This is a genomic window from Acinetobacter sp. ABJ_C5_2 (assembly GCF_044538485.1).
Taxonomy (GTDB): Bacteria; Pseudomonadota; Gammaproteobacteria; order Pseudomonadales; family Moraxellaceae; genus Acinetobacter; species Acinetobacter nosocomialis_A.
Map to the genome: position 1 here is coordinate 1 of NZ_JBIUCS010000019.1, position 53572 is coordinate 53572.

The window sequence follows — 53572 nt, forward strand, 5'->3', positions numbered from 1 at the left end:
GTATGTAATTCTATAAATTATAAAGTTTTACATAACCTATAAGAAAAAAAACATAAACAAATCTAGAAATATTCTTCAATTACAGCCTAACTTCAAGTTTTTACTACAAAACCACATGCTTATTTTTTGGAAAATCTTTTGTATTTTATTATTAAGTTTAGGGGCTTTCGGAATTGGTATAGGTATTAGTCATTTAGATTTTTTCATATTTTTTATTGGATTACTTTTTCTACTATGCTTTTTTCTAGCTTTAAAACAGGCACGAGAAGATGCAGGGATTTTTCCCGACGAATAAAAAATCTTTTAATTTAATAGATACATCAGGAAAAACAGAGTTAAACAAAATTTAAAATTAAACTCTAAATGGTTCAAAACAATTTAAAAGAAAATCCATCACTACTCTTACCACAGGACTACTCCTTAGATCTTCGTGTATGACCAACCAGATTTCAGCGCTCATCGGGTCATTATCTGGTAATTTTACCAAATTGCCTTGTTGACCTAAAAAGTCAGGTAGTACGGCTAAACCTACTCCCCCACATGTAGCTCTCCATTGCAACTCAGGATGATTAGTAACCATGAGCGGGTCTTTATTATTCAATTTCTCTTTTAATTTCTGTTGTTTCTGTCCATGTACACCACCGACCTCCACACTAATCCACTCATAATTTTCTTGGTTCGTTGAAGCCAAATAACTTGGGGTAGCATATATTCCAAAAGGGATTTCTCCGACTTTACGAGCTACTAAATATTCATCTTTAGGTCGTCCAAACCTTACAGCAATATCAGCCTCTCTATGCTGCAAAGATACATAATGAATATCCCCAAGTACACGCAGTTTTAATTGAGGATAATGATGATAAAACTTTCCGAGATGAGGCATGATTAAATGAGCAGCCGTTAACGGAGGCATACTAATAGAAACAGTCCCCGTAACTTCCTGCTGTCCAGCCAGAGCAAGCCGCTCAATAGAAAACGTCTCTTCCATCATACGTGCCACTACTTGGGCAAGCCGCTCGCCTTCCGATGTTAAAACGTAAGTCCGAGGTCTTCGATCAACTAATTTTAATTTTAAATTCTGTTCTAACTGAGCGATTCTTCTTGCAACAGTGGCATGGTCAACTCCTAACTTTCTTGCCGCAGCTGAAAGTGATTTTTCTTCAGAAAAAACTGAAAAGTAATGTAAATTTTCCCAATCTATCATTGTGCAAATTTTCACATCAGAGATGAATTAATATGGAATTGTACACCTTTAAGTGATTACTCAGAATAGAGACATTCTTTTTCGGAGCCCTATCATGAATAAAACGATGGTTTATGCCTACACAGGTGTTGTAATAACGATGCTTTTTTGGGGCTCAGCATTTAATGCGATGTCTTATATTATCCAATCGATGCCTCCTCTTTCAGCAGCAGCTGAACGTTTTACGCTTGCAAGTCTTGGCCTATTTATTGTTTTTGCGGCCATGGGAAAATTGCGTTGGACCGTTTTACGGCAGAATTTATTTATCTATCTTCTTATTGGAATTATAGGTATTGCTGGTTTTAATATAGGCTGTTTCTATGGCTTACAAACCACATCAGCAGTCAACGGTGCTTTAATCATGGCAACTACGCCATTGATTACTCTACTATTAGCAATTTTGCTCGATGGAGAAAAATTAACACTTCCTAAATCTATTGGTGTTGTATTTGGCTTAAGTGGTGTGCTTTTCGTTATTAGCCATGGGCATATTTCAACGCTACTTCATTTAAAAATAGCAATCGGTGACTTATTCATCTTACTCGGTGGTATCAGCTTTTGTTTAGCCAATGTGTTATCACGCCGTTATGTAAAAAATGCTACGCCGTTAGAAACTACCACTTTCTCTATGTTGTTCGGTGCTTTGACTTTAATCATATTAAGTCTAATTTTCGAACATCCATTTAAAGCAGTTGTTATGGCACCTATTAGTGCACACTTGGCAATGGGTTACGTCATTATCTGCTCTACCATGATTGCTTATTTATTTTGGTTTAATGGCATTCAAAAACTAGGCGCAGGTCGAGCATCAATCTTTTTTAATTTTGTTCCAGTTTTTAGTATGTTGGTGGCACTGTTGGCTGGTCAAGCTCTTAATATCTGGCAACTTATAGGGACTGTTTTAGTCATGCTAGGCGTGCTAAGTAGTGGAGGATTTATTCAAATCAAGCGTCCAACGCTTATGGCTAAGCCTTGTACGAAATAGTAATCACACAAATTCATCTTAATTATTGCGTTGTAACAAAGAATGTATGTTTCTTTAAAACTTAACAATTGGTTGCCATATATAGTTTTAAAAACACAACAAGGAGAAATTAAGATGAATTTGGATTTTACAACAATCGAAAAACAGGCCAGATTGCTAAAAGAAGAGCAAGAGAAACTAGAACAGCAAGATCATGATTTTCAGTTAGCTTTAGATAAGCACAGAGAATCATTAAAAGACTTATTTAAAGAATTATTTCATGATCGAGAAATTAAAACAGAAAAAGGAGGTCAGTTTTGTGTCGTATTTGGTGATTTTAAAATCTCTTTACTGATTGAAACTGCCAAATTTGAAAATGGTGTACCCGTTAAATTAAACTCTGTGAACCCAATTATCGTTAAATTTAAGAAAGATAAACCCGTTGCAAAAGCCCAATTTTCTGATGCAACGCAATATCTCGATAGCGCTTTTGAAACGCCCCACTATCAATACTATTATAAGCACGATGATAAAACTCAATTAGTTCAATTTTCGGAACTACCTGTATTTTTTCAGGCCATTCTTGATGCAGAAGTCTGATGATCTGCCCTCATTAGAGGGCTTTTTTATAAGCTTAATTTATAGGTTAAACCTTTTCATATTTATAAAATCAGTCACAACACCAGTTGAATTTTCACAGCACATCTAAATTTATGAGCCCACAAATTTTATAGCAATGATTTAAATAAACCCATTGCTTCTTTTTTAAATAACTTGTATATACATGTTTGTATTTGTTTGTACAAAATGGATTCTAATAAAAGAAAAGCTCTTAAAGGATAAGGAGAGTGTTATGGACTCATCAACTGGAACATCGAAAAGTGGGTTTGTTGAAAACCGAAGTATTGACTTTATTCCTGAAAATGAAAGGCATGGCAGTATATTCGCCCAATTTACGCTTTGGTTTGGTGCCAATTTACAGATTACAGCTATTGTCACGGGTGCATTAGCCGTCGTATTAGGTGGCGATGTATTTTGGTCAATCATTGGCCTATTTATCGGACAATGCTTTGGTGCTGCTGTCATGGCTTTGCATGCAGCTCAGGGACCAAAACTTGGCCTCCCCCAAATGATTTCCAGTCGGGTTCAATTTGGAGTGTATGGTGCATGTATTCCCATTATTCTGGTTTGCCTAATGTATATTGGCTTTACCGCAACTGGTGAAGTATTGGCTGGTAAAGCAATTGCGCACCTTGCACAAGTCAGTAATACGACAGGTATTTTAATTTATGCTTGTTTTATTATTGTATTTGCAACTATTGGCTATCGCTTAATTCACTGGGTAGGAAAAGTCGCAAGTGTTATCGGTTTAATTGCTTTTATTATTATCCTTACTCAAATTTTGGCTCTTTCGAATATTTCAGAATTGCTTGCTGTACGCCATTTTAGCTGGTCATCATTTTTATTAGCAGTTTCTCTTTCTGCTTCTTGGCAAATTTCGTTTGGGCCTTATGTTGCCGATTACTCTCGTTATTTACCTACAAAAACCTCTTCAAATCGGGTGTTTTGGGCGGTTGGACTCGGGTCTTTAGTCGGTTCACAAATTTCTATGACACTTGGTGTATTGATTGCTCAAATATCGAATGGTGGTTTTGTCGGTAATGAGGTTCAGTATGTTGTAGGCATGAACCCAATCGCTCTAGTAATTACTTTCTTATATTTTAGTATTGCATTTGGAAAGGTCACTTTATCGACACTCAATGCTTATGGCAGTTTTATGTGTATAGCGACCATTTGGAACAGCTTTAAACCAACTGGACAAATTTCAAAACTGACCCGACTTATCATTGTTCTTGCAATGGTTCTGATCTCGACATTTATTGCTGTTGTAGGTGAACATACCTTCTTAAGTGCATTCAAAGCTTTTATTTTATTTCTTCTGACATTTTTCATTCCTTGGAGTGCAATTAATTTAGTTGATTATTATTTTATTTCTAAAGAAGAATGTGATGTAGACGTACTATATGACCCAAATGGTAAATATGGCCGTTGGAACACCATTGGTATTGCTTGCTATTTTATTGGCATACTACTTCAACTGCCCTTTATCGATAGTAAATTTTACAAAGGACAAATTGCCGAGATGTTAGGTGGAGTTGATTTATCTTGGTTAGTTGGATTGTTATCGACTGCACTTTTGTATTATGTGCTAGCAAAAAGGGCTCAAATAAAGGTTTCAAAAAATCTTAAGCTTGAACAAATCAAATAATTTTAGATGAGATATCAAAGTTAAAAGAACAATACTTTGATATCTCTTTTAAAGTTTTCCTCTACTATTGAACAGTCTCTACCTGTGCAGAAGCAGGTAATCCAAATAATTTATCGAACGTCCAGTTAAATATAAATGTATAAATTGGAATGATGATAATAAAGGCAACATCTAACCAGAATGCGGCAACGAGAGAAATATTCATCCACCACGCAATCAGCGGAATTAAAAACATCACCAAAGTGATCTGAAAACCGATCGCATGCGCGATTCTACGTTTAACCGTACGTGTCTTATTTTCTTGGCGGGCTTCCCATTTTTCGTAAAGAATGTTGTAAATAAAGTTCCATGTTACCGCAATGGTCGTAATCATGACTGAGAGCGGACCAGTATGCTCTACACTATCACCCGCGAGAAGAGCTAAACCAACTGATGAAATCACCATTCCAATAATTTCATATGAGGACACATAAACAATACGACGCTTTAAACCTTGCATAACCAATCATCTTTTCTTACTTCTTTTTATTTTAGTTTCAGTTAAAATCACACATAAAGTTAACAGCTTTCAGTTCTACTGATATCAAAATGAATTTTAATAGCGAAAATATAGAGCTTTTCTTAACTGTATTAGATACCGGATCTTTCTCGGCAGCGGCACGTAAGTTAAATCGAGTACCATCAGCAGTGAGCATGGCTGTTGCCAATATCGAGGCAGAACTTGGTTACCCCCTGTTTGAACGTACTCACCGTAAAGTTATTCCTACTTCGGCAGCTTTAGCATTAGAACCTCAAGCAAGAATTATTGCTGAGCAACTTAGGCTATTAGGCACCCATGCATATGAACTTTCATTAGGGCTTGAAAGTAAACTAAAAATTGGTGTTGTTTCAGATGCGAATACCGATTTACTTTTTAACGCCATAAAAAAACTGGCTGACAAATTTCCCTTACTTAACATAGAGATTATTACAGCTCCACAAGACGATATTCTAAATTTGCTCTATACAGAAAATATTAGTCTTTGCCTTGCAGGTTCAGATCTCAATATAAAAATGCGTGAAAGTTTGCAATTGGTGATGAATGAAACTCTAGTCGCCACAATTTCTGCTCATCATCCACTTTTAAAACAAAAAAATAAGTTAATCTCTATCGAAGAATTAATTAATGTTCGGCAAATTGTGGTTGCAAGTAGTGAATTAAATATGCAGGACTCACGTTCCATCGTTGGGGCCATGTATTGGAAAACCAATAGTTTACAAACTGCCATTCATATGGTTGAGGCTGGTTTGGGATGGGGAAATTTTCCTTTATCTTTAATAAAAGAAAAAATTGAGCAAGGACATTTAGTTCAACTAGATTTTAAAAATACAAAAAATCATTTACCTCTATCTATCTATCTCATCTGGCTCCAAGATAAACCCTTATCAAAAGCAGCAAGAGAGCTTGTACAAATTATTCAAGCAAACTTATCTAATGCTGCTCATTAAAAAACCGCCATATAGGCGGTTTTTCAGTGCTTATTTAGATTTATCAGCTTCGGCTTTATCATTCTTATGCTTATAACAATAGCCAAACATTGCACCTGCGCTGAAGAAAAACATTGCTTTTAACATGATGACACTCCTATGCCTCGTTTAGTGAAAATTAAACTTAGCATTTAGGTATGTTTCACTTTGACTACTATTTAAATCAGTTTTGTTCATAATGAAAATTTACGTGTCAATTTTTTTCAATTTATTAAAAACCCCCCCCTAAAAAACTATTTATTTGATTTTATTAGATTAATTTTTTAAGAGATTTAGACTTTAGTTATCATTTAAAAACAAAGCAAAAAGCCTATTCATAGCGAATAGGCTTCTTACTGTATTTCAGGACTAAGCAATAATAATAATTATCAAAAATACTCCACTACTGTATAAATTCCAAGTGTTTTAGTCAAGTATAAAATTCATCAATTACAAATAGTTGTAGGAAGTGTGAAAGAATAATCATTCTGTGTTTTACTGACAAAACTTACTATAAACTTACACTAATTCTAAAGGAGAAAGTCTTCTCATTTTTTAGTTTAGAAAGTCCAAAATTTTTATAGATGGGTAGTGATAGGTTTAATAAATTCATCTCTATATGCGCCAAGAACAACTTGTTCTACCCTATTCATTCTATTGCGCATATCGTGAGCCACATTGATAGATTCTGGCATTTTCTCTTTCTCATCTGCCTTTCTAATAAATAGGGGTTTATCACTTAAGTGATCTACAACAAAATTAAATGTTCTACGTAAATCTTGAAAAGTAAAAGAGATATTACACTGCTCTTCTATTTTTTTTCGAAATTTTGAAATATTAACAATATGACCAGTTTTAGACTTCGCAGATGGGAACACCCATTCTTCCCTAATTTTCATTTTACGTTTTTTCATTAAATGCCAAAGGAAATCACCCATATAAAGTTTATAGCGCTCATTATTATAAGTATTTATAAAAGAGAGGCTTCCTTCGTCCAAGTCTAGATCTGCCCAACGTAAACATTCACACTCATTTCTAAAAAGCCCTGTTAAAACAAGTGTTAATAAAAAGTCCTTATTTGTTTCATTTTCTTGGCCCCGACCTTGATATTCAATAATTGCATGGACCCATTTTGTTAAATTTTCTCTATCAATATAATTATTTCGAGGTGGAACTGCTTGCCAAAGTTGTTTCGAATTTAAAAAAGTAACTGGGTTCATCATAGGTATGACTGTTTCTTTATTTTTATCTTGATAATATTTAACCGAAAAACAATAAACAGCTCTCAATACCCGCATAGATAGATTCGCTTTTGCATAACTACTTTTAGATAATTGGATATATTTATCTTCAATCATCTGTTCAGTAATATGAATTAGTTTAAGCTCCCCCCAGTCTATTAAGTATTTTTCTATGACTTCTTTATAGTCAACTAATGTCCTTTCTTTTAGGTTATGGTGATTTATATAAGTCTGGAAAGCTTCATTTAAGTCGGGCTGATAATTTTTCTTATCTAAATTATTTTTTAATATTTTATTATTTTTGATAGTTGAAAAATTAGTATCTGATAAATCTTTTAACATCTGCTCGGCAAGTATACGTGCTTCTTCGAGAGAAATCTTTTCGTAGTCTCCTAATTTACAACGTATTGATCTGCCTTTTACTTTCTTCTCTACAATATAGGTTTTATAGGAATTATTTACACGAATAGCAAAGCCAATAATCTCATTGTCGCGATAAATTGCTGGAATGAGTTTAAGTTGATCGATAAATGGCTTAGTTAGCTTTACTCGTGAAGTGCTCATAAGCTAGAATCCCTATCGCTTGTGATAATTAACAATATAGCAAAATATTTTTCAGGTCTACTGCGCCTACTTTTGAAAAATACTTGTGTTTAATAAAAAAATTGATTAGTATTGCAGGCACTGAAAAGCCTTGAGATTAAAAGCTTTTCTTACTTATAGGGCCTATAGCTCAGTTGGTTAGAGCAGCGGACTCATAATCCGTTGGTCCACAGTTCAAGTCTGTGTGGGCCCACCATATAAAACAACCACTTAGGTGTATTAATCCTAAGTGGTTTTTTAATACCTAATCTCATGTAAGCACTATGTAAACATCTTCACTGTTTTTATTTTTCATGTGAAAAGTAGAGAATTTTGACTTTTCCCCTTAAGTCTACTTTCCGACCAAATGCAACCCCTACCACGACACAACTTGACTCATCCCTGTTTATCCACAGTTTTTTAAATTTGAATTTAAATTAACTCAGCTCTACCATTTATTTTGAATTTGTAACGTTTTCAAGATAACCATGAGAGAGCGTATTTTTGCATTAGTCGATGTGAATAACTGCTATGTCAGTTGCGAAAGAGTTTTTCGTCCTGAACTAAACAACCGCCCCGTCATTGTGCTCAGCAATAACGACGGCTGTGCAGTCGCTCGCTCTCAAGAGGCTAAAGATCTTGGAATTAAAATGGGGGTTCCCCTCTTCCAGATCAGAGATATTGTCGAGAGACATAATGTCATAGTGCTTTCTAGCAACTATACAGTCTACGCCGAAATGAGCCGTAGATTTATGAATATCTTGCGAACATACGTGACTGAGAGTGAACAAGAGGTTTACTCTATTGATGAATGTTTTCTAGACCTTACAGCCTATTTAAATAATTATGATCTAACGGCTTACTGTCAACACATGAAGGCCAGAATATGGCAATGGATTGGTCTACCCGTTTGTATTGGAATTGGCAGATCAAAGACAGAGGCAAAGATTGCAAACCACATTGCCAAGAAGAATAAAGCATTTTATGGTGTGTGTAATTTAGTTGCCATGGATCCTTGTAATAAAGAGTCCTATCTATCCTCTATAGATGTCAGTGAGGTTTGGGGAGTTGGAAGGCAGCATACTAAAAAGTTAAATAGTATGGACATTCAAACTGTATTAGATCTGGCTTGCACCGAACCTAGGGAAATGCAAAAACACTTCTCTATTGTGATGGCCCGTACAGTTTATGAATTGCAAGGCATATCATGCATTGAGATTGAGCATTCACCACCAAGCAAAAAACAGATCATTTCATCTAAATCGTTTGGCCAACGAGTGACTAATCTATTTGATCTGCAAGAAGCTGTTTCTTTATATATGCAAAATGCTGTCACCAGGTTAAGAAATGATAGACTTCTGTGCGGTTGCATTATTGTTTTTGCTCAGTCGAATCCATTCGATAGAAATAAACCTTTCTTTAATCGGTCGCTTTCAATGCCAATGAGTGTGCCGACTGATAATATTTTGAAGATGGTTCAAGTTGCTACATTCTTGATAAGACATCTATATGCGCGGGGAATTGAATATAAAAAATGCGGGGTAATTTTGACAGGCCTAGAGCCTAAAGATACCTTCACCTACGATCTATTAACAGATTGGGATAAGGTCGAAAAGGAAGAGCGTTTAATGACTACCATCGAACAAGTAGTTGAAAAGTTTGGAAAACATAAAATTGCGGTTGGAAGTTGTAGATTGCCTAACCGGGGATGGTCTATGACCAGAGATAAACTAACGCAGAATTATTTTAGCTGGGAAGGCTTACCAAAAATTAATAAGTAAGCCTATAGAGCCTTAACACATATCCCAACATTAACAGAAGTATTAATAGTGTGAGCTGTGCAACCTGAGAAAGGAGGCACAGCATTAAACTAATTGTCTTGAGATGCATAGATGAGATTCTGAGCAACACGATTTGTCCACCCTTTTCCATAAGTAGCCCATGTGCTTAACGATGTATAAAACTTCAAGCGTTCCGCATTGAATTTAAGAAGCACATCGTTCACATCCATTGCTTTTACAGCTGCAATAGTTTTAGGCCCTATAATCCCATCATCAGGAACACCTGCTACTTGTTGAAGCTCTTTCACGGCTCTACTTTTTCCAGCATTAACTGCAAAATCCCAAAGCTGAAATACAATAGCTGGATGAAGTGAATCTGCTCCAAGCTTATCCCACCAGTCATTTTTGTAGATCTGCTTAGCTTGATCAATGGTTAGATTCTGGATATCTAGATTAGGATAAGTATTTGCAGCGATTCCATACTTTGTGCCTTTTAATACACCCTTCCCAACAATGCCACCTGTCCAGTTCCCTGGATCACGCTTATCATTCGAGTATCCTGCTTCATGACCTACTAGCCGATCAAATGCATTATCGAACGTCATCATTTGCAATACCCTCTTTATGCTGTTTGTCACTAGAACCAAAATAGAAAGCTACTACCGTCCCGGACCATCCAAGGATCGCACCAAGTGCCACATTAATTAAATCTCTGTTCTTTTCTGGCATCTCAATAAAGAAAAGTCCAATTACACAAAAGAAAGAGATGGCTATAGCTGCAAATGCTAAGTAAGTTCGTGTATTTTCTCCATTCATGGAACACCTCTAAAAGCAATTTTTGACTCAATTACAGCAACCTTCTGGTTGGTATCAGAAAGTCTTTGATGCATAGCTTGATTAGTCGATACTATCCATGTGCAGAAAGTAATCATGCTAGTTAGTGCTACACCTCCAAAAACCTTTAATAGCGCAATAGCACCATTAGATCTTTGTGCACCAGCTTCGAGACGTTCAATTTTCTTAGCATTGTCATCACTAAGGGATTTATGTTGTTCATTAATGACAGTTAATTTTAAAACTGTTTCAGAAAGCGTTTTTACTTCTTGCTGTACTGAATCAAGTTTTTTCTCAATTCGTACTCCATATGTCTCTTGTTCAGACATGCCATTCCCCTAATTTTTAGGCAATAAAAAAACCCTAACTTATTAAAAGCTAAGGCTTGTTATGGTTTTTTGAGTGATTATTAAGATTTATTTAGTCACATCGCAGATAGGATAAAGGTTATTAACTCATCATATCGAATAGCATAGTGGCAACTTACTTCACTCTCAGGCTCTGTTTTAATCTCATCTTTGCACAATAAGCCATACTCAAAAGCATCTAAACCAAACTTAGTAAATGTTGCTTCAACCTCTTGCGCGATTACACCAAAATGCCATCTAGCTAATTCATCTTTATCTTCAACAGCTTGTCTCATCTTATACTTTTTAATTAAAGTCTTTAATTCTCTTGCAACTTGTTTTTCAGTTTCAGACAAGTCTGTAATTAAAGTTTTTTGGTTAGCATCTGATGTGACAATAGGTGAGTTAACTAAATAAATGTTCTGAAAACTATAGCCAGGTCCACCAAGAGAATAGTTGACGGTTGGAATCATTGCTGAATCTTTAAAGCAAAACTTATCCGACCCTGAATGCGAAAAGTACAGATCAGTTCCACCCGTATTTAAATTCATTCTAAACTCTAACGCCCCACGCTCAGTGTAAGACATTGCGGAAATTTTGAATGCACCCCCTACTTGGTTGCTAATCTCCCCTTGTAACTCCATAGTAGAAGCAGAAGACCTTAAACGCATAACGTTGTTAACATAATCAAAAGTCCGCGCATCTGGCGCAAAATACTTGCGGACAATAGATGATGCAGATTCTGCAGTTGCATTGAAATCACCTGTTGCATAAAGAGTTGTACGTTCTAATGCTCTAGCTGCGGCAATATTAGTTACATCGGACACAATAAATGTCTCTACCCCACGACCACCAACCTCGGCACCATTTAAATTAACACCTTGGATTAACAGTAGCTTAGTTGATGATATAGAGAAATTATAAGGTGTTACTGTGATAGCATATGGATCATGAGCAACCCCAATACCATAGTCGTATGAGCCTCCATTAATCCCAATTATTGCGTGTAAGCTTTGATTAGCCGAACCATAAGTCAGGATAAGTAAACCGCCTTTTGCATTGCCTGTCATCGTGCAATTATTAAAGTGCATGTTGGTACTTATGACATCAACTACATATTCTTCGGCATCCCATCCATTTCCATAAACCGCACCTGCCATCTGATCCCCACGTAGACCACTATTGAGCGGTGCATTTGGGTCTATATCTAATCCATTACCATTACAAATTACGTTTTCGAGTATCATCCCATTGACAGAATTACTAGACCCACCATGTCGACGGTTCCCATTAAACTGACTGTTGCTGATTCTCACGTTTTTAATTGAGTTATTGATCGCTGATTGGTTGCCGTGTGGGAATAGAATTATTCCATCTGCTGCACAGTTCTTCCCAGAACAGTTAATCATCGTCAGACCATTAATAGGACGAATGAAACGAAAACCAGATCGTCCACCATCTTCTTGTGTTGTTGAGCTTTTGATTGCAGTGTGTAACTCACGTTTCCCATCGATGTGAATATTTTCTAAATAGACGTTTTCTATCCAACGTGGATCGTCATTGTAAGACGTACATTCGAGAACAGAAATTAAGTCTGTATCAAATTTATTACATACTAAATTTGCATTTTTAAATGTAAAATTACTATCAAGTTCTACAGAATGGCATCCATAAATACCATTTTCGCCATCTAGTAAAGCCTTACTAGCAATAGCATATTTAATAGAACTTGTTAATGCACTACTATCATCATGGCTAGCAGGGTCTGTAACAGCACTGTCTGATACTAATCCGTATGCTCCAAACATATATGGATTTACAGTGTTATTTTCTAGTTCCCGCACCCATCCATTAATACAACCGCCACCATCATTTTCAGATGAACGAGATGAATCATAAATGAATAATCCACCACCTTTACCAAGCCCATTGTAATAAGATTTCACATACGCGGACCTACCTTGCCATCTTTCTAATAAAAGCAAGGCAGATATTGATTCAACATTTGTGGTTAGGTTGCGTAACTTTTCATTAAAATTGCTTTGAGTAAAAGCCAGATCAGCATTTAGATCCGTATAAATCAAACTTCTTTTTTTGTTTCTAACAGTGATAGAGCACTGATCACCAGAAACATATAGTTTCCCTGCTCGGCCATAATAAGATAAGTATCCATTACGTGTTCGTATAGGCTGAGCAGCTGGAATACTTAAATCTTCATCCCAGAACACAGGAATCGGATAAACTTCAGGGTTTTTACCAGCTTCACCTATATAGATGTAGCCAGCGTCTAAAGGATGCCCATCGATATCAGAGAACAATGGGTATGGGGTTTGAATTTTGCTACTCATCAATCTACTCCGATTCTTGAGTTCTTTTTTTCAATCTGGAAAAGAAAAACCCCGCATTTAGCGGGGTTCAGTTATATGTTTGAATTAGGAATTTGGACTGGATGGATTAAGAGCTTTCATAACTCGTGCTCTGACCTTGTTGTCTTTAATGTGTTTAGTGGCTAGTCGCAATGCTGTAGCAACAGGTGCAGGGAATCCAGATAGGCCAGACATAGCAATATCCATGGCTGCAGCTAGTGTTGCAGCAGTATTGCTATGATTGATTGCTGCAGATGTTGGTGTAGTAAATAACGTTTTAGATATTTCGTTAATTGCCCGAAGCTTTTCTGCACCTTGTGGACCAAAGACATAATCAAGTTTCCCTGCGTCATCTAAACGTTTAATCGCTTTATTCAAGGCAGCTGCACTTACCATTTGATTGCCCTGCCCATCCGGTGCAACGCCAGCTGTAGCAGCATTCTTGATTTCTTGAAGCGTTTGACCTTGGATATCCCGCCATGCTTGCTTCCCTTCTTCACCTGAGGTTAAGAGAGTACGCTTCGCTACGCGCAAGTCGTCAAGTGAACCATCATGAATAATACGTTTCTGAATATCTTCTAACGCAACACGACGATCATCTGTCCCAGTTTTATTGGTAGTTAAATCTTTAATAATGGTGCGATTTTCCCAATGGTCGGCCATGCGCTTTCTTTCATTGCGCGCAGCTTTATAAAGGTTGCCTACTACTGGTTCAACATGTTGATCAATCATGTCTTTAAGAATTGCTGACTGACGAATGTTTGGAGCTTCCTGATTGGTATTGGCGTTAATTTCTTGCCGCCATTTCTCCATTTGCTTGATGGTTGGCTTATTTGGGATTAGTTCCCCATTTTCTCCACGGCTTGCGATTCCTAGAGATTCAGCAGTACGTTTAGCACTTGTTAAAATTGGTGTGGTTGGTAAATCAGGTTGTGAATTCAGATAATCAATCACTGACATTGGATCATTTTCACCAACCTTAACAGGCTGTGTTAGATCTACCGGGTAATTTGCTTCATCTGACTTATCAGCTTTTGCATAAGCTACCCGCACCTTATTCTTATCCGCCTGCAATTGCTTTTGAAGTGCCTTATCTACAGATAAACCAGCTTCGCGCATATTGGTTGCCTGAGCACCAGTCATATCAATAAACGCATCCAAGTTATGTTGCATCACTTGATGCTGTTCTTCTTGACGTTGGCGTAATGGAGCACCTAAATCTGCATCTTTAGCCGTTTCAACTTCAAACTTGAGTTGAGCAGGATCACGTGTCATTTGCCCTTCAGTGAGTTGAACTGGATAAGGTAAATCTTGAGATAATGCTTGTCGTATTGTCGCTTGATCTACTTGTGCTGCACCGATGTTTGCAGGTGCTGGGCCTTCTGCTTCTGGTGTTCTTAAGCCAACCATCTCTCCCATACGTTGTACGCCTGAACGAGTAGCATTGGCAACAGCCTGAACTGGTCTAGCTGCCATTTGCCCTGCACGCTCAGCTACAGGAGCAACTGCTTGCCCTGCTCTAATAGCTTGACCTTGTGCAATTGGAGCAACACCACGAGCAGCTTGTCCTGCTAATGCTAACTCACTTAAAGCTGGTGTTAACGCTACTAAAGGTTCAGATATTTCACCCAAAGCTTGAGTATATTCCTGACCTGTTTGCGTACGTGGTGCATATGTTAAGTCTGCCGCACCTTCTGCTGCATTTTGTGAAATACGCTGAGCTGCTTCAGGTGTGCCGAAGTTACCAGCTAGAATTTCACGGCCTGCTTGGCTAACAGTTCCACCAATCATTCCAAGCGTACCGCCTGTTGCACCTGTAGCAGCAGATAATGCAGTTTCACCTAAACCAAGTGCTTTATCGGCGAAAGATGGCTCAGGAGATTGTGGAGCTGCTTGCGGTTGATCATAAGTAATCACCCCATTTGCATCGAAGTCTGGTAGCCCCTGTGGTTGATTGGCAGCAGTCTTAATTTGTCCGTTTTGTTGAGCTTTTTGATAGGCTTCCACAATTTTTTGAGAGCGTGCTGCTTGATCTATAGGTTGAGCTTTAGCTTCCTGATCCTTCTGTTTTTGCTTGTATGCAGCTACAATTTTTGAAGCTTGTGATTGATAATCTTCACGTGCAGGATTGCTAATTCCAAGATCTTTCCATGAGCGTTTAGGCTGTGCATATGGTGAAGAAGGTAAGGAGGCCCAAGTTACACCAGACTTTTGAACTGCTGTCTTAAAGTCTCCTTTAAGCACTGATGGCAATGCTCCATTTTGTGCAAGCAATGCTACTGCTGCTATATCTTGGTTTTTTGGTGAGAAATCTTTTAAACCAAGCTGGTTTGCTACCCCATCCCACGTATCTTTTAAGAACTGATAGCGACCTGCGGCAGTTGTGTTCTTTACTTGTCCATCAGTCTGCTTAAATTGCTTTTTGATATTTGGATGGCTTGATAAATCATCTAAACGTTCATTGCCAAATAAGGTGTTATAGCCATATTTAACCCCTTCAGCATTGGCAATCAAATCAAGCATCTTTTGCACATTAGGTGCCTTTAATAACTTCTCGTAGTTATCTCTTGTTGCCATAGCTTTTCCTCGGGCAATAAAAAACCCGCTTCCGCGGGCTAGTTATATGATTAAATTTGTGGGGTTTTGTTGGGTAATGGACTAATACACCTTCACACAACAACTTTATATTTTTCATAATCCCAAGGCTTTAAATCTTGGAACTTTTTATTTTCATTGGATAAGTTGTTTACGTAGCCAAAGCAAGAACCTTGAACTGTAAATATCTCTCCCGTTTCTAAATTCTCTACTTGGTCACCAATACTGAAAGGACAGCTTAAAGTTCCATATGCATGATTCCAAGCGGCTTGAGGAGATGCTGCTTCATAAGAAACTTCTTTATCTCCATCAAATACTCGCCATTTATTAGCACCAATATTTTTACATACTAAGTTCTTATTTAATTTTAACGCTTCTTCTTTATATGAAAAGTTCATGTTTTTCACCTTACAGTATTGGAGTAATTTTTGCGTTAGGATGCCACCCTACATACAGCCATCTATTTTGCTGTGGCACCCATTCGAATACACGACCACCTTCATCCATCTTATTGAATAAAGGGCCGGCATAATGTGTTGCATCAAGAGGCGTGCCAGTCATTAATTCCAACAATGTAATTCCTGTCAGATTCTTATCTGCAACTTCATTCCAATATCTTTGTGTGTACCACTTCTCCGTTTCCCAACAGTACACATCGTCAAGTAGTTTAGTTTGAATAGCATCTTTTAATTTATTTATGCCACCAAATTTATGTATTTTTTCTGTCTGATACATCTTTGATACCTCTATCAAAAACCTGATTATGGGTGTGGCAACTGTTCAGGTTAAACAGCGTTCGGGGATCAGCCTAGCCACTCAATTATTATACAGTAATTCTTTATTTGTTCTTTAATTCCTCTATTTCACTGTATAAATCTTGAATCTGGTGCTGCTGTTGATTAATACGATCTTCTAGAATTTGAATTGATCTATTGAAATTTTTCTCAGTACGAAGAATCAACCATCCTATAAAAATAAATCCAAAAATAATTGCCCACATAATTTTTCGTTCCTAGATAATTTATGTTTCATAACCACTTAGATTAAGTTATTCCATTATTTCCCTAACAGTTGATCAATAAGTGGATTTATTTTTGATTCATTGCTTATGTACTTTTTGGGATTTAGCAAACCGCCTGCTGGTAAATGATACTCAGCATATCCAATTTTATTGTCATTTTTATACAAGCGCAATTCAGCATGTGTCATGACCATTGTCATATCCCACTTCTGATATGCCACATATCTTAATGTGTATTTGCAGTCATTAGGTTTCTGATCCTTATTGTAAATAAGGGAGGTAATGCCATGATCTTCAAAACGGTTTCTTAGAATATCATCAAAATTTTGAACAATTACCTTTGCATTATGTTCAATACAGACTTTTTTAATATCATTTGCGGTTTTGGTTGGTACTGATGATATTTGTGTTGTAGCACACCCAGTAAGTAAAATAGTAAATAAAAGTATTAGGTGGTTTTTCATTATTCTCTCCTCATGAATGAAAAGAGAATAACATATGAGCAATTTTACAATCCATTCTCATTAACGAACTTCTGAGCTTCTGCGGGAGAAATTCCAAGTGTTTTTGCAGCTTCTGTAACTGCCGGAGAATAGCCCTGTCCTTTAGTTGCATAGAGTTGAGCTTTCCGGTTAGCACTCTTAGCTGCTGATGACATTTGTTGAGCGATTTTGGAAAGGTTTTGCTGAACAGCTTTTGGCCCCTGATTAATATCAAGGGAAGCAATAGATGATCGAATAGCATCACCTTCTTTGTCTGTCAGGGCGCCCAATCCACGCATCTTTTCAACTTGAGCAAGGAAGACTTGAGACTTTAAAGTTTCAATATCTTTTGCAAATGTATTTTCAGTGGTACCAGGTACATTTCTTATTAAGCGATCCCAATATGCCCCACCATTTTCCTTAGCCTGAGTAACAAGTTTCGCTGCAAGATTAGAAGCCTCTGCAGCTTGTTTCGCAGCATTGGCATAGTTTTCAACTTTTTCGAGACGTTCTACTCGTTGGATTGAAGACTCTGCCTTAGACGCTCTTAACTTGGCTGCTTCAATTCGTTCTGTTTTATCAAGGCCATCATAGAACTGCTGTTGATCTTGACTTAACTTGTCGTAGTTGTATTGATTGTCGTATTCAATCTTTCTACCTTGGTTATCTACACCAGCACGACGATCTTCAGCAGCTAGAGGAATGTCATTCGTTTGCGCTTCTGTGTATGCTGTTTTTGCTTTAGACTCAGCAATATCATAAGGCTGCATTTCATTTGCACGCTGTTCACCACCAAGAGTACTATAAATATCTTTAAACTTATCTGGGTTTACAGAAGACATAAGCATGCCAATCGAAGTTCTGGCAGCGTCTGGACTGGTATCAATCATCTTTAGATAGCCACGCAAAACACCAGCATCTTGTTTGTTTCCTGAGTTTTCATATGCAATAGCAGCATCATCAAGAACCTGTTTGGCAATCTCAGGCCGTTGACTGCTTAAAGCTGCATAAGCCTGTGAGGCAAGACTAAAAGTTCTTTGCTGTTTGCCTGCATCCATAGTGTCATATGCACGCTTAAGATTCTCAGCAAGCTGTGGATATTTAGTCATGACCTGTGTATACCCTTCATAAGAGGGGTTTTGAGATAGATTGAATAAATCCTTATTCATTTGCTCTTTGGCTAATTGGTCGCGTTGTGCTTGCGCTACTGCACGTTTACGGTCTTCTACAGCCATTCCTAGCTGTAAGCCGCCTGTAAATCCTTGAAGTGAAGACTGAACAGGATTTACAACATCAAGGGTGTAATCAATTGGCTGTACCATAATAACCTCTAGAATTTTGTTCCTGCGTAATAACCACCAATTTGCCCCGCAAGGTTGCCAATTGTTGCCCACTGATTTGCAGACGCTCGACCCTGTGCCATAGCATTACCAGCTTGTGCTGCACCCATTTGCTGCATTAAATTGCCAATGTTATTTGCAGATTGCATGCCCGCATTACCTACACCAGCAGCGGCATTTTGCCCTAGCGATGTCATACCGCCTAGATTTTGGTATTGCTGATTAACTAATTGGTTAAGTAGTTGAGGTCTAAATTGAGACAATGCAGATTGAGTATTACCACCGCGCAAACCACCTGTTGCAGACGCATTTTGCAAAATTGCATTTTCACCTTGCTGTAAATAGGTTTGCATGGCCGGGCTATTATTAATCGCGTTTATTGCTGCTTGCTGTTTATCAGTACCATTTAGACCTAATAAATCCTGTTGGCCTGCTAAACCGGTTGTACCAGCATTCACATACGGTTTCATTAGTTCTTGAATAGCGTCAAACTGTCTGCGCTGTTCATCAATTGCGGCTTGACTAGATTCGGTTTGTGCTTGTGATGCTTGATTTGCTGCTTTCTTTTGTGCGCTTGCAGATCTATTGGCCGCAACTGCACCAACAGCTGCTGTGGCTACCATTGCTGCTGCTACCATATCAATCTCCTAGCCAAGTTGAATAATATGTCTCAACAGGTGTATATCCGAGTTTCTCGAATAACCAAGAGGCATCTTTATGCATTTTTGAACCAACAAAAAACCTCTGAACACCACGTTTCTTTAATTGCTCTTCAACAAATTTGAATAACTGGAAGCCTGCACCCGACCCACGATGTTCTTGAAGGACATAGAAAATATCCATCTGGCATGTGAGACAGGTTGAGTAGTGAAGACCTGGTGAAATGAAGCCAATGAAGTAACCAACTAACTCACCTACATTTCTCAAAGCTACAAATAGCAATTCGCCGCGATGTTCCGCGGCGATGTACTTGTCAAATTGGGGTGAGAGTGGCACCTTATCTTGATTTAGGGCCAGTTCTTTATAGTGAATTGGCAGAAGCGGCTTTAGATAGTCAAGGTTAGCTTCAAAACTTTCGACATGCGCTGTAATCATTTCTTCACCTTTATATCTACTACCATTGAAATCCGGTCAAAAGCTGAATTATTTACAACTTCATGCTCTAGTTTGTTGTTAAACCAAAATACATCACCAGTTTTCATTTCAAGTTGTTCATCACCTGCTCGCAAATAGCAACCTGGTGCTGACTGTAAGACAACATGGAAGCGAGTGTAATAATCAGTATGTTCAGGTGAGTCGGCATGCGGGAAGATTTGCCCACCTGGTGCGATCTTATTAATCATCACACGGCCTAATCGCTCACCTTGAACAAGTGCCATTAGTCCAAAAACAATTGATCTTGCTTCAGTGAGAACTGCAAAGGCAGGGTAATCTATACTTTCATGCTGATCAAACTGGCTTTCACCACGTTTGTATTTTTCTAATTCTTCTTCTTGCTCAAACACGCGTTTTTCAGGGAACCGAAGCATAATACTTTCAATTTCTCCAAAAGGACCTTGAGGATAATCCCGTAAAAATGTGTCTTCTTTCCAAAGCTCAGGATGACGCTTAATGTTAAGCATCAATTGGTTTACATCAGCTGTGGTAAGGATATGGAAATTATTCATTAAGTAATCTCCCGCCCTGAAACACAAATAACCAATGCATTAGCAGCACTTGCAAAAGCACTAAAGCTTGAGCCGGGGCCCAAACTATGTCCTACAATCTCATTGCAAAGATATACAGAACCTGCTGCAACAGATTGATCTTTAATAATCTGGTTTGATGCCGCTGCTGAGCCAGTGCTGACCAAATGAATACTGAATGTCACAGCACTTGAAGAGGTATTCGTAATGGTGCATTTGTCAATTTGAACTGTGGAGTTGTCAGCTGTGAATTGAGTTGTTTGTGCATTCTCAAGAAATTTTGCAGGCACAAAAGATTTCGGTTTTACTGAAGCTGCCATTTCACATGACCTCTAAATTATAATTTGGGCAACTTTCACCCTGATATACTGGATAGATTGGATCGGATTGAACTACCTCATAGCGAGGTGTAATACCTATTTGGTCGGGAACGATTGTTATAGGTGCTGGATTTGTTGCTATTAAATCAATTAGTCTCTCAACATCTGCAATTGAAGCATTAGCCATATTTGCTGTAGATTGGGCAAAATCTGCGGATATTTGTGCACCTGAGCTTGAATCATCTAAATTGTTTAATTCAGTTGGTATAAGTCTAAAAACAGCCTCAAAAGCCTTAACCAATCGCAAATTACCACCACAGATCATTTCAAGGTCTTTTCGTAATGGGGCAATAGGGTCAATTATTGTCATAATTAAACTCCAAGAGGTTCAATTTGTGCCTCAAGCCGAGAAATTGCTAACCTACTCTCAGAAGTGCCAGTAAAGCGTTGGATGCGCCAATTATTCATATAGCCTTGCTGGAACCACACAAGTCTCTTGTCTCGCTGTCCTGTTTTTCCAGTGGAGATATATTTTTGATTTGACCATTCAACTCCATCTACTGAATATTGAGTGCAGATAGTAGGGTTTTCGCCAAATAGTGTACGACCTGCTAAAGCAACTAATTCAAGTTGATGAAAAATAGCTCCACGAGATTCGTTGTAAATAATGGATGTCGTAAAGTCCCATTCAACAACATCACCCCAATGCTCACCTAATTTATTGGTAAGAGATCCAATCTTATTTTGTTCAGGATGACCTACAATCCATTTGTCATAGCACCAGACATGGTTCTGAGCTAAATATCTACTTTCACCAAATCCCGAGCATAAAAAAAACCAGACTTGCTGGTTTGTGGCTTGTGATGCCGCTGCATCATAGACTAGGGTTTTATCTGGCAAATGAATATAAAGCCATTGATGTCCATCAAGAATACGAGACTCTACGAGACATTTAGTTAATTGATCTTCAGTATAATTACGTAAGATCTGGTCTATCTCTCTTGTCGCAATCTTTTGAGAAGTACCATTTGCACTTAAATAAATGGATATAGGCTCATTTTTTCCACTACCTAGAAAAGCAATAGTATCTAAGAATAAACAGCAGGTATTTGCCGCTAAAGTTCCACGAGTAGACATGGCTCCATCAATGCGGCTGAATGGAAAGTTTTCCCCACCCACGTTACTAAAAACTTCTGTTGTATAGCGGTTTAATGCATAGACTTCATTACGAAGTTTAAAGAGCGCATTAATTGAATCAGGATCAACTTCTGATGAACCATATTTAAGTGGATTAACTTGGAATGGATCAGTTAATTCAGTAATTATTAAATATTGACCATCAGTCGTCATAAAATAGCCATCAATCCAGATAACATCATTTACATTCCCAAGATCAGTATCAGTTACACGTTTTAATCCTTTTGCTTGATTGTATAGATATAAATAGGGCTTTGAGTTTATCGCTAGATAATCAAATGAGTAGTCAAAATTGCAGTAACCTGTACCACTAATTTCCCCAATATCTGTTAGAGACCCATCATCCGAGATTTTAACCAGTCTATTCCCGCAAACACGAAAACAAACGCCATTCCAATTAATGCCACCACGATCAATACCAGATACATCACCAAGCAGTATAATTCCCTCTGCAGGGCGTAAATATCCATTAGCCACTCCATTTTCTTTAGGAACTGGGATTAAATTGCGCGGATAGGAAGTTCTAAAATCTGAGTTTTGATCGGTATAAATTCCACTTAATATAGGGATTTGCATAACTCACCCCACGCGATACCAAGTTTGCGAAAGTTGATCAAATTTCAATTTAAAAAAACCACTTGCTGCAATAGTGTTAGGATTACCAATCAAAGCTGCACCATTTCCAGCAATTGTTAAGTTCTCAATTTGCTGGGAGCTAGTAACAAGCAATTCCTGACCATCCGTTAATTCACCCATAGGCGGTAAAGTAATGGTTCCATTTGTAATGGACACTGATGGATTCATTACCAGATAAGTACCAACCGCATTATTTTCAATTGCGATAGTGAAATCTGCATTTGGATTGAACGGCTGAATAATAGCTGCAATCGGCTTGATTACAGGGATATTCTCAAGTATCCATTGCAACAAGACATCCTGAGGTAGTGATCGGAAGTCTGTGCAGTTACCTTTATATAAAACAAACTGGTCACCAACACCCAAGGCATCAGTTTCATTAAGACGTCTACTCATTGAAGAACTCCGCATCTTGCTTTGGTGTTAAAACGGCATTGTCTTGTTTATTAACAATGAATGGATAACATCGTTTATGACCTGCACCAGCAGGAAGAGAACATGCATATTTCATTTGAGGTGGGTTAGAAACGGCTATTCGAAGCAAATTCTCATAGCCCTCTTTTGCAAGTAATGCTTTTTCTGGGGCTAATCCTTTCCCAAATTTAGAAGCTAATCTTTTGGCTAGATTCAAGTAAAAAGCCTCAATGGCATAATCTGGAATATTGCTTTCTTGATCCAGATCACTACTATCTGCCTCACTTGGCAATGGATAGCCAATCTGGATTCGTTTAGAAGACCACAATGCTGCCATTGCATCCATATTTCTTCTTGCGCTTTCAACTTGTTCTGGTTGCAAATCAAAGTCATAAGCAGCCATCCCGATTTCTTCAAAAGCCTGTTCGATAATTTGCCGCTTAGTCCATGACATGATCATTCACCTTCTTTTGGGTAAAGGCTTTCAAGCACAAGGTTTACAAGTACGTCTTTGCCATCACGTGAGCCGTATTTAACCCCCTTCTCATCAAGAATGGCTTTTAACTCACCTGCATCCATTGCTGAATATTTATAGGTATCGTTTTCTTTTTTAAGGGCATTAATTTGCGAGATATACTCACCTTGTGCTGTGGCAAGCTGTTCTTCAAGAAATTTGTTTTTCTTTAATGCTTCAAGTAGTTCTTCTTGAACTTTTTTAAGTTCACCACTTGAACTAGCCACCTTCCCAACGACGACAATTTCAGGTTCTTTTAGTTCTGAATAATTAACGTAGCCTTCTTCACGCAAATGTTGTTCGTGATTTTCACCATCAGCAATTACATGCTCATATGATTTAGTGTCACCACGATATAAAGCTTTAGGGTATTCATCTGACATTTCAGCCTCCAAAAATGACGACGCCCGCATATAGCGGGCATTTGTCGTCACTGTGTTAGATTAGGTTTGGTTGAATAATTCAATACCAGCCATTTCTGGGTTTACCATCACAACGCCAAACATGGTATCTAGACGATACTTGGTCTTCATTGTGTTGATGTCATATTGCTTCTGGAATACAAGCTCAATACCTTGATCGGTAGTTGCACGTAATACCGCTGCACCTGCATTTGTAGGCACCGCATAGCGAGCAGGAATCAATTCAATTGCATCACGATGCCAGAATGGGTTCGCATAAGCCGTAGCAGTGTTTAGCATTGTAATAACTGCACCGTTTGCAGGTGTAGCACTCACATTCTGATATTGTTTTTCAGCCTCAGAGCCACCTTGAGCAGAAATGACTGGAGGCGAAATTACAATCGATGTTGCACTGTTCACTTTAACAACACGGAAGGTCTTTAACTGACCAGTGGCTTGTTTAGTAATTTGGTGAACTGATTCAACACCAGTGATAGTGAATGCATCACCTTCCTTCAATGCGCCACTAGTCACTGCAACAGTGATTGTTTGATAGCGGTTATCAACGTTACCAACTTCGCCTGTAGCAGCCGTAGAGGTCGCTTTAGGCACATAGAATTGGTTAGCAGCACCAATTGTCACACCTGTTGCTGTAGCAGCACCTAGTCGCTCAGAGTAATCAAGTTTAAATGCATCAAAGCCAGCCACATCACCAATATATGCACGGTCATATGCAGTCTGAACTTTACCAACCACATTTTGACGTTTAGCTAAGTCACCAGCCATTGAGTTGTAGTCGCGAGTTGCCAAAGCAATACGACGATCATTCATTGGGATGCCTTGCTCATTCATGATTGCATCAGCAAGAGCAACATCATCAAAGCCAGTTGCAGCGCCTGTACGTTTAACAACTAAAGTACCTTGTAATGATGCAACTTTAGAAACTGCTAAGTTGATATCAGAAGCAAGTTTCTGCTTAGCTGCATCACCTAAACGGTTTTCTTGCAATTGGTCACGAAGCTCTTGAGCATCAAGAATCCATGGACTAGATTTTTTATAGCCAATGGTTGCTGGCACAGATAACTGTGTTTTGTCTTTGAAATTGCCTGTTTGATCCATGCCATCATAAGAGGTGGCAATGTATGGCATTGGGCGCCAAATAGTGTTGTTAGAGCGCTCAGCTTCAACATCACTCATTCGGTATTTATTTACTAACTTTGATAGAACAAGTTGGTCTTGGAAACCTTCCAACATGTCCTCAAAGGCAACGCGTTCTTCTTTAGAGAAACTATTAGACATTATTGCCTACTCCATTATTGATTTTGTTTTAGCTTTCGCTTGTAGTCATTAACTTTGGTGTAATCGCCAGTGCGTTCAGCTTCTGCTCGAAGACTTTCAAGCTTTGCATTCACGGCTCCACTAAGTGGTGCTGAACCACTAGGTTTGCGTTCTGGACTTGTAGAAGGTTTTCGTGCTGTCATCTTGATCTGAGCGTCAATTTTGGCTGCTGCAAAAGCGAATTGAATAGGGTCAGTAATTCCTGCTAATTCTTTTGCTTTTTGAGGGTTTTTACCTAGGTGATAGATAAGGAGCTCGGGATTTTCTGCTGCATGAATCAAAATGCCTTGTTGGGTTTGAGTTAGCACATCTCGTGCAATTTCTTCAGCCTCATCAAAGTCTCTTACTTTTGGTTTAATTGCAGTCTTTTTGGCTTCATAGCTATTTAGCTTGTCTTGCCAAACCTTCTGAGCTTTTTCCTGTTCTTCTTGCTTCTTGCGTTCTTGCTCTTTTAGCTGAAACTTACGATCAACCCACTTTTCTAAAGCTTCAATATATTCAGGATTATCTTCGTCATATCCAAAATCTTCTAATTTTGGCTTCTCGCCTAACTCAATAGTTTCTGGTTTGTTTTGCTCATTAAGCTTGGCTTCAAGCTCTTTGATTCGACGGTCAGACTCTTTCTTTTCTCTGCGAAGTTCCTTCACCCACTTAGGTGCAGGTTTCCCATGAAAGTCGTCTTCATCCTGCTCTTTTGGCTTTTCATCACCTACAACAATGTCGAATTCTTCGCCTTCTTCTTGAGGATCTTCACCGTCATTTGATTCTGGATCATCTCGATCTTGATCATCTTCTGGTGTTTCAATATCAAGGTTTTCGTCATCTTGAATTTCGTTTTGTTGCTCTAGATCTTGTTCAGACATTTTGTTGCACTCCCTCACTCATAGGCTGAGCGGACGCCATGTTTTGTTGTGTTGCTTGGTTTATTTGCTGAACCATATCTAACGTTGCCTGTTGATCATCTCGATCCATTTTGGCTAACGTAGCTGCGGTATCAGCACGGGTTTTCTCTGCGTCAGCAACCACTTTGACTGTGTCTGCTTTAGCTTTCTGAGCTTTAGCAGAAGCTTCTTCTGCGGCTGCTTCTAGGTACTCTGCATTTGGATCAGGTGGTTGATTCTGCGCTGCAGCAATCATTTCCTGTTGCTCTTCATCTGTAGGTTCAACAACACCAATCTTGACTAGGTACTTCCGGTAGTAATTACGGAAATCTTTGATTCCTTCACCTTCCATATTCATGTAGATCATTGCGAGAAGGACTTTTATGTCTTCAGGATCATTAGTGAATGGAAGTAAGGCTTGTAATTGACGTACGATAGCGGATTTCTTGCTTGATGAAGTTGGTCCAACATCCACACCGACATCGAATGATGCTTTGGTTAAGTCGTTTTCATATTCAATACCACTTTCACCAATAACAGGTCTTGAAAGCTCTGCACTATCTACTTCATCCTGCTTGCCAATCGTCTTCATTCGACGACCTTCTTCAACATAAAGTTCTTTGGCCATAGATAGCCAAACTGCACCACAGCGCTTGATAGCCTTCGCAAAGTTATCGATGTAGATGTATGACTGCATTCCAAGTTGGTTTTGGACTAGATCAATCGCCTCTGCACTTACATTAGCGTTGATCTTTTCACCTTGTTCTTGATTGCCTAGAAGTTCTTTAGTATCTACATCAGTAATATTTAGAAGGGCGACTAAGGCTGCTGGGATGTCTGGTGGCTTCGTATATGCCATTGGCCCTTGGGCAACAATGTTGCCTGCAGCATCAGTTAATGGATCTAAAAGAAGGTATGGGTTGTTTTTGATATTATCTTCAGCCCACATCACCTCATAACCAGCTATTTGAGCTGGTGCAACAATTGGCTTTTGAATCGGCGACAAAGCAGCAATTTCACCTAATCTGCTAACTTGCATATTTTTGAGGCGTTGAATGTCCTTACAAAGACGTACATGACCCATGCAACGCTCTATGTTGTCAATGAACCAACGTTTTCCATAAACTGGAACAATCGGGATATTGCGACCTGCAATGTACCCGCAATCTTCAAGCACTTCTGAGCCACTCATCATGTACTTATGTACTTTGCGACGCTCTAGAGTCTTAACTCTTAGCTCTTGTGCGCCTGTAGCATCTAAACGCTCTTGGATAGAAGGATCATTTTCAAGCTCATCAGCCATGTAACGCTGTTCTGTGCCATCGATTAGCACAAATATGTGCTGTTTCTCTTTGACTTTCTCAACAACGTAGTATTCAGCTACATAAACAATGTCAGGCGTGCACCAATCAAACTCAGAATTGGTTATGTTTTTATCCCATGTAGAAGGATCATCACCATATTCTTCTTTGTAGGCATCATGAGTCATTGAAGTTAGGACAAAGCAGAAGTTTGCATCTGCCTTGTCTTGGCGCTTAGCATCCAAGTCAAAGAACACACATGAGTCAGCATCAAAGATTGGCTCAATCTTGATACGCTGACGTTCATTTTCCTCATCTTCCTCATCTTCTTCACAAGCACGTAAACGGAAAGCTCCAAAGCCACCACCTACAGCTTCTTCAAAAGCATTGTCATATGCTTCTTCTGCACCAGAATCTTGTTCATCTGCCCGGTACAATCCATCGCATGTGTCTGCTAAATCATCATTCTTCGTACCGTCTTTAGAAACGAAATCTACTGTGATTCGGTTATTTCGATATTCATTAATAATTCGAATGACAGCCAAGTGGATTTTATTGACTTCAAACTTCGGCTTATTTGCGAATTGCTCGCCTAGCTTGCCTTCCCATTGCGCCCCAGCGATTGAATAAAAACGACGATCCTCCAAGCACTGCAACCGCTCTTCACGAACAGCACTTTGGATTTTGTCGAATTGAAGTTTTGCACGGGCGTGAATGGTCGCAAGTTGTTCTTTTTTAGTCACAACTTGACCTCACTTAAATTAATTTAGTTCCAGCGATGTGCTGTTGGAATTACTGTTACTTTTGGCGGTTTTTTTATTAGACCAATTTGCTCACGAATTTGGGCAAACTGACGGAATGCATCGGCTGCCTCAGAATGACCATCTGACTTAACTGGTTCACTTGTATATTTTTGAGCATGGTTATTAAATCGTCTCGTATAGTTTTCAAGATGGTGTAGGCCATCTTTACAACGATCAATGTCAAACCACACATCATTCATTAAAGCATCACGAGTTTTGTTTATCCCATGGAGTAATTCACTTACTCGCGGCACAATTTCAACATTAGTTAAGCCAAGATTCTTGAGCATCTCTTGGGGAGATAGGTTCTTACTCTCACCCTGTCTTACATGAGCGCCATCATGGGGTAGATAGTGTTTACCCCACAAATAACCTTTACTTTGCATAAGCTTCACAAAGTATTCATATGGCTCACCCCAACCTTCTTCAAAATCAATGATGAGGTCTTGCATACCAACACGTTGATGGAACCAAATAGCTGTACCATCTGAGTTACCAATATCCCAAAAGGTATTTACAGGAACATCAGTACGAATTGGTAATGAGCAGATGCGTTGTTCACGACGGACCCTAATGAATTGCTCTGTATACCAACAACCTTCTTTAGACTTCTTAAAGGCCTCTTCGGGTGTAGATGGATACTCTTGCCACATCAGCTCAGATGAACCACTAAAATCATTATCTCGCGTTGCTATGTACCATGCGCGCTGTTCTGCATCGATAATTACGTTGCATTCTTGTTCTATGCGATCAAAGTATTCATGCTCTTTGTCCGAGATATGAATATTTGGCAGCTTGACACGATATTCTTTTGCACCATACCAAGGATAAAAGTGGAACTTATAGTCCTTCTTAGTAAGCTCCTTGTCGCTATTCGCCTTATTTTTGGCTTGAATGCTCATATCATGGAAATCGCCTTCATCACCTTCTGCAGTAGATTCAATAATTACAATCCCTTCAGGGGAAACTGCGGGAATTGAACCTGTTTTTACTTCTTTGGCTTTTTTAGGGTATTGAGCACAGATCTTTCCATATTCAGATACATGTAGATATTGAAGTGTTAAACCACGTAAAGAGGTTGCTACTTTAATCGCACTGTTGTTATGTGAGAAAAGAAGCTCACTTGCACTATCTCTAGACAATGGGAATCTTGCTTTAATTTCAGGCGGCAGATTGTCGTATGCAAACTTTACTTTATCCCGGAACAAAGCGCTGGCTGTGTCCTTATCTTGAGCAATAATGCCTGCACGAATGTTTCCTTCACCAAATAAGCAACAATCTAAGAAATAAATAGCAATAGCTGTTGTGAAGCCCAATTGGCGGGCTTTTAAGATAATATTTCTATACCAAAGCTCACTTAAGAAATCGACCTGATGTTCATTTGGAATAAATGGGGCCTTAAGCCCATCTGTATCTTCATCACCTTTGATAAGGATTTGATATAAAAATCCACTTGTCAGACGCCACCAAGGATCAGACAAGTTTTTTTCAAGCTCGCCTGCATCCATAAAATTACCCTTTTGGTTTTAAAGTATTCCCGCTTGCACGTTGCAGTAATTCTTTTAAAGGATCAGAGAGATCATGCTCTACTTGTTCTTTAAATGCGCCAACAGCAATGTGTTTGCCCAATAATTCAAGGTTCTTCACCTTGTCAGGCCATTTGATTTTCTTAAGCCAGCCGACTTGTGTCTTATCCTCACCACGACCATCAAACTCTTCGATATTCTCAATGTTTGATACATATTGACGCCAGATAGGAGGCCATTCACTAATAGGTTTGAATGCGTAGTTATCGTCCATGATGTCTAAAACATCCATCTGGTCAATTTCTACAAGGCGCTTGAGCACATAGTCTGCATTCACATCAACGCGTTTGAGTCTCAGTCCATTTAGGTAGGCTATACGTTCTTGCACATCATCACGTTGCAGCACATCCCAAGCATGTTGTCGTGTTTTAAAGCCTACTGCTTCACCTGCTGCTTGAGAACTTAACGTTTTTAAATATTCGTGGCAGAACAGTTCATGACGCTCGTTCTCTAAAGGTTCTGCGCCTTTGATTTGTTCTTCCATCTATTTACCTCATTAAAAAACCGCCTCTTGGGCGGTTCGTATTATTCATCTAATGTTTTTTGAGCTTCTCGTATGAATTTTACCAATTCATTTCGTGCATTTTCATTAACACCGGTTAAACCTGCTGTTCCAGAACAAGCATGATTTAGAATCGCTACAGCAATTGCAGCCTTCCCTTTAATCTTTTCGCATTCAATTACAGTTTCAACTTCTATAGTATTCATTGTCATTTCTTAGTTTCTCATTTTATAAAGTGAGAAATATTAATAATATGAAATCAGCAACTATTCAAGCACATACTTAAGATCATCAGGGCACTTCAAATAAATACCAAGCTCTACATTGGCAAAAGCATGCAACTTATAGCAGAACTCAGAAAACTGTTTCTTGGTTGCATCTCTTGAACGTACATGATCTTTGACAAACATTCTGACGATACGTTGATACTGCGCTGTGTGTATTTTCTTTTCTTCATCCTGAAGTGTTTTTATTACATCTCGATAAGCTATTACAGCCTCGTATGCTTCTTGCGTTTCTGCATTATCTCTAAGATAGATCTTCGCTAAAAACTTCTTTTTCATTTCATATTTGATTGACTCAGCACTATCTCCAGTACGCTTAGCCATTTCGCCAAACCACATATGCAGAAGCCTATTCTGAGCCTTTGAGCGATCTTTCTCTTGAGGTGCGATTAGAACTACTAGCGGCTTCCCTTCATTCGCTGCCTTTGCATGATTATTATTGAGATAACCAATTACATAGTTGATGTCAGAATGGTTTTTGATGACGAATCGTGGTTCCATTTTGACCTCAAAATAAAAAAGACGCTGTTAAGCGTCTTTAGTAATAGTTATTTCATCAACCTTGCGGAGAGTGGGTCAGCAAGTCCTGAAAAAGCTTCTGTTCCTCTTGTCCACTTAGTTTTTTATTACAGTACACATAGAACATTGCATCTGGATATTCAAATATATGGCGATAATATGTGCCTTTAACTGTATCAATTTCCAATGCTGCATTACATGGTAATATTTCATCAAATTTATATTCATTAAATTGCGTATTAAAGTTCGCTTCAAAATAATGGCACGGTTTCATTTTCTAGTTCTCAAGTATTTAAAGAGACTAGATAGTATCAAAACACCTCACCATCTTTAAGATTAAGCATCCGCTCTGTTTTTTCTAACCAACCATCAAACATCACTTCTGATTCTTGCCTTGTGCCTAATTGGTATGTGTCGAATAGGAAATGACACTTGTGGCAGAGAGGCACTGTAAAGGCATCTGAGGCTTTTATTCCTTTGCCCTTGCCATGCTTACCAGAATTAGAATGAGCCGCTTGTGAGTTAGGATAGCCACATCTAACGCAGGGTAATTTTCTTATTGCAGCAAGTCTCTTTAGACGATTTTTCATTGTTTTGGTTGTAGCAGGTTTAGCTTCATTTCTTTGTGAAAATGGCTCGAAATTCCTATCAGCGCTTTCTAAATGTTGAGCTTCAATCATTTGGTCCATAGTTTTTAGCATTTCTTGTCGCAGAGCTTCTTTTAATTGGATATGTTTCGTTATATCCATCTCAGGCATATACATTTGCATTCTCCAAAAAAGAAAACCCCGTCAAACGACAGGGCTATAAAGATTTAACTTGAACTATTGTGGTGACTTAAAGATGTCATCCTTAGAGTAGAAAACTATTGCCCCGTCAGCATCTATACTTGCAGCAGCAATACCCTCATGCATCATTTCATCTACAATTGAATCAACAATCCCTTTTATCTTCGGATCTGAATCCATTTGCTGATGTAGTTCTTGCAACTTTTCTGATGCTTCTTCAACAGCGAATAACTTCTTGATCTCTTCGGCTCTTTCTAGATATGGAGCCTTATATTGATTAAGAATATGTTGTAAGTTTGGGCTTTGGTTTTCATTATTCTTTTGCATAGTTATCACCTGCTAATATCTGAATCCATTATACCAAACTACAAACACTTAATCTTCCCACACTTTCTGCATTCTCTGATTGGATCTTCGTTGTAATCCAACTCATATTCCCAAACATGAAAACAGAATACTTGCCTGATGATTCGGAGCATGTGAACCTCCAAAAAGCTTTTTAGAAGCTTGTAGGCTGCGCAACACCACGAGTTAAAGCCATCAAACCTGTTTGCATATCAGTAGCACCAATACTAATCCAGCGTTGATCCAGTCCATTTGTTGCACGAAGCTTTGCAACCAACTCGCCCAATTCAGCACCTTTTGTTTTAATTTCATTCATCAAGTCGATTTCAGCTTGAGATAGGTCACGATAGCCTTTGATATGTTTATGTTGGTTTTCCATTCTTCTTCTCACTTTTCGATAGGCAATAAAAAAGCCCACGATTAAGTGAGCTTTTGAAATAACGCTAGTGAACCTGACTACTCAAGCGCACTATACCAGAAATATATCATTACGCGGTATACCAGTCAATAGTCTTAGATTTTTAAACGGTTGTCTCTTGAGTGGATAAAGAAACGACCACAGTTAATCATCATGTGTGCAATTGGCTTGCTTTGATTCGTTAATGAAGCGACTGCACTTAATGATCTATTCTCAACCTTATGCTTTATCAAGCACATCACTGCATATTTAGCCTGATAATCCACTGATTCCGATTTGAAGATACTTCGCAATAAAGCTTGCACTTGGTCTGCTTCAAAATCATTGATCTCACAACGAATGTAAGCCTTCCCTCTTGGCACTTCCTTACCCGCTTCACGCATCAACCAATAGATCTGATTGATATGCAATCCATCTGGCAAACCCCCTCCTTTCATGCGCACAGTTTCACACCAAGCGCCGAACTGCTCTAGCCATCCATCAATTGTGTATTTGTTCCAATCCATTACTGGTGTTACTACTGCCGCATTCATACCGTCACCCTAAATCATTAAGTACTTTTTAATTTCATCAATGGCTTCATCTGCACCGAAGCAGACTTTGCACATGTAACCTTGTTCTTCTAAGCGTTGGATCATGAGTCTTTGGCTTGGCTGTAACTTCCCCTTTTTAGCTTTCAACTCAATCCACAAGCCATGAATCTGACCATTGGGAACGATAAGCTGAAGGTCTGGAACACCAGCCTTCACTCCCAATTTCTTGAACTTTGCAGCTTCAATAATGTTTCTTGAGCCACCATTAGGAATATGGAACAGGTAATCACTCAAACAGCCTGAACCAAACTTCACACGATGCGCCCAACTCATGAGCGTCATCTGTTCTTGATCTTCTGTAGGCACTCTATTGAATCGCTTAGAACGAGCCGCCTTTTGTGATTGGACCCTTTGAGCCTCTTTGAATGTGGTCATTTCAGCTCCTTTTCCCAAGAAACATCATCCTCATGGACGAAATTAAAATCATCATCACTAAGGATTTTCCCGTGTCCTCTACTATTTTCAGATATTTCAGCAACTACAAAGCTGTCACCTATTTCGTATTTGGACTTACGCCCACAAAACTGTCGTGTGTTTTCATATGAGATAACTTCAACAAATTGGCCTTTTTTAATCATCAGTAGGGCACTCCAAAGAAATGGCCGTATAGCCCAAAAGAAAGAATCATCAACATAGCTACGCACATCCAAAACAAGAAAAACTGTATAGGGTTCATCCTTCCCCCTTGAGCACTTGCTCTACTGCATACATCATTAAACGAACATCGTCTTCATCATCGAATTGGTCATGAATTTTTAGAGCGGCATCCACCCGCTTTTGCAGATCATCTGCCTCATGTCTCACCAAGCCATAAGCAACCAACCTATCTCTTAGATTTTTATTTGCAACTTCAATATCACCTAATGCAACACTTAACTTATGTTCTAACTCCACAATTTTTGCTTGCTGCTCTTGCCAAGCCTCCCATTGCAGGCCAATTGCTAAAGGAACTGATCTACCTTGTCGACTTGGTATATACAACCTCCCCTTATGGAAAAATGCTGTTGTTCTGTGCTTTTGAATGCGCTGAATAAATCGTAATTCATGATCTTGAGTTGCACCAAAATCTTTCAGCTTTTCATAGTAAATACGTTCACCATCCACAACATATGAGGCACAAGTTAGGCATTGCTCAGACTGTTCTTTGCAAACTGGGCATGCTCGGAAATCTTTAAACTCACTCATGGCTGGCTCCTTCACTGCATTCAATACACGTTCAACTGTGCGCTTAGCTGCTGCCTCTGCTTCGGCCTTTATCTTTTTACTTCGTTGCCATTGTTCAAAATTCATCCCCGCCTCCGTATATTGATTCGTGGTCGCGGATGGCTTGCTTCAAACGATCTGATTTATAACCATCTGGAACATATGCTTTTGCACCTTCTAAGCCACCAAGCTTTTTAACTAAATCCAAAGACTCTACAAGGCGCTTGAGGTCATCCAATCGCATAAAGCTAGGCAATTTCTTGCGAATGTTTTCATCAAGGTCTGTGTTGTGTTCGCTGATAAACATGCGAGCGTCATCAGTCATGTGCGTGTAGTAATTAGGCAAGCCGCTTAACACATGTCTCGCCTTCTCCACCCCGTACTCACGAATAAACTGTTCTGGTTTCATTGGCTGCGCTCCTTAAACTCTTTAAGCTGTCCTTTGCGTCGTAGGTTGATGTACTGTAGTGCTGCCGCTCTTGTCTCATCAGTACGGAAGCCATGGTTATATGCTGAACGTAACGACATCATGTCCTTGTAGTTCATTAATTCTTTTACGGGTTTCATACCGCCTCCTTGTAACGTTTAGTCATGGCTTTAGCTACGTTTCCTTTGTGCAAACAATTAGCTACCGCCCAAGCATCAAGACATGTATCGCCCTTGAACTCTTCATCCATCATTGACAGCCACTCTTCCTTAGCACCTTTCCATCCTTTGGTTTTAAGTCCTTGCCCTTTGTTCACATAGCAATCTGAATAACCGTTAATGAACTCTGATAGCTTCATTGGTGTATCGATACGGAATCCACGCTCTACAATTCCTTCCTCACCTGAATCCTTCTTGATCTTTGCGAAGAAAGTCACGCCATAAGTTTGATGATTCGGAATAGTCCCGAACTGTAGTGCTGTAAGTAATGAACCTTGGTAAATCTTCATAAGCACTGGTAATGGCAACTGACCACTTGTATCACCTGTTTGCTTTTCGTATTGCTCTACGATTTCAACTGCATTGAATACATTCCAAGAGAGTTGATAGTGCTGAGCTTTATTTGGTTTACGCTTTCTCATGCTTTTAGCTCCCCTTTAACGTTTAGCAAGTCCTTTGCAAATTGAGTTGCCTTGTAAGTTGCGTATGAATCCTTTTCCAAATACCCGCTTTGAATTAATTCCTGTACATAGCATTGAATGGTGTTGTTCGGAGCATCCAACACATACTCATGCAAATCCTTCATTGTGAAAGGTTGCGTTGCATGAGTAGCGAACAACAAAATGTCAAAAATGTTTTGGAATGCCTTAACTCGTTTTATTGCTTTCATGCTGCGATTCCTTCTTCTCGAATAGTTGCGAATCGGCAGATATCTAAGCGGTCCATAACTCGAACAACACCTTTCTTGCCATGACGATTTTTTGCAACGATTAATTCAGTAACACCTGATGGCAGGTCATCTTCACCAATGATTGGATTCGCTAGGATGATTTGATCTGCATCTTGCTCTATCTGGCCAGATTCCTTTAGATCAGACGCTTTAGGGCGCTTCCCTTTCTCAGACTCGCGGTTAAGCTGTGCTAATGCGATAACCGGGCAATCGAACTCTTTAGCCAATGCTTTTAAATCACGGCTAATAGAACTCACTTCCTGGTAACGATCTTTCTTGCTTGGATCACGTACTAATTGAAGGTAATCAATTACGATGCAACCGAGTTTCTTGTACTTGCGCTTAGCTTTACGTGCATATGAGTGAATCTCAGCAATGGTCGGCTTTTGCTTATCTTCGGTATGAATTGGTAACGCGCTGAAACGTTTTTGAGCATCTGCAAATTTGGCTAACATCCCATCGAATAGTTCTGCGTTGTGAATATTGTCATATGGGATTTGCGTTAAAGCGGAGATACAGCGGTTTGTGAACGTCTCTACATCCATTTCCGCAGATACAACCAGTACAGGCTCGTTGTATTGCACTGCTGTTTGAATTACCAACATTTGTGCCAGTGTTGATTTACCTGAACCAGGACGACCACCGACAATGCAGAAGTGACCTTTTTGAATTAATCCTACTAAGTTGTCCAGGTGAGTTAAGTTGAACTTTACGCCTGCGTATTGCTTGTTAGCTTTAGCCTCAGCCTTTTGAATCAAACGGTCTGTAGCGCGGCTCATTGCTTCTTCAAAAGTGAAGCTGGTTTTCTCAACTTCGTTTGAAGTTTTCTTTCCATCTAGGATGCTTTCAGCCGCAATGTGAACGTCAGGGATTGTTAGGTCTTTAGCAATCTCTGCAATGCTTTGCCCGATATGCTCAACTTCACGATGTGCCTTGAACTTATTCAACTCAGCAACATAAGACTCCAGGTTGTAAAAGCTTGAGGGCGCTTCACTGCTCATTTGAAGTAGGTATTCAGAACCGCCCATCAAATGAATTACGTTTTTCTGCTTAAGCTGCTGCTCAACCATTACAAAGTCATACGGCTTGTTTTCATTGGCAAGGTCAGCAATTGCCTGGAAGATTTGCTTATGGCGTTCTGGAAAGAAACACTCAACATCAAGATCATTGCTTACAACATCAAACGAGTTGCCCACAGTCATTAAAGCTGCAAGAACTGCTTGTTCCATAGGGATGTTATGAATATTCGACATTACCAATCCCCCATATCAGCTTGAAGGTTTTCAGGATTGATAGCTTGAGTGTTATTTTGTTCTGCTTGCTTGAAAAGTTTTTCAACAAGCTTGTAATCACGCTTAACCCACTTCACAAAGTTTGAATACATTTGAGTGCTTGTTACTACACCAGTGTGAATTTTGCTTTCGTAGTGAGGATTGATTTCAAGTAGCAATTCTTCAACTTGAGCTTGATTGATTTTTGGTAATCCAGATCTTTGCATCCATGAATTGAGTTGATGTAGATCCGGTTTCCAAATATTGAGAACTTCATCAACTGGATTTTCTTGTTGCTCACTTTCTTTTAAGTTTATTTTCTTTTCTTTTACAGAGTGACATTTGATGTTACTAGTACCAGTAACATCTGATGCTACTAGTCTAGGTGCATTTGATGTAACTACTTTAGATGTACCAGTAACATCTGATGCTACTAGTTCAAGAGATAATCTCTCTTCAAAAGTCACTTCATAACTTGTAGCTTTACCCAAAGTTTTAGTGATTTTTACTAGGTTGTATTTAGCTAAATCAGACATAGCTTTTCTGACAGTTCTTTTGTCTTTAAAGCCTGCTAATTTTAAAATTAAGGACTCGCCAATAGCTTTGTTTTCCTCATGGAAGCCTTTGATGTGTCTATTGAGTAAAACTAGACACTTAATTGCTTCACCACTTAAAACAGCCAAATACCCCTCATCACAAACAAAGTTAGGCAATGGTGTGTACCCATCTTCTTTTTTGGACATGGCTTTTTGCTCAATTCTTTTTGCTGTGCTTGGATGAATGTCTACATTCTCCAAAGGCAAAACTTTTAATGCACCCATCAAACACCCCACAAAACATAATTACCGAGTTCAGCTTTAGCCTTAGCTACAGCAGACGCAGTTATGAGTGAAGGTTGACGTACATAAGCCTCAACCGCTTTTTGAAACAAACTTATCTTTTGATTTAGTTCTGTTTCTGCTAATATTGAATAGTTCATTTGGTTCGCTCCGATTGAACACTGAGCCTGATCCACGAAATCAGGCTTTTTTATTTGAATAAAATCCGCATGTACTCTGGTGAAGTGAATGCTTGTGCCAACATCACACGAGTTGCCTCAGCAATTTGAGGTGAGCAATACACGTCATTTTCTGGAACTACTTTCAAACCAAGCGCTGTCAACAAAAAGCTAATAAATTCAATCTCTGTAAATCCATGAGACTTCTTTTCTGTTTTCATTCTTGAAAGCGTGCTTGCATCCACATTTACCTTCTCAGCCACATGTCTTTGATTGCTGGAATTAAGTGCTTGCAATATGAGCGATTCGTTATTGCTAGCGCTTGCAGGTAATTCATTTGATACTTTGCTCATGAAATTATTCCTAAGCGGTTAAATGAGCTTTCTTTCTGCTCGTTGGGAGATTTGCTTCAACATTTAAAAAACGTTGGTAGCTGTTAGGAACGCCATTTGATCTCCAAAGTGAGATAGTGCTCTTGTCAAATCTCAAGAGGATTGCTAGTTCGGCATCGTTTTTACAGCCGTATCTCACAAGAAGATCATCAACGGTAAATTGGAAAAGGTTCATATCGTTAAACTCTTAGAATGTCTAAGTTTAACTAATTAAACAACAATGTTTAAGACCTTGTCAACTAGAAAGTTTAAACTTCTAAACATTATTTAAATTGGTTTTCTCCCATGATTGAGACTGTTGCAGACCGCATAAAAATGCGTATGGAAGAGCTTGCAGTTAAGCAAGTCGATTTGATTAATAAAAAAGTAGCAAGCAAAGGAAGTATTTCACTCTGGCTATCTGGCGGAGCTGTGCCGAGTGGTGAAAGACTTATTAAATTAGCAAGAGAATTAAGTACTTCTGAAGAATGGATAATCACAGGTAAGGGCGACAAGATTAGTCGCACTACCGATGATATAGACCTTACTCCAATTGCTACAGTAAGCTCTGCCCCAGTATTATCATGGAATCAAGTAAGTTCGTGGACTGGTATGGATGCTTTAGAATTACTTGGCACAGAGCAAAAATTGCCATTAGTGCCAGATGCAAGTGAAAAGAGTTTTTATTTAATTGTTAAGGGGATAAGTAATAAGCCGTTTTATAATGAGGGTGAATATATTTGTATTGATCCTACATATAATTTGGATGAAATCGAAACTGGGGAAATGGTTGTAGTTAGTAATGGTAAAGATGCATTCTTTATGGTCTTTATTCGAAGTGAAAATAACATTTACTTCAAGGCTCTAAATGAAAAATGGGAGCCAAATTTGCTTCAATTCAAAAATGATTACACTTTAGTTGGCAAGTATGTTGGATCATACAAACCAGCAGTTAAACATAGTTTTATTTAATAGTTTAATTCATTGCCGCCTTCGGGCGGTTTTTTTATGCCTAAAATTTAGGAAATCAAACAATGAATAATTTTCATGTTTAATTTATTAAACTTTCCTCTTGACTAAAATGTTTAATTGATTAAACTAAAACTCACCAGATAACAAAAAAGTCCCAGACATTCGACCGACGGGACTTTTACTCAATGAGTGAGAAGATTATGACACAGAAAAAAGAAACAATCACTAGCTACAAGGGCTTTAACAAGAACCTTCAATGCCGTGGCTTCCAATATGAAATTGGCAAGACTTTTGAACATAAAGGGAAAGTAGAAGCTTGTGGTTCTGGCTTCCATGCTTGTGAATATCCTTTAGATGTATTTGGTTACTATGGTCCGGGTGAATTAAGCCGCTTTGCTGTAGTTGAACAATCAGGCGATCTAAGTCGAGGTGATGATGATACAAAGGTTGCTAGTAAATCAATCACAATCAAAGCTGAAGTAGATATTCCATTTCTAGTTAAAGCTGCAATTGAATACACAACTTCTCGCTGCGAACCAATTAAAGAAGACTCTCCCGCTTTCACGGATAAAAATCGTGGTCAAGCTGTTGCTACTGGCAACAGGTCAGCAAGCTCTGCTACTGGCAACAGGTCAGCAAGCTCTGCTACTGGCGACAACTCAGCAAGCTCTGCTACTGGCTACAAATCAGCAAGCTCTGCTACTGGCTACAACTCAGCAAGCTCTGCTACTGGCAACTGGTCAGCAAGCTCTGCTACTGGCAACAGGTCAGCAAGCTCTGCTACTGGCAACTGGTCAGCAAGCTTAACAACCGGGCACTATTCTGAAAGCCAAATCAAAGATCAAAAAGATGATCAATATGGGGTAGCAATTTCTACAGGTTATGAAGGCAAAGCTAAGGCATCTGAAGGAAGCGCAATTGTTTTAACTCATAGAAATTCAGATGGTGAAATCCTCCATATTCGAGCATCAAAAGTTGGCGAAAACGGTGTAAAGGCAGACACATGGTATCAGCTTGATGCTAATGGTCAGTTCGTGGAGGCATAACCATGACTGAGAAGCAATTAATAGCAAAGCTGATCAAGAATCAGAACCGCAAGCAGACGATTAGACATTCTAACTCTGGCTTAGTTGCAGCAAGTGTATTTGTCCTCTTGGCTTTCCTTTCCTTTGCCCTATTCAAAGCTGATGCAAATGAAGTTGAAAAGCATCACGAGTATGTCAGCGTTCAGGTTGAGGGGGTGAAGTGATGGAAATCCGTATCGGTAAAGAGTGGGTTATTCAATCTTCTGGCAATGCAATGAACATCATTCTTGCGAAAGTTCCTCAAGACTTGCAGGAAAGCACAGATCCAATTGACCCAATTCGTTTAAGTCAGAAGTTTTATTACTCAACCATTTTTGGTGCCATTACAGGTGTTTTTAAACTTGGCATAGCTGACTCAGAAGCTCGCACTTTCCAAGATTTGGAAAAGGAAATACATCGTATAGCAAAGGAATGTCAGAAGGCATTTGACGCAGCTAAGGAGCCCTCTCATGGATAACTACAAAATCAAAGTTAAAGATGAAGCTGAGAGCAAAGAGGCTCAGGAGTTGTTGTTCAAGTTAGGTTACGTTTGGGCAGATACCAAGTGTCAGACTCCAATGAAATTTACCACCTCTTGCATCTACTCAGGATTTGAAGATGGTGAACTATGTTGTGATTACTATGATGAAAATCCTAATCACCAAGAACTCACCCTCCCTCAACTCCGCGACCTTGTTGTGTTGAAGCGTAATGATATTAATGACGCCAACTGGGAAACTGAGGGTGGTGATCAGATATTTAAAGACTCAAACAACAAATCTTATATCTATCGCACAGATGGTTGGGATGAATTGCAACGTCATGAAATGCGCCAAGCAATGTGGGAAAAGCCAAAAGCAATTGCAAAACCCCAAGACCCAGCCTTGATTAGTGGTCGTGAAGCTTGGTTAGCGTTTTTTGATGGACTTCATGTTCAATGGTCAGGAAGTGATAGAGAAGCATGGTTCAATTTCAAAGAGGAAGACTGGAATACACAATCATTGAAAAATGATGGATTTATTTTCCGTCTCAAACCACAAACCATCAAGGTTGAACTTGAGCTGCCGAAGCCTTTTGTGCCTAAAGACGGTGATGATTGCTTTATTGTTGATAGTGAACAAGAAGATGGGTTCTATCGTTTTACATATAGCGAAAATTCAGGCTTCCACCAAAACTTTATTCAGTTTGGTGCCTACAAAACAGAAGACGACGTTAAAAAGGCAGTAGAGCAACTCAGAAAGATACGAGGTGCCTCATGATTATTGCCCTTTTAGATATCGTGCTACTTAACCTCATCTTGGCGGTTCACTGGGGGATTATCTAATGAATATGTTAGCCCTTAAACCAGAGTTGCTGTGCCCTTCTTTTCCAATGCTTCAAGTGTCTGGTGAGTTTGAAGTTAAAGACAACACAGTTTCATTTGTGTTGGAAAGTGGCTGTGCAACTTTGAAATGCAAAATTGTTGCTGATGTTACAAAACAAGTTCGTGTGGTTGGTTCTCTTATGAATCCAGAGGACAGCAAGGATCAGTTTTACGACCAACTCGTAGTAGATGATCGCACACATGTTGAAGTCGTTGGCACTGAATATGTAGAGACACCAATCGGCCTTCTATTTCAACTTACATCAACACAAGTTGCTGAATTAAACGAGCAGCTTAAATACTACGCCGAAGAATTGGCAGATGAAGAAGCGGGAGTGGTGTGATGCAAGTACATGAGAAAAGAAAACTACTTGAAGCCATGGATGTGCTTATCCGTCGTCCTACTGCTGGCACCGATTTTACGCTTGCTGAGGCAATGGCTTACTTCAAGATGCTTGTAGAAGAAATGACGCAAGGCGGAGTACGTGTTGATTATGTGCCTGTTGAAGAAAAAATCAATGAGTTGAGAGGTTGGTGATGTCTAAACGCGCCCTACTCCATAAGTCAAAACTAGAAGCATTCAAGTCCTGGCTTATTGAAAACCAAATTCAGTATCGAGAAGGCAAAGGTGATTTTCAGGTTCTGCAAGTTGAAGTGAAAGATAGGTTTTACCCAATCTATGACAGGTTCCAGGGTGACCACTTAACAACTCAAAGAGAACTAATACCTTTAGTTAAAAGATACATAGCAAGTGAAAAGAATTAGGAGAAGATTATGAATGCGCCAGTAAACGGAACACTTATTACTACACAGATTGCAAACGTTGCTGAAACTCTTGGCTTGGTAAATGTTAATCCACAAGAGTTAAAAGAAACTCTGATTCAAACAGCTTTCCGTACTGAAACACCTGCGACTGATGCACAAATGGCTTCTCTTTTGATTGTTGCTGGTCAATACAAGTTGAACCCATGGACTAAAGAAATCTACGCTTTTCCAGATAAAAACAAAGGGATTATTCCAGTTGTTGGCGTAGATGGTTGGTCTCGAATTATTAACGGAAACTCTAATTTTAATGGTATGGAATTTAAGTTTTCAGAAAATATGGTTCAAATGGAAGGCGCGAAAGTTGCTGCACCTGAATGGGTTGAATGCATTATCTATCGTAAAGACCGTGACCACCCTACTGTTGTTCGTGAGTATTTAGCCGAGTGTTATCGCGCACCTTTCAAGTCAAAAACTGGATATGTTGTTGAAGGACCATGGCAGAGCCATCCTTCTCGCTTCTTGCGTCACAAAGCAACTATTCAATGTGCACGTTTGGCTTTTGGATTTGTTGGTATTCACGATCAAGATGAAGCGGAACGTATTGCTGAAAGTGGTCAACCTATTAAGGATGTTACGCCAGATACTGCTGATAATCGCCCGACTCTCACAGAAGAACAAATTGAGAAAGCCATTCAAAAAATTCGTAATGGTAAAAGTGATATTGAAGCACTTAAACACCACTACAACTTGAGTGAAGAACAACTCAATTATGTACAAACACAAACGGAGGTCTTAGAACATGATCCCGTTTAGAGCATCGGGTGTTGGTAAGCTTATGGCTTACCCTGAAAAAGACACCATACCAGAAGGCGCGCTATCACATATTTATGAGATAGCAAGCCAGATCCTTTTAGATTGGCAACCTGAATTAACTACACCAGAAATTGAGAAAGGGAAAGTTGTAGAAGACCAGAGCATTGCCCTACTTAATCAAGTGACTGGCAACTTTTATGTGAAGAATAAGACACGTATCACAACTGACTTATTCACAGGTGAATGGGATATAGACGAGCAAGAGGAAGACATCATTATTGATATCAAATCGGCTTATTCAAAAAAAACATTCCCAATTGAGATTAAGGCTGGTGATAAGAAGTTGTATGAGTGGCAATTAGATACATACATGTTAAATCGGGATATGAATAGATCTGCAATTGCTTACACCCTTGTTGATACGCCTGATTATCTGATTAAGAAGTACGAGAACATTGACTGGCACGTGGTTGGTCATATTCCACCAGAAAGACGAGTAACCATGTTTTACAAAGAGCGTGATGCAACTCGTGAAAAACAACTAATTAGACGCGCTGAGATTTGCCAAGACTTACTTTGCGAAATCTTAGACAAGAAAGGCTTTAAGTTTGAGGTGGCAGCATGATGAAGTTCATACCCGACACAATGTCTTTCCCCTTCACTGTTTGGATGAGTGAAAACGGATTCTATCCATCACATAAGAAAGGTTTCATTGTGCTTAAGAAAGGCAATGAAGTGGCAAAGATTTCAACTAAAGAAACTGAACATGGCTTTGCAATGAATGAAGTATGTCAAAAGAAATTCGCATCATTTTGCAGAGCTTGGATGAATAGAGACAAACAATTTGTTGATCAACTGCGTATGCGCGGCATGGCGAAAATGAATCAACTTAGTTATCAGCAGGTGGCAGCATGACAGATTTAAATAAGTTAAGAAGTGAGTTTGAGAGTGATTTAGCAGAGCACTTAATCGAGCGTGATTCCAACGGTTTTTATCTTAATGATGAGATTCAAAATTATTGGGAAAAACATCTACTAAAAGCAAAGATTGAGAGGCTCAAAGCAGAGCTTGAAAAAGCCAAAGCTCAGGCGGTGCCAGATCAAACTATCAATGAAATTCAATCATGGGTAGCTGTTCAGTCTATACAGGCAATGGAATTAGATGGAGAGGAATTTGTTGTTGGAGCTAATGAATTAGCAGAATTTATTGAGAAGTTAGTTAAAAGCGAATCGGGAGCTGAGGGATGAGTGAAAAAGCATTTAAAGATTTAAAAATTCAATTCCATATGGCAATTGGTATTGCAAATGCCACTAAGAAAGATTTCTACCCTCTTAGTGAATTCATTGATGAAGATGACTGGAATGCAATGGATGAACTGCAAAAGGAAATGTTTATTTCTGATTGCGCTAATGATTGGAGTGAAAACTATTTAGATTTAGGAGGTTGGGTGGAATGAGTGAACTCAACTTTGAGCAACTTTATTATATGGCACTTCAAAATGCGCCCAAGAAACGTAAGCATGATGCCAATTGGGTGCATGTTTGCAGATTAGGCCCAGGGTCAGCGAAAGCGCGCCAGATTTGCAAACACTTTGGAATAGACCCAGAAGGCACTCAATTAGAAGTTAAAGCGGAAAGTAAGGAGGGGTAAATGGGAGTATTAAAATTACGTCCAGAAGAGAGGTTACAACAACTTATAGATTCTGGTGCAAGTTTAGTTAGTACGAACGATGCTGCTAAAGTTCTCGGATATAAACCAAACACTTTAAGAGTTTGGGCTAGCCGCGGGTGTGGAGATTTAACTCCAGTCATGACAAAAAACGGAGCGCGCTGGCGATTAACCGATCTCCGAAATCTTGTAGGGGCTTAGGCCCCTTTTTCTTCATCTAATATTTCCGCTTCAGTTAAGATCCAATCTTCAATTCGTTGATGATGAATTCTAAGTAAATCAACTGGTCGATCCTTATAGTGCTTTTCTTGGGTCGCACTTGGTTTATGGCCCATGATTTGAGCTACTACCCCTGCTGGAACATCTAGCCACTCTGTTAAGTTACTAAACGAACGCCTTAAATCATGGATGGTAAAACGCGGTAAACCCTTCTCTTTTAGATGTTGATAGTATTTTTTACGTACATCGGTTACATATCCACAATCAGACTGAGTAGACCAAAAAACATAATTAGATTCTGGATGCTTAGGAAGGCTCAACAGTAGTTTTTCTACATATCTTGTCATTGGAATAATTCGATAATCTTGATCGACTTTATCCCATACTTTTATAGTTTTCCATTTAAAGTCTAACAGGTGATATTCAAGCCCTCGCATCGACTCAGAGCGTGGGCCAGTTAGTATGGTTATTTGTAAAAATGCTCTATGCATTATGTTAGGCAAATCATTAACTGCTTTAAACCAAGTAGCTAACTGATTTCTTTGTATTGCCTGTTTTTTAGCTTTTACTGTAGGAACAACTTTACGTACGCGCTTAGATTTATGAGCTTCCTCATTAACAATCTGTGAATAAACTTCATGTTCCATACACCAGTTAATAAATGCTCTTAATGTTCTAAATCCTAATGCAGCGCGAGTAGGTCTGGTTTTGGCTTCTTCAATTTGCCAATAAATAATAAATTCAGCATTAATTTCATATAATGGTTTATCTAATAATGAGGCCAATACACCAGGAATAGTTAAACCTGAACCTCTTTTTTTCTTTTCGCCACCACGATGTATTAATGTGTAATGATCATCAATATAACGATCACTCCACGCTGTTTTATTTTCCTCTACATATTCTAAATAGGCTGTCTCAAATCTAATTTTCTTTTGCTCTTGGAAATCTGAATATTCACTATTCTTTTCGTTCTCTTCAGCTTTGCTCCGTCTTGGATCAATGCCCTGGTCACAGAGTTGTTGCAATCTTCTCGCTTCTTTCCTGGCATCATCTAAGGACCAAACAGTAACGCCACCGATAGTTATACGAATAGATTTTCCAGATACCCGACTTTGAAAGATATAAGATCTATTCTCATTCTGTGTTACCCTAACGGATAAGCTCGGTGTATCACTATCCCAATAGAAAACTTGGTTCTTTCCTTCAGCTGGTGGATCAAATTTTAAAACTTTAACGGAAGTGAACTTAGTTTTCATAAAGGGGGTTACATGGGCGACGTGTAAGCAGTATGTAAGCAAATTAATTCAATAATAGTCAACACTAATCAATACCAAATATTAGTAAGCAACTGTTTTAACTAAAATTAAATAAATTTAATAAGTAATGATCAACAGTAATAAATACTTTTATTGTAGGACTCATAATCCGTTGGTCCACAGTTCAAGTCTGTGTGGGCCCACCAAATACAAACCCCAAAAACCTACAGTTTTTGGGGTTCTTTAATTTTAGGCATCTAAAAATATACTGCCGAATATCACTACATTATTCAAAAATTGGTCGCTTAAACTTTAAAAGATCTTTACCTATTTCCATATTTTTAAACATTCCCTTTAGTATTTATGATTGTTATAAATTATTGAGTTAATTATTTGATATATTCTTAAGCCAAATTCTGTTTAGGAATTGATTTCGAGTTTTCCATTTGAATATCCCAAAACTTTTCCCATAAATCACAATATTCAAGACATAAGTTTTCTAAATGAACATAGTCTTCTTCTGTACAAGCTTGCATCAAAATAAACCATAAATCTTCTTCATGATCATCATCTGCTGCCTCAGCAGTTTCATCTTCGGATACCCCATGAACATGGTAATACCCACCGCCCTCGACCTCTATACCGACAGCACTGGTTGCTCTTCGCAAAGGCGGACTATATAAAATAACTTCTTCTTCTGCTACTGCCAGTAAAGCGGAAACAGCTTTATAGTCGTTGTAAGAGTTTTCTAAAAACTCTCTTACTTGATATGCAATGCTTGTTGGCTTATAACTTTGGCGCTCTTCCTCCGTTACTCCAAAATCATTAAGCACATCTTCGAATAATGGATAATGAGCATATTCAGGGTTTCCCTGATAGTAACCATCTCGGTCAGCTCCGGGTCTAAATCCAAACTCATCAAATATATTCAGACTTAAAAGAAAACGTGGGAACATTTTTGCCCCTGCATGCAATCTAGGCTCTAATTGCTTTGTTTGATACTGAGCCATTAATAAAGCATCTGTGAATGTTTGTACGATTGCATGGCGATATTCCAAATGAATACGCTTTAAATTTTCTTTATTAATCTCTCCATTATTTAAAGTTTCAATTGCAGGATGATGAGATACCGGATGCTGCGCAATCTTCGCTCTTAATTGAGTTAAAAAATTAAGATTTTTATCCCAAAGTTCAGCTGAAATGCTTTGTTTCATCCCTGCGAGTGCCTTTTTCCTAGGATTATTAAAGTTCTCAAATTTTTTAGGCATAATCCACGCTCGTTAAACTTATTAAAGTTCTTTGGTTTTCCATATTTTATTTTAAAAACAAAGAGTTATACCAAAAATAAAACTCCTTTTATCAAAAATCCATATTAGAATTAAAATCATACGAAATCAAATAGAATATTTAAAAAAAGTTAAAAATAATGCTTATTATTTTTATAATATTAACTTGAATCAAATTATGTTTTTGATTATGATCAATTTGATTAAAAATTTAAAATCTATGTAAAGTAATAATTAGTTTTAACTATATGGAACAGTAATGTCAAAAAAAGAAGATATTATAAATACTGCTTTAGATCTTTTTAACCAAATCGGTTATAACGCTACAGGCGTAGATAAAATTATTGCTGAATCAAACGTCGCGAAGATGACTTTCTATAAATACTTTCCTTCCAAAGAAAGTTTAATCATGGAGTGTCTACATCATCGAAATATTAATATACAAAATTCAATTTATGAAAAATTAAATCTACATCCAGATGCTGAGCCACTTGAAAAAATACATCTTATTTTTAACTGGTATATTGACTGGATTAATAGCGAAAACTTTAATGGTTGCTTGTTTAAGAAGGCATTTATTGAAGTATCTAAACAATACACCTCAATTCGTGAACCATTTCAAGAATATACAAATTGGCTTATCAATTTACTCAATAGTTTATTAGTAGAGTTAGATATTAAAGACCCTACTCCGCTTACTCATATCATCATCTCGATTATTGATGGGATTATTATTGATGGAACCATTGATAAAGAATTGATTGATCCTGTAAAAAAATGGAGATATATCGAGTATTTAATTAAAACAGAGAATTCATAGTATTTTTAATATATAAAAGATTACCTTAAATTGATTTATTATATATTTTTCTATTGGAGAGTTAAAATATAATATTAATAAATATAAATTTTATTAAATATTTCAATTTAAAAATTAAAATAAATAAAGTTTAACATGTTGATAATTTTCTACCTTTTTAGACCAACTCATATTAGAATTCCGCAACCTTATTGTCTCCCACGTCTCTATGAAAAAGTTTTTAGGCAATTCTATCTTCAAAGCAGTTGGTTGGACCTATGATGTAGATCCTACAATTCTTGAGAAAAAACAAGTTATTATTGGGTTTGAGCATACTTCTAACCTAGATGCGATCTTATCAATCGCTATGTTTCAAATATTAGATTTAAAGATTCATACGCTAATTAAAAAAGAGCTTTTTAAAGGGCCAATGAAGCCCATACTTGAGAAACTAGGTGGCATTCCTGTAGACCGCAAAGCAAGCAAAGATATTGTGTCTCAAATGGTCGAAAAATTTCAAAGTAATGAGACCTTCAATCTAGTCATTGCCCCTGAAGCAACTCGTGCAAAAGATGGATCTGAGCGTAAGCCTATTCGTACAGGTTTCTGGCATATTGCAAAAGCTGCGAATGTTCCAATTGTACTCATGTATGCAAATGCAAGAACAAAGAAAGGCGGTATTTTAGGTAAGATTTACCCTTCCGATTTGCAAAAAGATCTTGAAACAATTAAAGAACTTTACGCGCAATATGATATTGATGTGAAGATTAACTAATTTTTTCTGTAACAACTTTAGGGACTATTTTTTACTTAAATTTAGGGCCTCTAAGCTTACTTAATTGGTTAACAAAACATAGGACAACAGTTTTCAAGAAAACCATGCCTATGATAATATTCTGGCACTTTTGCATTTTTTAATTTTTGGAGTTCACTTCCATGGCGGGTCATTCTAAATGGGCCAATATTAAGCATCGTAAAGCTAAACAAGATGCAAGTCGCGGTAAAGTTTTTACTAAATATATTCGTGAAATTGTGACTGCTGCCAGACTTGGTGGTGGAGATGCTGCTAGCAACCCTCGCCTTCGTGCTGTTGTCGAAAAAGCACTTTCTGTCAACATGACACGTGACACCATTAACCGTGCAATCCAACGCGGTGTTGGTGGTGAAGACAATGACGATTTAAAAGAAGTAACTTACGAAGGTTATGGTGTTGGTGGTGTTGCTGTCCTTATTGAAACAATGACAGATAATCTTAACCGTACAGTTCCAGATGTACGTCACTGCTTTAGTAAAACCAATGGTAACTTAGGAACTGCGGGTTCTGTATCTTACCTATTTACTAAACGTGGCGAAATTACTTTTGAAGATGTGTCTTTAGAAGACAAAATCATGGAAGTTGCTTTGGAAGCAGGTGCAGAAGATATTGAAGTTTCAGAAGATGAAATTTTAGTTATCACCTCACCAGAAACTTTTGGTGAAGTTCAAGATGCTCTTGCTGCTGCAGGCTTAAAATCTGATAACGCAGAAGTTGTGATGAGCCCATCAACAAAAGCTGAAATTACAGATATTGACCAAGCAAAACAAATTCTTAAAATGATCGATATGTTTGAAGATCTTGATGATGTTCAAAACGTTTATACAAACGTTGAATTCTCAGATGAAGTTTTAGCTCAATTAGATGCTTAAACAAAACATTGAAATTAAAAAAACGCACCGATTGGTGCGTTTTTTTATAGTTTATTGAGTAAGTTATAACAGTTAAATACATTGTACTCTTTAATGACAAAACTCGAATGTAGAGCGACTACATTGTCAATTTTACCAATACGTCTTAATAAAATTTCGCTGTAGTCATCCATATTACGTGCCACTAATTCAAGAATAAAATCGGCACTTTGGCCCGTCACTAAAAATGCATTTGTAACTTCAGGAATCGCTTCAATTTCAGAAAGAAATTTATCAAAGGTCTCACTATCATGTTTACTTAAAGAGACTTGTAGCAAAATATGCAAGGTAAAACCCAATTTGCTAAAGTTAATTTCTCTTTTAAGCTGCCCCATGATATTAGCTTCAATCAAATGCTTAATGCGGCGATGAACAGAGCTAACTGAAAGATTAATCCGTTCTGAGAGCTCATTCAAATTCAGGTCTTCATGAGACAAAATTTCCAGAATTTGTTTATCAAAACGGTCTAACTCCATTCTTTTCTCCAATGAGCTCTTTTTAGGTTAACAGTATATCCTAAAGCTAAGTCTACTTTAAAAAATCAAACCCAATTAAAAAAAGAATTAAGCTTTACTTCAATATCTTGACTCAACACTGTGCCTGTTAACTGTGCAGTGGTATGACGTTTATAGCGCATTTGCAATCATTCATCATCTTATATCTCTTCAACATTTCTCTTAATGCATCAAAGAAAGACCATCGCATCTTAGAAAATCTAAAGTTTCTTTAATAAAATCAATAAGTTTATATAATTTTAAAAAGTTGGCACTGTTTTTGTTATGCACATACGGGAAAACTTTATCCGATGTGGGGAATGCTTGTGAAAAAAATCAAAACTTTAGTTCTTGCGATGAGTACTGTCAGCCTAACAGGTGTAGTTATACCTGCTCATGCTGCTACTGATGCAGAAGTTAATGCTTTACGTGATGAAGTAAAGGAGTTGAAACAACTCGTCCAGAAACTATCTGATCAACAAAAAACAGTTTTATCGGTTAGTGCTCCAGCAACAACTCCCGTAGCACCAGCTACTCCTCCTGTATCAAAACCAGGTTGGATGGCAATGACGGATGGACAAACCCAAGTTAAGCTTTATGGTAGTGTCCGTGCAGATGCAACCTATGACTTTAAAGGTTCAAATGGCAGCATTTCAAATGGCGCTAACTATCCATTAAATAAAGATGATCCGAAACAAGACTCACTAAATGTATCTGCTGCAACTTCAAGAATTGGTCTAGACATCACTCGACCTACTCAGTACGGAGATTTAACCGGAAAAATTGAAGCCGATTTCATGGGTGGAAATGGCGATAATGGTAATGGTACCTTCCGTGTTCGCCATGCCTATATGTCTTTAGGAAAATGGTTAGCTGGTCAAACAACTTCACCTTTTGTAAATACAGATACATCACCAGAAACAGTAGATTTTAATGGCGCTATTGGTACAGGAACAACGCGTACTGTACAAGTCCGTTATACTCAGCCTATTGATGCACAACAAAAAATATTAGTTGCTTTAGAAGGCGGCGATGTTGAGAAAGCTGGTAACGCGGCTGGTGGAAGCCGCTTTCCTGCTTTAACAGCACGATATGATTTTAAAACTACAAATAATAAAGGCCTATTACAGTTACATGGTCTTGCTCATGAAAACCGTGTAGCTCCCAAAGATAGCACTTCTGAAGAAAAATTTGGTTGGGGTGTCGGCATAGGTGGTAAATATGATTTAACGCCTCAAGATAGCTTGGTTGCTAATTATTATCATGTTAAAGGAGATGGCCGCTATTTACTTTATAGCAACTCAGCTTATGCCTATGACACAACAACTCAGGATATTAATTTAGCTGAATTTGATAGTGCAGTTATTGGCTATCAACGTAAATGGAATCCGATCTTACGTTCTACTTTTGCAATAGGCGGTATTCAATATAAAGATGATAGCATCTATGCAAATAGCAATTTAATCAGCACCAGCTATAACAAAGAAATTTATAATGCACTGGTTAACCTAATTTGGAACCCTGTTAAGAACATTGACTTAGGTGCAGAATATACATATGGCCAACGCAAAACATTTGCAAATGATAAAGGCGATTACTCCCGCATAAATTTATTAGCAAAATATAGTTTCTAAAATTTGGATGTAAAAAAAGAGCCTTTCAAAAGGCTCTTTTTTTATTAATGGTATTAGTGCATGGCTTGAATTTTCTGTAAGAAAAGTTTAGCGCGCTCATGACGAGCCTCTAAATTATCAAAAAATTCATTGGTTGGACAATCTTCAAGAATTTTCCCTTCATCCATGAAAATTAAGCGGTTAGATACGCGTTTAGCAAAGCCCATTTCATGGGTCACACACATCATGGTCATACCTTCATGAGCAAGTTGCACCATAACTTCAAGAACTTCACCTACCATTTCAGGGTCGAGTGCCGAAGTAGGTTCATCAAACAACATACAGACTGGGTCCATCGATAATCCGCGAGCAATTGCAACACGTTGCTGCTGCCCACCAGAGAGTTGACCTGGAAATTTATCCTTATGAGCAAGTAACCCAACACGTTCTAAATACTTAAGCCCCTTTTCACGCGCTTCAGCAACTGAACGTTTTAACACCTTCACTTGAGCAATGGTTAAATTTTCCAAAACAGTCATGTGCGGAAAAAGTTCAAAATGCTGGAACACCATTCCTACACGAGAACGGAATTTCGCCAGATCAGTTTTTGGATCTTTTAATGAAACCCCATCAACAATAATGTCACCTTGTTGAAATGGTTCTAACGCATTTACTGTTTTAATGAGCGTTGATTTTCCTGAACCAGATGGTCCACAAACAACAACGACATCACCTTTTTCAATACTCGTCGTGCAATCTGTTAAAACCTGAAAATCACCATACCATTTAGAGATATGTTGGATGTCTATCATTGGCATTTAAAATCTCCAATTAGCGAATGATGGCAATTTTTTTCTGTAAACGTTTGACTAATTGCGATAGCACAAACGAGCTACAGAAATACACCACAGCGACGATTAAGTAGAATGTTGCTTTCGTTTCAGGACCATAGGTATTAGCCAATGTATCTGCACGACCTAAGAAGTCTGGTGCACTAATCACATAAACTAATGACACATCTTGAAAGAGAATAATAGTTTGAGTGAGTAATACTGGGAGCATATTACGGAAGGCCTGTGGTAACACCACATAACGCATAGATTGCCCATAGGTAAACCCTAAAGCGTAGCCTGCATTGACCTGACCTTTTGAAATAGACTGAATACCGGAACGTACAATTTCCGAGAAAAATGCAGCTTCAAAAATAGCAAAAGTCACT

The 53572-nt window shown here is 38.4% G+C and carries 74 protein-coding genes and 1 tRNA gene (1 of these 75 cut by a window edge); 25 read left to right on the forward strand and 50 right to left on the reverse strand.

Translation table 11 applies throughout. The annotated features are described in order from the left end of the window. Window positions 1-115 precede the first annotated feature (115 nt). Window positions 116-295 carry a hypothetical protein gene (locus ACH8JV_RS13955; protein ID WP_396521875.1) on the forward strand — a complete coding sequence of 60 codons (180 nt, stop codon included), beginning with the start codon at window positions 116-118 and terminating at the stop codon, window positions 293-295. A 57-nt stretch (window positions 296-352) separates the two neighbouring features. Here the strand turns inward: ACH8JV_RS13955 and ACH8JV_RS13960 are convergent, their stop codons facing one another. After that, window positions 353-1204, reverse strand: a complete 852-nt coding sequence (locus tag ACH8JV_RS13960; protein WP_396521877.1) for a LysR family transcriptional regulator — start codon at window positions 1202-1204, stop codon at window positions 353-355. A 94-nt stretch (window positions 1205-1298) separates the two neighbouring features. Here ACH8JV_RS13960 and ACH8JV_RS13965 point away from each other — a divergent pair, with 94 nt between their 5' ends. The 3 genes from ACH8JV_RS13965 (at window position 1299) to ACH8JV_RS13975 (ending at window position 4476) form a co-directional block, all read left to right on the forward strand. After that, the gene (locus tag ACH8JV_RS13965; RefSeq protein WP_396521879.1) at window positions 1299-2228 is read left to right on the forward strand and encodes a DMT family transporter; all 930 of its coding nucleotides are present in this window, start codon (window positions 1299-1301) and stop codon (window positions 2226-2228) included. Window positions 2229-2342: 114 nt separating this feature from the next. Further along, complete coding sequence (locus tag ACH8JV_RS13970) at window positions 2343-2807, forward strand: hypothetical protein (protein WP_263613546.1); 465 nt, start codon at window positions 2343-2345, stop codon at window positions 2805-2807. A 253-nt stretch (window positions 2808-3060) separates the two neighbouring features. Further along, a complete protein-coding gene (locus ACH8JV_RS13975) occupies window positions 3061-4476 on the forward strand; it encodes a purine-cytosine permease family protein (RefSeq protein ID WP_396521881.1) in 1416 nt (471 codons plus the stop codon). A 64-nt stretch (window positions 4477-4540) separates the two neighbouring features. Here ACH8JV_RS13975 and ACH8JV_RS13980 read toward each other — a convergent pair whose 3' ends face one another. After that, window positions 4541-4975 (reverse strand): PACE efflux transporter, encoded by a 435-nt coding sequence (locus ACH8JV_RS13980; RefSeq protein WP_396521883.1) that lies wholly within the window; start codon window positions 4973-4975, stop codon window positions 4541-4543. Window positions 4976-5064: 89 nt separating this feature from the next. Between ACH8JV_RS13980 and ACH8JV_RS13985 the strand changes: the two genes are divergently transcribed. Beyond that, the gene (locus ACH8JV_RS13985) at window positions 5065-5964 is read left to right on the forward strand and encodes a LysR family transcriptional regulator (protein ID WP_396521885.1); all 900 of its coding nucleotides are present in this window, start codon (window positions 5065-5067) and stop codon (window positions 5962-5964) included. Between the two features lie 596 nt (window positions 5965-6560). On the opposite strand, the gene ACH8JV_RS13990 is transcribed toward ACH8JV_RS13985, so the two are convergent. After that, the gene (locus tag ACH8JV_RS13990) at window positions 6561-7787 is read right to left on the reverse strand and encodes an integrase arm-type DNA-binding domain-containing protein (RefSeq protein WP_396521887.1); all 1227 of its coding nucleotides are present in this window, start codon (window positions 7785-7787) and stop codon (window positions 6561-6563) included. 158 nt (window positions 7788-7945) lie between these two features. On the opposite strand from ACH8JV_RS13990, the gene ACH8JV_RS13995 reads away from it, so the two are divergent. Together ACH8JV_RS13995 and ACH8JV_RS14000 are read left to right on the forward strand one after the other, a co-directional pair. After that, window positions 7946-8022 (forward strand) — tRNA-Ile (locus ACH8JV_RS13995). A gap of 271 nt (window positions 8023-8293) precedes the next feature. Continuing rightward, window positions 8294-9586, forward strand: a complete 1293-nt coding sequence (locus ACH8JV_RS14000; protein WP_396521889.1) for a DNA polymerase thumb domain-containing protein — start codon at window positions 8294-8296, stop codon at window positions 9584-9586. 89 nt (window positions 9587-9675) lie between these two features. Here the strand turns inward: ACH8JV_RS14000 and ACH8JV_RS14005 are convergent, their stop codons facing one another. The 42 genes from ACH8JV_RS14005 to ACH8JV_RS14210 all read right to left on the reverse strand — a co-directional run bounded on the left by ACH8JV_RS14005 (window position 9676) and on the right by ACH8JV_RS14210 (window position 38295). Beyond that, on the reverse strand, window positions 9676-10191 hold the full coding sequence (locus tag ACH8JV_RS14005) for a glycoside hydrolase family 108 protein (RefSeq protein ID WP_396522000.1): 516 nt from the start codon (window positions 10189-10191) through the stop codon (window positions 9676-9678). Then, complete coding sequence (locus ACH8JV_RS14010; RefSeq protein ID WP_396521891.1) at window positions 10178-10402, reverse strand: hypothetical protein; 225 nt, start codon at window positions 10400-10402, stop codon at window positions 10178-10180. Before ACH8JV_RS14010 ends, ACH8JV_RS14005 begins: the two co-directional genes overlap by 14 nt. Beyond that, window positions 10399-10749, reverse strand: coding sequence for a hypothetical protein (locus tag ACH8JV_RS14015; RefSeq protein WP_396521893.1), 351 nt, complete (start codon window positions 10747-10749; stop codon window positions 10399-10401). Before ACH8JV_RS14015 ends, ACH8JV_RS14010 begins: the two co-directional genes overlap by 4 nt. Window positions 10750-10844: 95 nt before the next feature. Beyond that, complete coding sequence (locus tag ACH8JV_RS14020; protein WP_396521895.1) at window positions 10845-13115, reverse strand: tail fiber domain-containing protein; 2271 nt, start codon at window positions 13113-13115, stop codon at window positions 10845-10847. 84 nt (window positions 13116-13199) lie between these two features. Then, window positions 13200-15710, reverse strand: a complete 2511-nt coding sequence (locus ACH8JV_RS14025; protein ID WP_396521897.1) for a hypothetical protein — start codon at window positions 15708-15710, stop codon at window positions 13200-13202. 92 nt (window positions 15711-15802) lie between these two features. Further along, a complete protein-coding gene (locus ACH8JV_RS14030; protein WP_396521899.1) occupies window positions 15803-16126 on the reverse strand; it encodes a hypothetical protein in 324 nt (107 codons plus the stop codon). Window positions 16127-16136: 10 nt separating this feature from the next. Next, window positions 16137-16463 (reverse strand): hypothetical protein, encoded by a 327-nt coding sequence (locus tag ACH8JV_RS14035; RefSeq protein WP_396521901.1) that lies wholly within the window; start codon window positions 16461-16463, stop codon window positions 16137-16139. Between the two features lie 103 nt (window positions 16464-16566). After that, window positions 16567-16728, reverse strand: coding sequence for a hypothetical protein (locus ACH8JV_RS14040; RefSeq protein WP_396521903.1), 162 nt, complete (start codon window positions 16726-16728; stop codon window positions 16567-16569). Window positions 16729-16784: 56 nt separating this feature from the next. Further along, a complete protein-coding gene (locus ACH8JV_RS14045; protein WP_396521905.1) occupies window positions 16785-17213 on the reverse strand; it encodes an Sbal_3080 family lipoprotein in 429 nt (142 codons plus the stop codon). A gap of 44 nt (window positions 17214-17257) precedes the next feature. Next, complete coding sequence (locus ACH8JV_RS14050; RefSeq protein WP_396521907.1) at window positions 17258-18553, reverse strand: hypothetical protein; 1296 nt, start codon at window positions 18551-18553, stop codon at window positions 17258-17260. An 8-nt stretch (window positions 18554-18561) separates the two neighbouring features. Then, complete coding sequence (locus ACH8JV_RS14055) at window positions 18562-19209, reverse strand: hypothetical protein (RefSeq protein ID WP_396521909.1); 648 nt, start codon at window positions 19207-19209, stop codon at window positions 18562-18564. Between the two features lies 1 nt (window position 19210). Beyond that, window positions 19211-19666: a GNAT family N-acetyltransferase gene (locus ACH8JV_RS14060; protein ID WP_396521911.1), complete on the reverse strand. Its 456-nt coding sequence runs from the start codon at window positions 19664-19666 to the stop codon at window positions 19211-19213. Then, on the reverse strand, window positions 19663-20238 hold the full coding sequence (locus ACH8JV_RS14065) for an aspartyl/asparaginyl beta-hydroxylase domain-containing protein (protein ID WP_396521913.1): 576 nt from the start codon (window positions 20236-20238) through the stop codon (window positions 19663-19665). Before ACH8JV_RS14065 ends, ACH8JV_RS14060 begins: the two co-directional genes overlap by 4 nt. Then, on the reverse strand, window positions 20238-20576 hold the full coding sequence (locus ACH8JV_RS14070) for a hypothetical protein (protein WP_396521915.1): 339 nt from the start codon (window positions 20574-20576) through the stop codon (window positions 20238-20240). Before ACH8JV_RS14070 ends, ACH8JV_RS14065 begins: the two co-directional genes overlap by 1 nt. Window position 20577: 1 nt before the next feature. Then, complete coding sequence (locus ACH8JV_RS14075; protein WP_396521917.1) at window positions 20578-20946, reverse strand: hypothetical protein; 369 nt, start codon at window positions 20944-20946, stop codon at window positions 20578-20580. Window positions 20947-20948: 2 nt separating this feature from the next. Further along, window positions 20949-22349, reverse strand: coding sequence for a packaged DNA stabilization protein (locus tag ACH8JV_RS14080; RefSeq protein ID WP_396521919.1), 1401 nt, complete (start codon window positions 22347-22349; stop codon window positions 20949-20951). A gap of 3 nt (window positions 22350-22352) precedes the next feature. Next, the gene (locus ACH8JV_RS14085) at window positions 22353-22805 is read right to left on the reverse strand and encodes a transcriptional regulator (protein WP_396521921.1); all 453 of its coding nucleotides are present in this window, start codon (window positions 22803-22805) and stop codon (window positions 22353-22355) included. Continuing rightward, window positions 22798-23277: a packaged DNA stabilization gp4 family protein gene (locus ACH8JV_RS14090; RefSeq protein ID WP_396521923.1), complete on the reverse strand. Its 480-nt coding sequence runs from the start codon at window positions 23275-23277 to the stop codon at window positions 22798-22800. The genes ACH8JV_RS14085 and ACH8JV_RS14090 overlap by 8 nt, the downstream gene beginning before the upstream one ends. Window positions 23278-23279: 2 nt before the next feature. Then, complete coding sequence (locus tag ACH8JV_RS14095; protein ID WP_396521925.1) at window positions 23280-23720, reverse strand: hypothetical protein; 441 nt, start codon at window positions 23718-23720, stop codon at window positions 23280-23282. A gap of 60 nt (window positions 23721-23780) precedes the next feature. Continuing rightward, complete coding sequence (locus tag ACH8JV_RS14100) at window positions 23781-25037, reverse strand: P22 phage major capsid protein family protein (RefSeq protein WP_396521927.1); 1257 nt, start codon at window positions 25035-25037, stop codon at window positions 23781-23783. 14 nt (window positions 25038-25051) lie between these two features. Then, window positions 25052-25939 carry a hypothetical protein gene (locus ACH8JV_RS14105; RefSeq protein ID WP_396521929.1) on the reverse strand — a complete coding sequence of 296 codons (888 nt, stop codon included), beginning with the start codon at window positions 25937-25939 and terminating at the stop codon, window positions 25052-25054. Continuing rightward, window positions 25932-28001 carry a portal protein gene (locus ACH8JV_RS14110; RefSeq protein WP_396521931.1) on the reverse strand — a complete coding sequence of 690 codons (2070 nt, stop codon included), beginning with the start codon at window positions 27999-28001 and terminating at the stop codon, window positions 25932-25934. Before ACH8JV_RS14110 ends, ACH8JV_RS14105 begins: the two co-directional genes overlap by 8 nt. A 23-nt stretch (window positions 28002-28024) precedes the next feature. Next, window positions 28025-29569 carry a terminase gene (locus ACH8JV_RS14115; protein WP_396521933.1) on the reverse strand — a complete coding sequence of 515 codons (1545 nt, stop codon included), beginning with the start codon at window positions 29567-29569 and terminating at the stop codon, window positions 28025-28027. Between the two features lie 4 nt (window positions 29570-29573). Then, window positions 29574-30131 carry a terminase small subunit gene (locus tag ACH8JV_RS14120; RefSeq protein WP_396521935.1) on the reverse strand — a complete coding sequence of 186 codons (558 nt, stop codon included), beginning with the start codon at window positions 30129-30131 and terminating at the stop codon, window positions 29574-29576. Window positions 30132-30172: 41 nt separating this feature from the next. Further along, complete coding sequence (locus ACH8JV_RS14125) at window positions 30173-30355, reverse strand: hypothetical protein (protein WP_396521937.1); 183 nt, start codon at window positions 30353-30355, stop codon at window positions 30173-30175. A 60-nt stretch (window positions 30356-30415) separates the two neighbouring features. Next, the gene (locus ACH8JV_RS14130; RefSeq protein WP_396521939.1) at window positions 30416-30934 is read right to left on the reverse strand and encodes a hypothetical protein; all 519 of its coding nucleotides are present in this window, start codon (window positions 30932-30934) and stop codon (window positions 30416-30418) included. 55 nt (window positions 30935-30989) lie between these two features. Further along, window positions 30990-31226, reverse strand: coding sequence for a hypothetical protein (locus ACH8JV_RS14135; protein ID WP_396521941.1), 237 nt, complete (start codon window positions 31224-31226; stop codon window positions 30990-30992). A gap of 37 nt (window positions 31227-31263) precedes the next feature. Next, window positions 31264-31542, reverse strand: a complete 279-nt coding sequence (locus ACH8JV_RS14140; protein WP_396522002.1) for a hypothetical protein — start codon at window positions 31540-31542, stop codon at window positions 31264-31266. Window positions 31543-31776: 234 nt separating this feature from the next. Further along, the gene (locus tag ACH8JV_RS14145; protein ID WP_396521943.1) at window positions 31777-32067 is read right to left on the reverse strand and encodes a hypothetical protein; all 291 of its coding nucleotides are present in this window, start codon (window positions 32065-32067) and stop codon (window positions 31777-31779) included. A gap of 172 nt (window positions 32068-32239) precedes the next feature. Continuing rightward, entirely contained in the window at window positions 32240-32464 is a 225-nt protein-coding gene (locus ACH8JV_RS14150) for a hypothetical protein (RefSeq protein WP_396521945.1), read from the reverse strand. 134 nt (window positions 32465-32598) lie between these two features. Next, a complete protein-coding gene (locus ACH8JV_RS14155; RefSeq protein ID WP_396521947.1) occupies window positions 32599-33036 on the reverse strand; it encodes a hypothetical protein in 438 nt (145 codons plus the stop codon). Window positions 33037-33045: 9 nt separating this feature from the next. Next, a complete protein-coding gene (locus ACH8JV_RS14160) occupies window positions 33046-33471 on the reverse strand; it encodes a VRR-NUC domain-containing protein (protein WP_396521949.1) in 426 nt (141 codons plus the stop codon). Beyond that, window positions 33468-33674, reverse strand: coding sequence for a hypothetical protein (locus tag ACH8JV_RS14165; protein ID WP_396521951.1), 207 nt, complete (start codon window positions 33672-33674; stop codon window positions 33468-33470). Before ACH8JV_RS14165 ends, ACH8JV_RS14160 begins: the two co-directional genes overlap by 4 nt. Before the next feature lie 94 nt (window positions 33675-33768). Next, entirely contained in the window at window positions 33769-34386 is a 618-nt protein-coding gene (locus ACH8JV_RS14170; protein WP_396521953.1) for a hypothetical protein, read from the reverse strand. Continuing rightward, window positions 34376-34708, reverse strand: a complete 333-nt coding sequence (locus ACH8JV_RS14175) for a hypothetical protein (RefSeq protein WP_396521955.1) — start codon at window positions 34706-34708, stop codon at window positions 34376-34378. Before ACH8JV_RS14175 ends, ACH8JV_RS14170 begins: the two co-directional genes overlap by 11 nt. Further along, window positions 34705-34866: a hypothetical protein gene (locus tag ACH8JV_RS14180; RefSeq protein WP_396521957.1), complete on the reverse strand. Its 162-nt coding sequence runs from the start codon at window positions 34864-34866 to the stop codon at window positions 34705-34707. The genes ACH8JV_RS14175 and ACH8JV_RS14180 overlap by 4 nt, the downstream gene beginning before the upstream one ends. Beyond that, entirely contained in the window at window positions 34863-35366 is a 504-nt protein-coding gene (locus ACH8JV_RS14185; RefSeq protein ID WP_396521959.1) for a hypothetical protein, read from the reverse strand. Before ACH8JV_RS14185 ends, ACH8JV_RS14180 begins: the two co-directional genes overlap by 4 nt. Then, entirely contained in the window at window positions 35363-35614 is a 252-nt protein-coding gene (locus ACH8JV_RS14190; protein WP_396521960.1) for a hypothetical protein, read from the reverse strand. The genes ACH8JV_RS14185 and ACH8JV_RS14190 overlap by 4 nt, the downstream gene beginning before the upstream one ends. Next, window positions 35611-36927, reverse strand: coding sequence for a replicative DNA helicase (locus ACH8JV_RS14195; RefSeq protein WP_396521962.1), 1317 nt, complete (start codon window positions 36925-36927; stop codon window positions 35611-35613). The genes ACH8JV_RS14190 and ACH8JV_RS14195 overlap by 4 nt, the downstream gene beginning before the upstream one ends. Then, window positions 36927-37766, reverse strand: coding sequence for a replication protein (locus tag ACH8JV_RS14200; RefSeq protein WP_396521964.1), 840 nt, complete (start codon window positions 37764-37766; stop codon window positions 36927-36929). Before ACH8JV_RS14200 ends, ACH8JV_RS14195 begins: the two co-directional genes overlap by 1 nt. Next, entirely contained in the window at window positions 37766-37924 is a 159-nt protein-coding gene (locus ACH8JV_RS14205) for a hypothetical protein (protein WP_171251087.1), read from the reverse strand. The genes ACH8JV_RS14200 and ACH8JV_RS14205 overlap by 1 nt, the downstream gene beginning before the upstream one ends. Window positions 37925-37974: 50 nt before the next feature. Continuing rightward, window positions 37975-38295, reverse strand: a complete 321-nt coding sequence (locus tag ACH8JV_RS14210) for an XRE family transcriptional regulator (protein ID WP_396521966.1) — start codon at window positions 38293-38295, stop codon at window positions 37975-37977. Window positions 38296-38619: 324 nt separating this feature from the next. Between ACH8JV_RS14210 and ACH8JV_RS14215 the strand changes: the two genes are divergently transcribed. From ACH8JV_RS14215 to ACH8JV_RS14280, 14 genes are all read left to right on the forward strand, one after another. Beyond that, on the forward strand, window positions 38620-39285 hold the full coding sequence (locus ACH8JV_RS14215) for a S24 family peptidase (RefSeq protein WP_396521968.1): 666 nt from the start codon (window positions 38620-38622) through the stop codon (window positions 39283-39285). A 200-nt stretch (window positions 39286-39485) separates the two neighbouring features. After that, window positions 39486-40331, forward strand: coding sequence for a hypothetical protein (locus ACH8JV_RS14220; protein WP_396521970.1), 846 nt, complete (start codon window positions 39486-39488; stop codon window positions 40329-40331). Window positions 40332-40333: 2 nt separating this feature from the next. After that, the gene (locus ACH8JV_RS14225) at window positions 40334-40534 is read left to right on the forward strand and encodes a hypothetical protein (RefSeq protein ID WP_396521972.1); all 201 of its coding nucleotides are present in this window, start codon (window positions 40334-40336) and stop codon (window positions 40532-40534) included. Further along, window positions 40534-40827 carry a hypothetical protein gene (locus tag ACH8JV_RS14230; RefSeq protein ID WP_396521974.1) on the forward strand — a complete coding sequence of 98 codons (294 nt, stop codon included), beginning with the start codon at window positions 40534-40536 and terminating at the stop codon, window positions 40825-40827. The genes ACH8JV_RS14225 and ACH8JV_RS14230 overlap by 1 nt, the downstream gene beginning before the upstream one ends. Further along, on the forward strand, window positions 40820-41608 hold the full coding sequence (locus ACH8JV_RS14235; protein ID WP_396521976.1) for a hypothetical protein: 789 nt from the start codon (window positions 40820-40822) through the stop codon (window positions 41606-41608). The genes ACH8JV_RS14230 and ACH8JV_RS14235 overlap by 8 nt, the downstream gene beginning before the upstream one ends. 64 nt (window positions 41609-41672) lie before the next feature. Beyond that, on the forward strand, window positions 41673-42056 hold the full coding sequence (locus ACH8JV_RS14240) for a hypothetical protein (protein WP_396521978.1): 384 nt from the start codon (window positions 41673-41675) through the stop codon (window positions 42054-42056). After that, a complete protein-coding gene (locus ACH8JV_RS14245; protein WP_396521980.1) occupies window positions 42056-42250 on the forward strand; it encodes a hypothetical protein in 195 nt (64 codons plus the stop codon). The genes ACH8JV_RS14240 and ACH8JV_RS14245 overlap by 1 nt, the downstream gene beginning before the upstream one ends. Beyond that, on the forward strand, window positions 42250-42477 hold the full coding sequence (locus tag ACH8JV_RS14250; protein WP_057061333.1) for a hypothetical protein: 228 nt from the start codon (window positions 42250-42252) through the stop codon (window positions 42475-42477). Before ACH8JV_RS14245 ends, ACH8JV_RS14250 begins: the two co-directional genes overlap by 1 nt. A gap of 9 nt (window positions 42478-42486) precedes the next feature. Next, entirely contained in the window at window positions 42487-43290 is an 804-nt protein-coding gene (gene bet / locus ACH8JV_RS14255; RefSeq protein WP_396521982.1) for a phage recombination protein Bet, read from the forward strand. Then, window positions 43277-43915 carry a hypothetical protein gene (locus ACH8JV_RS14260; protein ID WP_396521984.1) on the forward strand — a complete coding sequence of 213 codons (639 nt, stop codon included), beginning with the start codon at window positions 43277-43279 and terminating at the stop codon, window positions 43913-43915. Before bet ends, ACH8JV_RS14260 begins: the two co-directional genes overlap by 14 nt. After that, entirely contained in the window at window positions 43912-44205 is a 294-nt protein-coding gene (locus tag ACH8JV_RS14265) for a hypothetical protein (protein WP_396521986.1), read from the forward strand. The genes ACH8JV_RS14260 and ACH8JV_RS14265 overlap by 4 nt, the downstream gene beginning before the upstream one ends. Further along, window positions 44202-44537, forward strand: coding sequence for a hypothetical protein (locus ACH8JV_RS14270; RefSeq protein WP_396521988.1), 336 nt, complete (start codon window positions 44202-44204; stop codon window positions 44535-44537). Before ACH8JV_RS14265 ends, ACH8JV_RS14270 begins: the two co-directional genes overlap by 4 nt. Then, window positions 44534-44746 carry a hypothetical protein gene (locus ACH8JV_RS14275; RefSeq protein ID WP_396521990.1) on the forward strand — a complete coding sequence of 71 codons (213 nt, stop codon included), beginning with the start codon at window positions 44534-44536 and terminating at the stop codon, window positions 44744-44746. Before ACH8JV_RS14270 ends, ACH8JV_RS14275 begins: the two co-directional genes overlap by 4 nt. Continuing rightward, window positions 44743-44940 carry a hypothetical protein gene (locus tag ACH8JV_RS14280; RefSeq protein WP_396521992.1) on the forward strand — a complete coding sequence of 66 codons (198 nt, stop codon included), beginning with the start codon at window positions 44743-44745 and terminating at the stop codon, window positions 44938-44940. The genes ACH8JV_RS14275 and ACH8JV_RS14280 overlap by 4 nt, the downstream gene beginning before the upstream one ends. Window positions 44941-45155: 215 nt before the next feature. On the opposite strand, the gene ACH8JV_RS14285 is transcribed toward ACH8JV_RS14280, so the two are convergent. Continuing rightward, window positions 45156-46436 (reverse strand): tyrosine-type recombinase/integrase, encoded by a 1281-nt coding sequence (locus tag ACH8JV_RS14285; RefSeq protein ID WP_396521994.1) that lies wholly within the window; start codon window positions 46434-46436, stop codon window positions 45156-45158. 404 nt (window positions 46437-46840) lie between these two features. Further along, complete coding sequence (locus ACH8JV_RS14290) at window positions 46841-47704, reverse strand: hypothetical protein (RefSeq protein WP_396521996.1); 864 nt, start codon at window positions 47702-47704, stop codon at window positions 46841-46843. Window positions 47705-47981: 277 nt separating this feature from the next. On the opposite strand from ACH8JV_RS14290, the gene ACH8JV_RS14295 reads away from it, so the two are divergent. The 3 genes from ACH8JV_RS14295 (at window position 47982) to ACH8JV_RS14305 (ending at window position 50207) form a co-directional block, all read left to right on the forward strand. Then, window positions 47982-48542, forward strand: coding sequence for a TetR/AcrR family transcriptional regulator (locus ACH8JV_RS14295; RefSeq protein WP_263613540.1), 561 nt, complete (start codon window positions 47982-47984; stop codon window positions 48540-48542). A 208-nt stretch (window positions 48543-48750) separates the two neighbouring features. Further along, on the forward strand, window positions 48751-49296 hold the full coding sequence (locus tag ACH8JV_RS14300; RefSeq protein WP_263613539.1) for a 1-acyl-sn-glycerol-3-phosphate acyltransferase: 546 nt from the start codon (window positions 48751-48753) through the stop codon (window positions 49294-49296). Window positions 49297-49457: 161 nt separating this feature from the next. Beyond that, entirely contained in the window at window positions 49458-50207 is a 750-nt protein-coding gene (locus ACH8JV_RS14305; protein WP_263613538.1) for a YebC/PmpR family DNA-binding transcriptional regulator, read from the forward strand. 44 nt (window positions 50208-50251) lie between these two features. Here the strand turns inward: ACH8JV_RS14305 and ACH8JV_RS14310 are convergent, their stop codons facing one another. Continuing rightward, entirely contained in the window at window positions 50252-50722 is a 471-nt protein-coding gene (locus tag ACH8JV_RS14310) for an Lrp/AsnC family transcriptional regulator (RefSeq protein WP_002050132.1), read from the reverse strand. A 344-nt stretch (window positions 50723-51066) separates the two neighbouring features. On the opposite strand from ACH8JV_RS14310, the gene ACH8JV_RS14315 reads away from it, so the two are divergent. Further along, a complete protein-coding gene (locus tag ACH8JV_RS14315; protein WP_396521998.1) occupies window positions 51067-52374 on the forward strand; it encodes a DcaP family trimeric outer membrane transporter in 1308 nt (435 codons plus the stop codon). 53 nt (window positions 52375-52427) lie between these two features. Here ACH8JV_RS14315 and ACH8JV_RS14320 read toward each other — a convergent pair whose 3' ends face one another. Then, window positions 52428-53171, reverse strand: a complete 744-nt coding sequence (locus tag ACH8JV_RS14320) for an amino acid ABC transporter ATP-binding protein (RefSeq protein WP_002049786.1) — start codon at window positions 53169-53171, stop codon at window positions 52428-52430. 13 nt (window positions 53172-53184) lie between these two features. Continuing rightward, window positions 53185-53572, reverse strand: partial view of an amino acid ABC transporter permease gene (locus tag ACH8JV_RS14325; RefSeq protein WP_002049960.1) — the 3' portion only. Its footprint extends 290 nt past the window's final position; 388 of the gene's 678 nt are visible here — the last part of the coding sequence; its start codon lies off the right edge, out of view — the gene reads right to left on this strand; it ends in the stop codon at window positions 53185-53187.

What these genes read in the sequence shown, in the direction of transcription:
- ACH8JV_RS14070 (WP_396521915.1), bottom strand. Translation starts at nt 20,576, where the DNA reads ATGGCAGCTTCAGTAAAACCGAAATCTTTTGTGCCTGCAAAATTTCTT.
- ACH8JV_RS14250 (WP_057061333.1), top strand. Translation starts at nt 42,250, where the DNA reads ATGTCTAAACGCGCCCTACTCCATAAGTCAAAACTAGAAGCATTCAAG.
- ACH8JV_RS14150 (WP_396521945.1), bottom strand. Translation starts at nt 32,464, where the DNA reads ATGGAAAACCAACATAAACATATCAAAGGCTATCGTGACCTATCTCAA.
- ACH8JV_RS14285 (WP_396521994.1), bottom strand. Translation starts at nt 46,436, where the DNA reads ATGAAAACTAAGTTCACTTCCGTTAAAGTTTTAAAATTTGATCCACCA.
- ACH8JV_RS14115 (WP_396521933.1), bottom strand. Translation starts at nt 29,569, where the DNA reads ATGGATGCAGGCGAGCTTGAAAAAAACTTGTCTGATCCTTGGTGGCGT.
- ACH8JV_RS14165 (WP_396521951.1), bottom strand. Translation starts at nt 33,674, where the DNA reads ATGATTAAAAAAGGCCAATTTGTTGAAGTTATCTCATATGAAAACACA.
- ACH8JV_RS14100 (WP_396521927.1), bottom strand. Translation starts at nt 25,037, where the DNA reads ATGTCTAATAGTTTCTCTAAAGAAGAACGCGTTGCCTTTGAGGACATG.
- ACH8JV_RS14125 (WP_396521937.1), bottom strand. Translation starts at nt 30,355, where the DNA reads ATGAATACTATAGAAGTTGAAACTGTAATTGAATGCGAAAAGATTAAA.
- ACH8JV_RS13985 (WP_396521885.1), top strand. Translation starts at nt 5,065, where the DNA reads ATGAATTTTAATAGCGAAAATATAGAGCTTTTCTTAACTGTATTAGAT.
- ACH8JV_RS14060 (WP_396521911.1), bottom strand. Translation starts at nt 19,666, where the DNA reads ATGATTACAGCGCATGTCGAAAGTTTTGAAGCTAACCTTGACTATCTA.
- ACH8JV_RS14225 (WP_396521972.1), top strand. Translation starts at nt 40,334, where the DNA reads ATGACTGAGAAGCAATTAATAGCAAAGCTGATCAAGAATCAGAACCGC.
- ACH8JV_RS14065 (WP_396521913.1), bottom strand. Translation starts at nt 20,238, where the DNA reads ATGAATAATTTCCATATCCTTACCACAGCTGATGTAAACCAATTGATG.
- ACH8JV_RS14190 (WP_396521960.1), bottom strand. Translation starts at nt 35,614, where the DNA reads ATGAAAGCAATAAAACGAGTTAAGGCATTCCAAAACATTTTTGACATT.
- ACH8JV_RS14010 (WP_396521891.1), bottom strand. Translation starts at nt 10,402, where the DNA reads ATGAATGGAGAAAATACACGAACTTACTTAGCATTTGCAGCTATAGCC.
- ACH8JV_RS13955 (WP_396521875.1), top strand. Translation starts at nt 116, where the DNA reads ATGCTTATTTTTTGGAAAATCTTTTGTATTTTATTATTAAGTTTAGGG.
- ACH8JV_RS14240 (WP_396521978.1), top strand. Translation starts at nt 41,673, where the DNA reads ATGAATATGTTAGCCCTTAAACCAGAGTTGCTGTGCCCTTCTTTTCCA.
- ACH8JV_RS14205 (WP_171251087.1), bottom strand. Translation starts at nt 37,924, where the DNA reads ATGAACTATTCAATATTAGCAGAAACAGAACTAAATCAAAAGATAAGT.
- ACH8JV_RS14320 (WP_002049786.1), bottom strand. Translation starts at nt 53,171, where the DNA reads ATGCCAATGATAGACATCCAACATATCTCTAAATGGTATGGTGATTTT.
- ACH8JV_RS14020 (WP_396521895.1), bottom strand. Translation starts at nt 13,115, where the DNA reads ATGAGTAGCAAAATTCAAACCCCATACCCATTGTTCTCTGATATCGAT.
- ACH8JV_RS14170 (WP_396521953.1), bottom strand. Translation starts at nt 34,386, where the DNA reads ATGAATTTTGAACAATGGCAACGAAGTAAAAAGATAAAGGCCGAAGCA.
- ACH8JV_RS14075 (WP_396521917.1), bottom strand. Translation starts at nt 20,946, where the DNA reads ATGACAATAATTGACCCTATTGCCCCATTACGAAAAGACCTTGAAATG.
- ACH8JV_RS14120 (WP_396521935.1), bottom strand. Translation starts at nt 30,131, where the DNA reads ATGGAAGAACAAATCAAAGGCGCAGAACCTTTAGAGAACGAGCGTCAT.
- ACH8JV_RS13965 (WP_396521879.1), top strand. Translation starts at nt 1,299, where the DNA reads ATGAATAAAACGATGGTTTATGCCTACACAGGTGTTGTAATAACGATG.
- ACH8JV_RS14230 (WP_396521974.1), top strand. Translation starts at nt 40,534, where the DNA reads ATGGAAATCCGTATCGGTAAAGAGTGGGTTATTCAATCTTCTGGCAAT.
- ACH8JV_RS14090 (WP_396521923.1), bottom strand. Translation starts at nt 23,277, where the DNA reads ATGTCATGGACTAAGCGGCAAATTATCGAACAGGCTTTTGAAGAAATC.
- ACH8JV_RS14135 (WP_396521941.1), bottom strand. Translation starts at nt 31,226, where the DNA reads ATGAAACCGTGCCATTATTTTGAAGCGAACTTTAATACGCAATTTAAT.
- ACH8JV_RS14145 (WP_396521943.1), bottom strand. Translation starts at nt 32,067, where the DNA reads ATGCAAAAGAATAATGAAAACCAAAGCCCAAACTTACAACATATTCTT.
- ACH8JV_RS14260 (WP_396521984.1), top strand. Translation starts at nt 43,277, where the DNA reads ATGATCCCGTTTAGAGCATCGGGTGTTGGTAAGCTTATGGCTTACCCT.
- ACH8JV_RS14000 (WP_396521889.1), top strand. Translation starts at nt 8,294, where the DNA reads ATGAGAGAGCGTATTTTTGCATTAGTCGATGTGAATAACTGCTATGTC.
- ACH8JV_RS14175 (WP_396521955.1), bottom strand. Translation starts at nt 34,708, where the DNA reads ATGAAACCAGAACAGTTTATTCGTGAGTACGGGGTGGAGAAGGCGAGA.
- bet (WP_396521982.1), top strand. Translation starts at nt 42,487, where the DNA reads ATGAATGCGCCAGTAAACGGAACACTTATTACTACACAGATTGCAAAC.
- ACH8JV_RS14295 (WP_263613540.1), top strand. Translation starts at nt 47,982, where the DNA reads ATGTCAAAAAAAGAAGATATTATAAATACTGCTTTAGATCTTTTTAAC.
- ACH8JV_RS14080 (WP_396521919.1), bottom strand. Translation starts at nt 22,349, where the DNA reads ATGCAAATCCCTATATTAAGTGGAATTTATACCGATCAAAACTCAGAT.
- ACH8JV_RS14300 (WP_263613539.1), top strand. Translation starts at nt 48,751, where the DNA reads ATGAAAAAGTTTTTAGGCAATTCTATCTTCAAAGCAGTTGGTTGGACC.
- ACH8JV_RS13975 (WP_396521881.1), top strand. Translation starts at nt 3,061, where the DNA reads ATGGACTCATCAACTGGAACATCGAAAAGTGGGTTTGTTGAAAACCGA.
- ACH8JV_RS13960 (WP_396521877.1), bottom strand. Translation starts at nt 1,204, where the DNA reads ATGATAGATTGGGAAAATTTACATTACTTTTCAGTTTTTTCTGAAGAA.
- ACH8JV_RS14245 (WP_396521980.1), top strand. Translation starts at nt 42,056, where the DNA reads ATGCAAGTACATGAGAAAAGAAAACTACTTGAAGCCATGGATGTGCTT.
- ACH8JV_RS14130 (WP_396521939.1), bottom strand. Translation starts at nt 30,934, where the DNA reads ATGGAACCACGATTCGTCATCAAAAACCATTCTGACATCAACTATGTA.
- ACH8JV_RS14290 (WP_396521996.1), bottom strand. Translation starts at nt 47,704, where the DNA reads ATGCCTAAAAAATTTGAGAACTTTAATAATCCTAGGAAAAAGGCACTC.
- ACH8JV_RS14180 (WP_396521957.1), bottom strand. Translation starts at nt 34,866, where the DNA reads ATGAAACCCGTAAAAGAATTAATGAACTACAAGGACATGATGTCGTTA.
- ACH8JV_RS14040 (WP_396521903.1), bottom strand. Translation starts at nt 16,728, where the DNA reads ATGTGGGCAATTATTTTTGGATTTATTTTTATAGGATGGTTGATTCTT.
- ACH8JV_RS14045 (WP_396521905.1), bottom strand. Translation starts at nt 17,213, where the DNA reads ATGAAAAACCACCTAATACTTTTATTTACTATTTTACTTACTGGGTGT.
- ACH8JV_RS14185 (WP_396521959.1), bottom strand. Translation starts at nt 35,366, where the DNA reads ATGAGAAAGCGTAAACCAAATAAAGCTCAGCACTATCAACTCTCTTGG.
- ACH8JV_RS13970 (WP_263613546.1), top strand. Translation starts at nt 2,343, where the DNA reads ATGAATTTGGATTTTACAACAATCGAAAAACAGGCCAGATTGCTAAAA.
- ACH8JV_RS14265 (WP_396521986.1), top strand. Translation starts at nt 43,912, where the DNA reads ATGATGAAGTTCATACCCGACACAATGTCTTTCCCCTTCACTGTTTGG.
- ACH8JV_RS14155 (WP_396521947.1), bottom strand. Translation starts at nt 33,036, where the DNA reads ATGAATGCGGCAGTAGTAACACCAGTAATGGATTGGAACAAATACACA.
- ACH8JV_RS14025 (WP_396521897.1), bottom strand. Translation starts at nt 15,710, where the DNA reads ATGGCAACAAGAGATAACTACGAGAAGTTATTAAAGGCACCTAATGTG.
- ACH8JV_RS14085 (WP_396521921.1), bottom strand. Translation starts at nt 22,805, where the DNA reads ATGAGTAGACGTCTTAATGAAACTGATGCCTTGGGTGTTGGTGACCAG.
- ACH8JV_RS14275 (WP_396521990.1), top strand. Translation starts at nt 44,534, where the DNA reads ATGAGTGAAAAAGCATTTAAAGATTTAAAAATTCAATTCCATATGGCA.
- ACH8JV_RS14055 (WP_396521909.1), bottom strand. Translation starts at nt 19,209, where the DNA reads ATGGTAGCAGCAGCAATGGTAGCCACAGCAGCTGTTGGTGCAGTTGCG.
- ACH8JV_RS14195 (WP_396521962.1), bottom strand. Translation starts at nt 36,927, where the DNA reads ATGTCGAATATTCATAACATCCCTATGGAACAAGCAGTTCTTGCAGCT.
- ACH8JV_RS14035 (WP_396521901.1), bottom strand. Translation starts at nt 16,463, where the DNA reads ATGTATCAGACAGAAAAAATACATAAATTTGGTGGCATAAATAAATTA.
- ACH8JV_RS14140 (WP_396522002.1), bottom strand. Translation starts at nt 31,542, where the DNA reads ATGAAAAATCGTCTAAAGAGACTTGCTGCAATAAGAAAATTACCCTGC.
- ACH8JV_RS14305 (WP_263613538.1), top strand. Translation starts at nt 49,458, where the DNA reads ATGGCGGGTCATTCTAAATGGGCCAATATTAAGCATCGTAAAGCTAAA.
- ACH8JV_RS14005 (WP_396522000.1), bottom strand. Translation starts at nt 10,191, where the DNA reads ATGACGTTCGATAATGCATTTGATCGGCTAGTAGGTCATGAAGCAGGA.
- ACH8JV_RS14095 (WP_396521925.1), bottom strand. Translation starts at nt 23,720, where the DNA reads ATGTCAGATGAATACCCTAAAGCTTTATATCGTGGTGACACTAAATCA.
- ACH8JV_RS14030 (WP_396521899.1), bottom strand. Translation starts at nt 16,126, where the DNA reads ATGAACTTTTCATATAAAGAAGAAGCGTTAAAATTAAATAAGAACTTA.
- ACH8JV_RS14220 (WP_396521970.1), top strand. Translation starts at nt 39,486, where the DNA reads ATGACACAGAAAAAAGAAACAATCACTAGCTACAAGGGCTTTAACAAG.
- ACH8JV_RS14270 (WP_396521988.1), top strand. Translation starts at nt 44,202, where the DNA reads ATGACAGATTTAAATAAGTTAAGAAGTGAGTTTGAGAGTGATTTAGCA.
- ACH8JV_RS14280 (WP_396521992.1), top strand. Translation starts at nt 44,743, where the DNA reads ATGAGTGAACTCAACTTTGAGCAACTTTATTATATGGCACTTCAAAAT.
- ACH8JV_RS14050 (WP_396521907.1), bottom strand. Translation starts at nt 18,553, where the DNA reads ATGGTACAGCCAATTGATTACACCCTTGATGTTGTAAATCCTGTTCAG.
- ACH8JV_RS14210 (WP_396521966.1), bottom strand. Translation starts at nt 38,295, where the DNA reads ATGAGCAAAGTATCAAATGAATTACCTGCAAGCGCTAGCAATAACGAA.
- ACH8JV_RS14015 (WP_396521893.1), bottom strand. Translation starts at nt 10,749, where the DNA reads ATGTCTGAACAAGAGACATATGGAGTACGAATTGAGAAAAAACTTGAT.
- ACH8JV_RS14235 (WP_396521976.1), top strand. Translation starts at nt 40,820, where the DNA reads ATGGATAACTACAAAATCAAAGTTAAAGATGAAGCTGAGAGCAAAGAG.
- ACH8JV_RS14310 (WP_002050132.1), bottom strand. Translation starts at nt 50,722, where the DNA reads ATGGAGTTAGACCGTTTTGATAAACAAATTCTGGAAATTTTGTCTCAT.
- ACH8JV_RS14160 (WP_396521949.1), bottom strand. Translation starts at nt 33,471, where the DNA reads ATGACCACATTCAAAGAGGCTCAAAGGGTCCAATCACAAAAGGCGGCT.
- ACH8JV_RS13990 (WP_396521887.1), bottom strand. Translation starts at nt 7,787, where the DNA reads ATGAGCACTTCACGAGTAAAGCTAACTAAGCCATTTATCGATCAACTT.
- ACH8JV_RS14105 (WP_396521929.1), bottom strand. Translation starts at nt 25,939, where the DNA reads ATGTCTGAACAAGATCTAGAGCAACAAAACGAAATTCAAGATGACGAA.
- ACH8JV_RS14215 (WP_396521968.1), top strand. Translation starts at nt 38,620, where the DNA reads ATGATTGAGACTGTTGCAGACCGCATAAAAATGCGTATGGAAGAGCTT.
- ACH8JV_RS13980 (WP_396521883.1), bottom strand. Translation starts at nt 4,975, where the DNA reads ATGCAAGGTTTAAAGCGTCGTATTGTTTATGTGTCCTCATATGAAATT.
- ACH8JV_RS14200 (WP_396521964.1), bottom strand. Translation starts at nt 37,766, where the DNA reads ATGGGTGCATTAAAAGTTTTGCCTTTGGAGAATGTAGACATTCATCCA.